Origin of the sequence: Kingella kingae ATCC 23330 (assembly GCF_900111845.1) — a bacterium.
Classification (GTDB): Bacteria; Pseudomonadota; Gammaproteobacteria; order Burkholderiales; family Neisseriaceae; genus Kingella; species Kingella kingae.
In genome coordinates this window covers 56,845-105,327 of the sequence record NZ_FOJK01000006.1, presented here as the reverse complement: position 1 = coordinate 105,327, position 48,483 = coordinate 56,845, and the positions used below count along the sequence as shown (strand labels likewise).

Here is a 48,483-nt window from a genome sequence, read left to right as displayed (position 1 = left end):
TTATATTTTGTCCTTGGCAGCGAGGACAAGTTAGAGTTATTTCTGTTTTCACACACTCAAATATACTCTGTTTTCGCTGCTTTTTTATTGCTTATTTTTTTACAGCACACTTTTCAGGACACCACCAATTTAGATTAGGACAAGGCGACAACGACCGCCGTGTACAGCTAGTACATAAGGGAGTTGGCAACGCTGTACTAATCTAAATTTAATTCACTATAATGAAATCGCTGCGTTAAAAGAATACAGCCGAATAATAATGTGCAGGCTGCTTTGGAATATTCAAAATCATTCAAGCACGTTTATTTATCAAACAATTTAAAAAGTAGCCTGCATTTTGTAAACCCAAAGTGCAGGCTGCTTTTTGCTATAATCGCGCTTATTTTTGTCAAACCAAAACGAAAGCGTAACCATGTTACAAATCTATAACACCCTAACGCGCCAAAAAGAAAAATTTGAACCGCTAGACCCGAAAAACGTCCGAATGTACGTTTGCGGCATGACGGTTTATGACTACTGCCACTTGGGACACGCGCGTGTGTTGGTGGTGTTTGACATGATTGCGCGTTGGTTACGCCAACACGGTTATCCGCTCACTTACGTCCGCAATATTACCGATATTGACGACAAAATCATCAAACGCGCCAATGAACGCGGCATTACGATTCAGGAATTGACCGAAGAATTTATCACGGCGATGAATGAAGACAGCGACAAATTAGGCGTGTTGCGCCCCGATGTTGAGCCGAAAGCAACCGAGCATATTCCGCAAATGATTCAAATGATTGAAGATTTAATTGCCAATGGCAAAGCCTATCCAGCCGCTAACGGCGATGTGTATTACGCGGTGCGCGAGTTTGCGGCATACGGTCAATTATCGGGCAAATCGTTGGACGATTTACGCGCAGGCGAGCGTGTGGACGTAGACACAAACAAGCGCGACCCGTTGGATTTTGTATTATGGAAAGCAGCGAAACCTGAAGAACCGCATTGGAACAGCCCGTGGGGGAAAGGTCGCCCAGGTTGGCACATTGAATGTTCAGCAATGGGCGGCGAATTGTTTGGGCAGACGTTTGATATTCACGGCGGCGGCGCGGATTTGCAATTCCCACATCACGAAAATGAAATCGCGCAAAGCTGCGGCGCACACAATTCAAGCTGCAATCACAATCATGGCGACAAAATCATTCAAAGCCATGTTAAATATTGGTTGCATAACGGTTTTATTCGCGTGGACAATGAAAAAATGTCTAAATCGTTGGGCAATTTTTTCACAATCCGCGATGTGTTGAAAAAATATCAACCTGAAGTGGTGCGTTTTTTCATTTTACGCGCCCATTATCGCAGTCCGTTGAATTATTCTGACGCGCATTTGGACGATGCGAAAAATTCGTTGGCGCGTTTGTACAATACTTTGAATAATGTTGCGCCTGCTGCGTTTGAATTGACAGAAAATACCAATGAATACACGCGCAAATTTTTCGCGGCGATGAATGATGATTTCGGCACGGCGGAAGCGATGTCTGTTCTGTTTGAATTGGCAAACGAAGCGAATAAACACAACAGCGCGGAATTTGCAGGCTGCCTGAAAGCGTTAGGCGGTATGCTGGGCTTGTTGCAGGAAGAGCCGCAAGCGTTCTTGCAAAGCGGTGCGAGCGATGACGGTTTGTCGGCTGATGAAATTAACGAGTTGATTGCACAGCGTAAAACGGCGCGTGAAACGAAAAATTGGGCGGAATCTGACCGCATTCGTGATGTGTTGGCGGCGCATAAAATTATTGTGAAAGACAGCGCAGACGGCACGACTTGGACGCGCGGTTAATATAAAAAAGCAGCCTGCACTTTTTTAACCATTTTTTAAGAGTAACCCAAATGAAAAAACCCTTATTTATATTGATGACTTCGACTGGCTTGTCGGCACACGCAGCCGATTTAACCGAAGCAGAATTAGTGGGCAAATGGAAATGTTTGACCGAATACCCTTCTATCCACACGATGATTTTGGGCGAAACGGAATACGCAGCCGACCACACCAGTCACGGAGAAGACAAAATCCTAACCGTTGTGTTGGATAAAGATATGTCACAAACGCTGACTTATCGCACAACATCAACCGCTAAATGGACGCTTGATAGCGACAACACTGTCCGCATGGTAACACAAAGAGACACGGTAGAATGTGACCACCCCGAAAGCGTGCAGGCTGCTTTGAAAGCATCGTCCGAATTGCAACAAAGAGACAATAATTTCATTAAAATTCTGCAAGATAAACCAGAAAACGAAGCCGACCGCACCCTTACTTTGCAATTTGAACGCTTACCCAATGGCGAGTTTAAAGTACGCCAACCCGATATTTCTACTATGAGAAGCATTTGCCGCAAACTGGAAGCCTAATCATGCAGCCAACACAACTCCAACACGAACTCCAAATGACGGTGCTGATGACACCCGATATGGCAAATTTTAGCGGCAACGTACACGGCGGCGATTTGCTCAAACTGCTTGACCAAGTTACCTATGCTTGTGCCAGCCGCTATTCTGGGCATTATTGCGTTACCCTTTCAGTGGACAAAGTCACCTTTAAAGAGCCGATTTATGTGGGCGAATTGGTGACTTTTTTGGCAAGCGTAAACTTGGTTGGGCGCACGTCTATGGAAGTGGGCATTCGCGTAGAAGCGCAGAACATTCGCGAACGCACCACACGCCACACCAATTCTTGTTACTTTACGATGGTGGCGATGGAAGATGGCAAACCTGCGACCGTACCGCCCTTGCTATTGCAAACTGAGCAGCAAAAATGTCGGGCTGCGGCTGCCGAACAGCGTAAGCAGATGCGTTTGCAAATGAACGCTTAACGCAATAGAGAAATGTATCAAAAAGCAGCCTGCATTTTGTGTTTGGCAAAGTGCAGGCTGCTTTGTTATTAAATGGAAACAATATGAAAGCAAACTGGAAAATCTGTTTATCCGCCTTGATTTTAATCGCACAAACCGCTTGCGGAGCTGCGTCAACCAGCAATGAAAACGGATACAGCGCAACCGTCAAAAGCGTTCACGATGGCGACACCGTGCGCGTGGTGGATGCCAACGGTCAAACGCAACGTGTGCGATTGGCATACATTGATGCGCCCGAACTCAATCAAGTCGATGGCAAAAGCAGCCGTGATGCGTTACGAAAAATCGTGGCGCAACAAAAAGTCCGCGTAGAAGTGTTTGACACCGACCAATACGGACGACAAGTCGCGCGAATTTATGCCAACGGACAAGATGTCAATTTGCTGCAAATTCAACAAGGTAACGCATGGCACTATCGCAGCATTGCCAAACGCAATCAAGCCAAAACCGATTACGCGCAATACGAAGCCGCCGAGCAATCCGCCAAGCAACAACGATTAGGCTTGTGGACAAATCGCCAAGCCATTGCACCGTGGCAATATCGCTACAATCAGCGACAAAGCGAGCAATAATAAAGTGCAGGCTGCTTTTTCTTGCAATTTTGCCCATAAATAACCATAATCCAGCTTTTACTCTACAACCACAAGGAGCATACTTATGTACGCAACATTAGCCACAAGCAAACAATGGGCGGCACAAAATCAAACTACTGCGTTGATTTTAAAAACCGTAATCGGCGCAAACGTCATTGCTTTGTTGGCGCAACTGGCGATTCCACAACCTTGGGGCGTTGCCATTTCCGCGCAATCGCTGGGCGTAATGGTGATGGGTTTTGCGCTGGGACGCAAAGCCGCGATTGCCGCTTTAATGCTGTATTTGGCAGAAGGCGCAATGGGCTTGCCTGTGTTTGCCAATGGTCGCGCAGGTTTGGCGGTGTTAATGGGACCTTCGGGCGGTTACTTGTTCGGCTTCGTGGCAATGGCTGGTATTTTGGGTTGGGCAAGCGATAAAGGCGCGTTGAACTCTACTGTTAAAAGCGTAGTGGCAGCCTTGCTTGCCGTAGCTGTGATGTATGCGTTTGGTTTGGCGCAATTGTCGTTGTTTGTGCCAAGCAGCGAGTTAATCTACAAAGGCTTTACCACTTATTTGGCGTTTGATATTGCCAAAGCTTGCATTGCTTGCTTGTTGGTAATGCCAGCGTATCGTTTCTTCCAAAAGATTTAATTCGGCATAAAAAAGCAGCCTGCACATTTGAACGATACAATGTGCAGGCTGCTTCTCAATCAAAAAACTATTATGCAAACACCCTTAAAAAACCTATGGACAGCATTGAGCCAAATCCAAAGCGTCCAATTTACCGCCCAGCAGTCTAATCAAACATCACACGGCACGGGCACAATCCAAGTGCAATGCAATACCGCCGAGCAATGGATAGATTTTCACGAAACCCTAATCCGCAACCAAAAACAACGCGCTTTTGACATCAAACGCTGGCAATTTGCCGCCGACCACGTTGCCTTTTGCCGTTACAGAAATGGCGAATACGAATCGATTTTTCGTTTTGCCTATGGCGAACAAGGCTGGCAAATGCAACAAGAATATTGGTGCGAACCCGATTGCTATCGCGGCGAATTGCAGCAGCAGGGCGATTCAATCCACCTGCGCGTACAAATTGCAGGCAAAAACAAGGCGCAAATTGTGGATTATGTTTATACAGCGTGATTACAACACGTCCCAATCGCGGTCTTGAATCGCCACATCATCGCCAAACGGCTTGTCGCTACGACTGCGATTTCGGTCAAAAGTACGCAAAAATTCCGCCATTTCCGCAGGCGAAATCGCGCTGTGGGTCAATTCATCGGGCGACACATTGGGCGCATACGGCTCGGCAGAAAATGCAGGCTGCTTACTAAACAAATCTGCGCGGTCGGTTTGAAATTTTTGCCACGCTTCGTGGAGCAAAGTCGTCAAAGCAGCGTTGTGCTCGCAAAAAGCCGCCAGTTGTTCATCAGAAGCAGCCTGCAACCAAAATAACGGTTTGGGAGAAGTCATCGATTATCCTTGAATCAGATTTGGGAAAAGCGCAACATGTTACGCATTAAATTGTAAGAATTTGTATGCAAGTATGTTGATTGTGTGCATATGGTGTTAAAATCGACAAAATCAATATGAATGCAGATAGCGTCTATCTGCGTTATTCATTTTTATAGAAATCAATTGAGAGTGGTTTAATCCATGAAACATTGTTTGACGAGTAAGGAGAGGCTATGGACGATCCAGTAATGCAGGGATTAGTTGCCGTATTCTTGGTAGCAATCGGCGGGATTGTGATTGCCAAGGGGCGACAGAAATCAGCCAGTGCTAAGTCTGTTAAAGGCAAAAAAGGTAATAAAAAAGTAGCCGCGCAAAAAGAAGAAGCAGATTCTTCTGATTCCGATAGTGCGTCAGAAGCACAAGAGGAAGGTTGGGATTGGGGTGCAACTAATGTTGCTGCTAACGTGGTTGATGACACCAAAGTGTCTGTTCAGGACGTTGATACGCTTACAGAATTCAATGTTTACAAGCAGTTTGGTTATTATGAAAAGGCAGCGGAATCTTTATCTGCCTATTTGAGCAAAACCAAAACAGCTGACCCTAATTTAGCATTTGAGCTGATTGGCTTGTGGGTTGAAGCCAAAAACCCCGATGCGGTTGCTGAATCTTTAATGACATACCAATCTTTGTTAAGCACAGAGCAAATTGAAGAGTTTGTGAAAAGCGGTTTGGCATTGGACGAAAACCACTTGGGCTTGCGCGTGTTGGCAGAGAGCGTATTGGGTTGGAGCGTGAAGAAAACAGCGGAAGAAATCGGCGAGAAAACGATTGCCAAAGCACCTGCTGCTCCCGAAAAAACACATTCGCCTGTATCTGCTAAGAAAGCATCAAAAGAAACCCAAGAGCAAACTGTGCCACGCAAACCATTAGTGGCTGGTGCGGGTGCATTGTCTGCGATTAGCAACGATGAAAAAGGTGCGGTTTTGGCGTTTATGGAGCCTGAACAAAGCGTGAAATTGCTCAAAGATTCATTGAGCTACGATGCAGCAATCAAATACTTAAATAAAGCTATTCGTGTGTCCGACAAACCTGCATCTTTGCTGATTGATGCTTTGACGCTAGATTACCGCGCTAAAAACATTAACGGTTTTGCAGGGCATTTGTGGAATTTGTATTACAGTTTAGGTCAATACGGTCGTCAAGTTAAAGAACGTATGCTGGGCTGGGGATACAGCATGGGGCAGCATCCAATATTTGAAAAACTGGAAGCTAATCCCAATGAAGCTGTTTTGCGCGAATTGGGTATGCAACAAGGTTTGTTGGATGGCGGTAGCTTGAAGAAAGCGCGTTACCAAGCATTGGTGTCTGAAAAAGTAGATGTGGATTCAGAGCCACGCACAGCAGCAGAGCGTATTTTGAAAGACGTTGATTCTTTATTGATGTATGGTCAATTAGACAATGCAATGGAATTGTTGGAAGGTTCTATTTTGGAACACCCACAAGAATCACAACTGTATATTGCTTTGTTTGACTTGTATGAACGCGCAGAAGAATGGACGCGCTTGGAAAACCTACTGCAAGAGTTGCGTTCTCAAGTGCAATCCTTACCTGAGGAAGTGGTATTGGCAATGAGCCAATTACTACAACGATTTAATAACGGCTCATTCGGACATTAAAAATTATGAATCATGACTTACCACAAGTAAAAACGGTGAAGTTGTTGTTTGTTGCTATGGACGAGCAGCAACAAGCCATGTTCAAAATGGCGTTTAAAATGCACAATACAACGAACTATCAGGTAATTGAAGCTGGTTCTGGCGAAAAACCTGAATTGGTGATTGTTGATGGCGATGGCACAGCAGGTATTTCTGCTTGGCAAAAGGCCAAAGGCGATTATCCAGGTGGCGTGGTAGTGTATTTTTCTAAATCACCGCCATCAGTTACCGCACCGTATTTGTCTAAACCCATTAAATTTGACACGCTGTTTTTAAGTTTACGTAACTTAATGCAAGGTAATGGCGTATGGGTAGTGCATTCTGCTAGCGCAATGCAACAACGTGTGGCTGGTGCAAATCCAGCTGCAACCCGTCCAGGGCAGCCTGCACCTACACCACAAGCCACAGCGCCACAAAATAACCGCGCAACTGAAATAGTTATTCCACGCTTTGACCCAAATGTAGGTTTATTGGGTGCGTTCCGCGATGTGTTGGCACAACAACGCAATGCAGCAATTACATTGGATGAAAAACCGATTTTGGCAGTATTCCCCGCCATTCAACGTGTATGGGTGGCAGTGGATTCAGACCAGCTGAAGAACTTGTGTCGCCAAGGTAATTTGGAATTAAAAATCAAACAAATTCCAGACGATAGTAATATTCAAGAACGTGCAAATGCAACGGTAACATCTTCAATGTGGCAAATTGCCTTGTGGACAGCTAATGGTCGTTTGGTACAACCATTGAATCCCAACACGGTATTTAAACTGAAAAGCTGGCCTAATTTGACTCGTTTAGCACCTTTGCCAGAGTCTATGCGTTTATCTGCGTTTTTGACTAAAACATCGGTTAGTCTCAACATGTTATATAAATTGATGCCTTTGGATATGGCAGATATTTTGAACTACATTGCGGCAACTTACTTGACCGATTATTTAGGTATTACGCAGCAAGTGCATGAAGTACCTGCGGCTAGTTCTGCAACGCAAGCAACGGTTAATACCAGTGCTGCGCCACGTCCAGAACAAGTGCAAGCGGCAAGCTCACAGCAGCCGCAAAAAACAAGCGGTGGCTTACTCAGTCGCTTAATGAAAAAATTGCTGAACAAATAATAAGAGGTGTTCACTATGATGATAGAAAACAAAATTATTTTCACGGGGCCCGTAGGTGTAGGCAAAACAACAGCTATTGCGGCATTGTCAGATGAACCACCTATTCAAACAGATGCCAGTGCATCGGATATGACCTCTGTTCGCAAAGGTTATACGACAGTTGCAATGGACTACGGTTTGATTCAGCTTGATGAAAATACCAAAGTTCACTTGTACGGCACGCCAGGTCAGGAACGTTTTGACTTTATGTGGGAAATTTTGAGCCAAGGTAGTATGGGCTTGATTTTGCTGCTGGACAACACTCGTGGTAATCCTTTGAAAGACTTAAAATTCTTCTTGGATTCGTTTGACGATTTATTGAAAACAGCACCATTGGTAGTGGGTGTAACCAAAATGGACATTCGCGCTGTTCCTGGTATTGATGTTTATCAAAAATATTTGGCACAGCATGGTTTGAATGTGCCTGTATTTGAAGTTGATGCGCGTAATGAAGATGATGTAAAAGAATTGGTAACGGCAATGCTGTTCCAAATTGACCCAGGTTTAGAGGTATAACATGGAATCGACTCTTTCTTTACAAACGAATTTATATCCGCACATCACCGCTGCTGGTGCGTTTTATGCCGTTGCTAACAAAAGTAGCAGTGCAAGCCGCACCCTGTTGGCGAATATTTTAAGTGCAGGCAGCAGTGCACCAATTACGCCAGAAAAATTGTTGGAATGGGCTGAAACCGATGATTTAGACGCAGCATTGAATTTGTTGTATCGCTTGCAACGCTTGGAATTTTTGTATGGTAGCGAGCAGCCTGTTGATTTGCCAGAATTGACAGATGACACATTGGCAAACTTGTTGCCACATATGTCAGATAGTCAAAAAGCCTTGTTGATTGACCAAGATGGTTTTTACTTTGCTAACTCTAATTTCCATCACGAAGCAGCGGAAGAAGTAGCAATTTTGGCGAGTGAAGCTATTCGCTTATCCGAGCGTCATGCGTTGTTGATTAAAAATAACCTGAATATTTATCAAAATGCGTGGGGTTTGTGTGACCCAACAGGTCAAAGTGAACTGACTTTCTTCCCAATTTATATTAAAGACGCGAAATATATTTTGGTAACAGGGGGTACGCCACAATTACATAAAGAAGCATTTGTGTCTTTAGTCCGAGCGTTGTATCAAACAGCAGATGCCGCAGCCAGCTTGGGCGGTGGTTTTTAAATAATGGAGTATTAAAAAATGCATGAACAACTTCTAACTTCCGTATTGAGCGATTTGAATAGCTCGTCTGTGGACATCACATCATCTGCGGTTATTTCTACCGATGGTTTGCCTATCGCACATCTGTTGCCAGATAGCGTTGATGCTGACCGTGTGGGCGCGATGTCTGCTGCTTTGTTAGCGTTGGGCAACCGTACTACTCGCGAGTTGGCCTGTGGTGAATTGGAGCAAGTGATTGTAAAAGGTAAAACTGGCTACACTTTGCTGATTCAAGCTGGTGGCTCTAATGTGTTGTGCTTAACAGCAAAAGAAAGCGCGAAATTGGGCTTGATTTTGTTGGACGCTCGCCGTGCTGCGCGTAGCATTGTAGATATTACAAAATAATCGCATCAAGTATAAAACAACTGGTTTGTGTGGATAAACCAGTTGTTTTTGTGTCGCTAAACAGGAAAATTTGACGGCATCGTTAAAATATGTTGTAATACACGACCTATTTATTCGGCCAGATAGCTCAGTCGGTAGAGCAACGGATTGAAAATCCGTGTGTCGGCGGTTCGATCCCGCCTCTGGCCACCAGTTTTGTAGCCCAAGCATTTGATGTTTAGGCTATTTATTTAGTGTTATTGCTAAATATTTAATAATTTTGTTATTTTATGTTAACTAAAGTAAATATAAAACTTTTTGCTTTTTTAGAGTTAGTAATCAATCAATATAATTTTTTAAATATATTCATTAGGACAAAAATGGAAGAGGAATTATGAAACTTATTTCAGCTTCAATAGCTATTTTTTTTAGTAGTGTGTTTGCATTATCTGCATGTTCAAATAGTGAATCGTCAGTTACAAATTCTACACAATCTTCGTCTCCATCGGTTGCAATCTTAACTGATGCAGCAAAATGGGAAAGTCATAACACAAAAATTACATTTTTAATGGGTAAAGTAACTCCAAAATTTAAAAGCATTACAGAGCCCGCGCATTTTGATACATCATCAGCAGTTTTGGGGGGTGATGGTAAATTTATTTTGACTATTGATTTGAAAAGTATTAGTACAGATATTGATATTAGAAATCAACGTTTGAAAGATTGGTTCTTTGAAACATCTAAATTCCCAGTAGCGACTGTTACGGGTCAGTTGGATTCGGCGCAAATTAATCAATTAAAATTGGGTGAGATGTTGTTATTGGATCAAAATCTTTCGCTTAACTTGCATGGTGTAGATATCCCTATCCAGGCTGCTCTGTTAATCAGTCGAGTAGATAATAATAGGATGATTGTGAGTACACGGACTCCTGTTATTGTTGATATTGGTAAAATCAATATGTTGGAAGAGATGGAAAAATTAATGGATGGAATAGGTGTAAGTGCAATAATACAGCAAGTACCTATTTCTTTTTATGGTGAGTTTAGTCGCATTTCTTAATAAATTAGAATAATAAAGAGGGAGAGGTGATGATGAAGAAATTGTTAACTATTTCAGTAATTATTTCATTTTTAGTGGCTTGTTCACCGGAAGAGTCAATTCAAGAGGAAATAATACCAGTATCACAGTCAGTTGCTACAAAACCTATTTATGTTGTTGCTATTGATCAGAAATATCCTCCTTATTCCTTATTGGATAAGGATGGGAGAATAATAGGATTGGATATTGATATTTTGAATAAAATTGCTGAAAAAGAAAATATTTCATTTCAATATAAACCCTATCCACATAACGATATTTTAGGTGATATGAAAAAAGAGGGTGTTTCATTATTGGCATCTGGGATTGATGAGGCCGAAGTAAAAGAAAAGCAAAAAGATGCTTTAGTTAGTTTACCTTATTCTGAAACTAAAAAATGTGTTATAGAGTTGCGTTATGAAAGTTCGGATAAGTGGAAAGAGAAACGCATAGCAGTTTTAGTTTCTGATTTGGAAGCCGTTAAAAAAGTAAAAAATGTTGTGCAAAATAGCAATATTATTGGGTTCCCTTCTAATTATTTAGCGTTGTCTGCACTTATGAAAAATGAAGCAGATTCTGTTGTAGGAGACTGCACTATTTTAAATTATTATGCTCGTAATGATATTTTGGAAAAGTTCCCTTTTTCTATTCAGGATGTTAATGATATGCCTGAAAAGCATAATATAGTATTTGTAGCACAACCAAATTCATTAGAGTTACTTTCAAAAGTTAATAAGGGCTTGATGGAATTAAGGAAATCAGGTGAATTGGCGGTAATAATGAATAAATGGATAAAACCATCTGAATAATTTAGTTAAATACGGTAATGTGGGCGATTTATTTTGTTATAGTGAATTATAGTGGATTAAATTTAGATTAGGACAAGGCGACAACGACCGCCGTGTACAGCTAGTACATAAGGGAGTTGGCAACACTGTACTAATTTAAATTTAATTCACTATAAATTTAATCCACTATGCGTAGATAGGAGTAGGCAATGCGTTGGCAAAATCGGGAAGGTAGTCAAAATGTGGAAGACCGTCGTGGCTCGGGTTTGGGCAGTGATGGCGGTGGAAAAACACCTGGTCTGCTGGGTTTGGTTGTGGTTGGTGGGCGCGTATTTTCAGCAGCGTGGTGCGGTTTATCAAATGCCGAAAATGGTGCTGTATAGCGGTGCAACCAGTACGGCTTGCGGTGCTGGTAATGCGAGTGCTGGCCCGTTTTATTGTCCTGTTGACCAAAAATTGTATATTGATTTGTCGTTTTACAATACGATGAAAAATGAATTGAGGGCGGCTGGCGATGCGGCGTTTGCGTATGTGTTGGCGCACGAAGTAGGGCATCATGTGCAAACGGTGTTGGGGACGATTCAAAAAGTCAATCAGGCGCAGCGACAAGTGAACCAGAAGCAGGCGAATGCGTTGTCGGTGAAACTGGAATTGCAGGCGGATTGCTATGTGGGCGTGTGGGGCTATCATGCGCAGAAAGACGGTTTGTTTAAGCAGGGCGATGTGGAAGAAGCATTTGCGGCGGCAGAAGCGGTAGGCGATGACACGTTGCAGCATCGCGCACAGGGTTATGCTGTTCCGCATACTTATACGCACGGGACTTCAGCGCAACGCAAATAGTGGTTGCAGCGCGGTTTGCAAACGGGCGATATTGAACAATGTAATACGTTTGCGGCATCTTGATGATGTTCAGTCACTGATGGGATTGCTGTAACCGAAAGCGTGGGTGTGGCGGCGCAACGCCACGTCCGGTGCATAATAGTGGTATGAAAAAGCAGCCTGCACTTTTGTAAACATAAAGTGCAGGCTGCTTTTTGTTTGTTTAAACGGCAACGCCAAATATAGTGAATTAAATTTAGATTAGTACAGCGTTGCCAACTCCCTTATGTACTAAATGTACACGGCGGTCGTTGTCGCCTTGTCCTAATCTAAATTTAATTCACTATAGTTTGCTCAATAACATGGTTACGGCAAGCGTGACTATTCCCCACAGCACAATGCGCCGTACCGCAGGCAAGATTTTTGCACCGCCGAGTTTGGCAGACACTGCGCCCAATATCGCCAAACCCAAAATCGTGGTAATAGTAATCACCAAAACAGGGACAATCGTGCCCACACAAAACGCACCTGCGGATGACAAAGCAGCCTGCAATGGGTTAGCAGCCAATGTGTCCGACAAACCAATTTCGTCTCGGGCGTGAGCGGACAAGGCATCGTGCTGGGTTAGGGCAAGGGCGACTTTGTTGCGCCAAATCTTCGTCTAAACCACGGCTGCGGTAGATGGCGGTTAATTCGGCTAATTCGCGTTCTGGGTTGTGTTGTAATTCGTGCGATTCTTTTTGCAAGTCCACTTGCTCTGTGTCGGCTTGGCTGGACACGGACACATATTCGCCTGCTGCCATGGAAACCGCTCCGCCAATGAGCGCGGCTAAACCTGTCAGCAAAATGGTTTGATTGCTGGCGTTTGCCGATGCCAAGCCCATGAGCAAGCTGGCGGTGGAAATTAAGCCATCGTTTGCGCCCAACACGCTGGCACGCAGCCAGTTGTTGCGAGATGAATAATGTGGCTCGGCATGAGCCGAAGTCCAAGATTGAGTCATATCGTTGACTCCTTCCTGTTAGCGACATGCCGCCAAAATATCCAAATCGGCGCGATAGGTTTGCGATTGGGTTTTGTCCAAATTCATTGCGCTAAACAACGTGCTAAACACGTTGTCGTGTGAATAGGTTTGCGTTTGCGCGTTTTGGCGCAAGCAGCCTGCATTGATTTTTTCGTTTTGCAACCAAGTTGGGCTAAACCACATAATCATCGGGATAGACGTTTGCTCTTTGGGCGCGATTTCGTAGGGCGTGCTGTGTAAATACACGCCTTTTTCGCCCAAACTCTCGCCGTGGTCAGATGCAAACATCACGGCACTTTCCCAGTCTTTGTGCTGTTCCAAATGCGCAATCACGGTGTTGATAAATTGGTCGACATACAAAATGGTGTTGTCATAAGTATTGACCAATTCTTGATTGCTGCAACGGTTGATTTCGTTGGTGTCGCAAGTGGGCGTGAACTGACGGTATTCGGGCGTGTAGCGTTCGTAATACGTTGGACCATGGCTGCCAATCGTGTGCAACACAATCAAGGTGTCTTGCTTGGATTGGTCTATTTGATTCAGCACCTTATCCAATTCGGGCAACATTACGTTGTCCAAGCATTCACCATTGTGACAAAACTCGGGTGGATTCATTTTGGTTACATCAATATAAGGTGTATTTTTGCATACACCTTTGCAACTTGAATTATTGTTCAGCCACACAATTTTGATGCCTGCGCGTTGCATCATATCCAAAATATTGTCTTGCTTTTCGGCACGAGTTACGTTGAATTCGGTGCGCGTCATGTGCGAAAACATACATGGCACAGAACCTGCGGTAAACGTATTACAACTGCTCACATTATGGAAGTTAATCACGCTGTCGCCGCGCTTGGCAAGCAGGGGCGTGGTTTGGCGTGCATAGCCGTTTAACCCCCAGTTTATTGCGCGTGTGGTTTCGCCCACAATCATCACAAATACGCGGCGATTGGGCGTGGTTTTGATTTGTTTGACTTGCGTGTCTAGCGTTTGATAGGGCAGGTTGTCGCGTTTCCAATGTTTGTATTTGCTGATGCCTGCGCCAATAAAATTGCTGGGGACAATTAAATTTTTGAGCGTAGGATTGTTGCGCCCCACCGATGCGTAGTCTTGATAAAAAAACGCGGCAATCACCAACACGCCCAAAATAGACAAGCAGCCTGCACCCATTCGCGCCAAGCATTCGCGCCACCATGTTCGATAGATGATTTTGGTGCGACAATACAAAATGGCTGGCACAACCCCTAGACACACAATCCATGCGATAAACGGCACAGTCATTAGGCGCGAGCTTTCGCTAACGGTGGTTTGCATCACGTTGGTGAGCATATCGTGGTTGAAATATACGTCTAAAAAAATGGAGTTGTAGCTAACCGACGCGCTAATCACCAGCAGCAAGGGGACGATGATTTTGTGTACAAAAGGCAACGCCAGCAGCGTGAATACGAGCCAGCACGCCAAAAATATGAACACGGGCACGGTAAACAAAAAGTTTGCCCAAACGTGTTCTTGGATTTGCCAAATCTTGGCGTAGAGCGCGTAGTTGAATATGGCGGCAAAATAAATTGCCAGCAATAGGTTGAGTCGTGTTTGAGTGGATTGGAAAGTAGGGAATTTCATGATATTGAATCAGTATGATGGGTAATCGTTATATTGTAACACATTAGAATTAGCTGAAAATTATCATGATGTATAATTTTGTTTTTAATTAAAAAAAGCAGCCTGCACTTTTGAGATTACTCCTAAAAAGTGCAGGCTGCTTTGCCCTTTTGTCCAAATCTTTGATTTGGGTATAAAAGGGTATGCTGCAGGTAAGATTGGCTTATGTGATTACAGCGTACGCGCCACTTCCACCACGTCAAAGCATTCCAACTGGTCGCCTTCCATGATTTCGTTGAAGTTTTTAATCATCAAGCCGCATTCAAAGCCTTGTTTCACTTCTTTCACGTCGTCTTTGTAGCGTTTCAATGAAGACAATTCGCCTGTGTGAATCACCACATTATTACGGATAACGCGCACTTTGCTGTCGCGTTTCACCAAGCCATCTGTAACCATACAACCAGCAATATTGCCGACTTTGGAAACCGAAATTACTTGACGGATTTCCACCGTACCTGTGATTTGTTCTTTTTCTTCAGGCGACAACATACCGCTCATGGCAGCTTTCACATCGTCAATCGCATCGTAAATAATGTTGTAGTAACGGATTTCTACGTCTTCCGTTTCCGCCAACTTACGCGCAGATGCATCAGCACGCACGTTAAAGCCGATAATCAACGCGCCTGACGCAATCGCCAAGTTCACATCGCTTTCAGTAATGCCGCCCACGCCGCTATGCAACACTTGCACGCGAACTTCATCGGTAGACAATTTTTGCAGGCTGCCTGAAAGTGCTTCGTAAGAACCTTGCACGTCCGCTTTCACAATGATTGGCAGATTTTGCGCTTGTTCGCAGCCCATATTGTTGAACATGTTTTCCAATTTCGCCGCTTGCTGTTTCGCCAAACGCACGTCGCGGAATTTACCTTGACGGAACAAAGCCACTTCACGCGCTTTTTTCTCGTCTTCCAACACCAGCGCGTCTTCGCCTGCTTTTGGCACATCCGACAAGCCTAAAATTTCCACAGGAATAGAAGGACCCGCTTCGTTGATTGGCTTACCGTTTTCATCGCTCATCGCACGGATTTTACCGAATGATGAACCCACCAACAGCATATCGCCTTTACGCAAAGTACCGCTTTGTACCAATAAAGTGGCGACCGCGCCGCGACCTTTGTCCAAACGTGCTTCCACAATCAAGCCTTTTGCAGGTGCATCAACTGGCGCAGTCAATTCCAAAACTTCCGCTTCCAGCAATACCGCTTCCAACAATTTATCAATGTTCAAGCCTTTTTTCGCAGATACATCAACAAATTGCACATCGCCGCCCCATTCATCGCACACAACTTCATGTTGCGTCAATTCTTGGCGGATACGTTCAGGGTTTGCCGCTTCTTTATCAATTTTGTTTACCGCCACCACGATTGGCACGCCAGCCGCTTTCGCGTGGGCAATCGCTTCAATCGTTTGCGGCATCACGCCGTCATCGGCTGCTACCACCAAAATCACGATGTCAGTCGCTTGCGCACCACGTGCACGCATCGCAGTAAACGCTTCATGCCCCGGCGTATCCAAGAACGTAATCACACCTTTTGGCGTTTCAACGTGATACGCGCCGATGTGTTGCGTGATACCACCAGCCTCGCTAGCCACCACTTTGGTGCGGCGAATGTAATCCAACAGCGACGTTTTACCATGGTCCACGTGTCCCATTACCGTAACAACTGGCGGACGTGGCAAGGATTCAACATTATGTTTCGTTTCTTCATTTAAGAATGCGTCAGGGTCGTCAATCGCCGCAGGTTTGCCGATGTGTCCCATTTCTTCCACGACCAACAGCGCGGTGTCTTGGTCAAGCGATTGGTTAATCGTTACCATCATGCCCATTTTCATCAGGACTTTCACAACTTCCACGCCTTTAACCGCCATTTTGTGCGCCAAATCGGCTACGGTAATGGTTTCAGGCACTAAAACTTCATGCACAACAGGCTCAGTCGGCGCTTGGAAACCGTGTTGGTTTGGCTCAAGTTTCAATTTTTTGCCTTTTTTGCTGCCACCGCGTACGCGTTCATCATCGCCACCGCGTGAATTATCGCGTCCGCCTTTGGCTTTACCGCCTTTGCCTTTTGGCGCGTCATCATCGTTGCGACCATGACGGCGGTCTTCTTTTTTGCGGCTGCCGCTGCTTGGGTTTTCTTCGCTGATAGCAGGTTTGTTGGCAGCAGGCGCAGGTTTTGCAGGCTGCTTTTTATTGTTGCCGTTGTTGGCGTTTTGTTTGGATTCGGCTGACTTCGCTTTGTTTTCTTGGGCTTTTTGCGCCAATTTTTCATCGCTAGGTTTGGCAGTGCGAATACCTTTGCCGTCTTTGCCTTCTTTTTTCGCGGCGGCTGCTTGGCGTGCTTCTTCGGCAGCCTGCAATTTAGCCGCTTCACGGCGTGCTTGGCGTTCGGCGCGTTCTTGTTTTTCGCGCAACAAGGCTTCTTGCGCTTCACGGCGGCGAATCGCTTGCGCTTCTTCTTCGGCACGACGCGCCGCTTCTTCTGCGCTGACTACTTCCACAGGCGTTGGCAAAGGCTCGGGAGCTTTGTCTTTATTGCGATTACGGTTACGCTTGCGTTTCTCTTTATTGCCTTCGCCTTGTTCGTTTTTCACTTCTGGCTTAACAGATGCAGGCTGCTTTTTCTCTGTTTCCGCAGCAGGCTCAGCTGTTTCTGGTGCAGGCTGCTTGGTTTCGGTAGGTGCAACTTCGGTTTTGGCTGGTTTTTCTATTTTTTGTCCAGACGATGCCGCTTTCAAACGAGCACGTTCTGCTTCGGCAGCAGCGCGTTTGGCTTCGCGTTCTGCTTCTGCTGCATCGTTTTGCGGTGTCGTTTCGGCGACTTGTGGCGCAGGTTCGGCTACCACAGGTGCAGGCTGCTTTTGTTCTACCACTTCGGCAGGTTTAGGCGTTTCGCCTGCTTGTTCTGCTTTTAAACGCGCCAACATTTCTTCGCGTGTCAGGTTTACTTTTTTGCCGCTTTTGTGTTGCACCACAGGTTTATTATTGCGATTTCCATTACTCATATTCGTGTATCCTTATTCTGCATCGTCCGCAAACCAATGAGCGCGCGCGGTCAAAATCACTTGTTCCGCTTCTTCTTTGCTCACCCCTGTGATTTCAATCAACTCGTCAATAGACAATTCTGCCAAATCATCGCGATTGGTAATGTTTGCGTCCACCAAGTCGCGTAACATATCATCGTCCAAGCCGTCCAAATTGCGTAAATCGTCGGCAATGCTGTTCAATTTTTCTTCGGCTTCCAATTCGGTTTGCAACAATACTTCACGCGCTTTATTACGCAGATTTTCGGCGGTTGCATCGTCCACGCCGTCCAAATCGGTCAAATCCGACATCGGCACAAACGCCACTTCTTCGATGCTGGTAAATTCTGCTGCCACCAATGCCAACGCCACGCTTTCGTCCGCGCCCAGTTGCGACATAAACAAATCGCGCAAAGCCAATTCTTCTTCGGCATTGCGTTGTTCCGCTTCTTGCTCGGTCATGATGTTGAGCTGCAACCCCGTCAATTCTGCCGCCAAACGCACGTTTTGACCGCCGCGACCAATCGCCAAAGCCAGTTGGTCTTCCGCCACAATCACATCAACCGATTGCATTTCATCGTTAATCACAATGCGGCTCACTTGCGCAGGCGAGAGCGCGTTAATCACAAATTGCGCCGTATCGTCCGACCACAACACCACGTCAATGCGCTCGCCACCGATTTCGTTAGACACGGCATTCACGCGCGAACCGCGTACACCGATACAAGTGCCTTGTGGGTCGATGCGTTGGTCGTTGGTGTGAACTGCGATTTTGGCACGTTGCCCTGGGTCGCGCGCCACTTCACGGATTTCCAAAATACCGTCGCGGATTTCAGGCACTTCCTGCTCAAACAATTTACGCAAGAACTCGGTTGAAGCGCGGCTCAACATCACTTGTTTGCGACCACCGTTGAACTCTTCCACTTTCAAAAACAGCGCACGGATTTTGTCGCCACCACGATAGTTTTCGCGTGGCAACATATGTTCGCGTGGAATCAGCGCGTCCAATTTCGGCGCGATTTCCACCACAATGCCATGACGTTCCACACGTTTTACCGTGCCAACCACCACATCTTCGCGGTTTGCCAAAAAGCCGTTCAAAATCTGCTCGCGCTCCGCATCACGGATTTTTTGCAAGATGATTTGTTTTGCCGTTTGCGCGGCTTGGCGACCAAAGGCTTCGTTGGGGATTTCTTCTTCGTAGTAATCGCCCACTTCAATTTCAATACCAGGTTGTTCTTCTTGGATTTGCTCGATGGTTTTTTCCAACTCGGGATAGGTGTAGTCCAAGTCTTCCACAATCAACCACTTACGCACGGTTTTGTATTCGCCTGTTTCGCGATGAATACGCACTTCCAAATTCATGTGTTCGCGGTCGGCTTTCTTTTTTGCAGCAATACCCAAAGCCGTTTCCAAGGCTTCGAACACCACATTGGGGTCAACATTTTTTTCACTTGCCAATGCTTCTGCTAGGGCTAAAATTTCGCGGCTCATTCAGCAACGCTCCTATTTAATCAATCAAAAAAAGATTCAAAAGCAGCCTGCACTTTAAAAAGCAGCCTGCACATTAACTATTTAACTATTTAGAATTTAAATTCAGGTTTAATTCGCGCCTTATCCACATTAGATAACTCAATTTGCGCGACTTTGCCGTCAAACGACAGCGTAATCATCTGCGTGGCTTCATCAAACGACTCAATGCGCCCGATGAAATTCTTTTGCCCGTCCACAGGCAAGCGCGTTTTGATTTTCGCCTGACTGCCTGCAAAACGCACAAAATCGCTGGCTTTTTTCAGCGGACGGTCAAGCCCTGGGCTAGAAATTTCCAAGTTCTTGTAATCCACGTCTTCCACCATAAACACACGGTTCAAATGGTTGCTAACGGTCGCGCAATCTTCCACCGTGATGCCACCTTCTTTATCAATAAACACGCGCAACGTGCCTTGTGCCGTCAATTCAAAATCCACCAATTCGTAGCCCAAACCAGGCAAGGTTGTGTCTAAAATATTCTGTATATCCATGTTTTAATTAAAATTTCCATATCTAGAAAACAAAAAAATGACCACGCGGGTCATTTTTCGTTGGGTGTTTGAAAAATTGGGCGCAATTATAATCGCTTTACCTTGAAAAGAAAAGGCTTTTTATTTTGATATTGGATTTTGCATACCCAACTTTTATCGCCAAACAAAAAAATCCATATAAAAAACAACAAACCCCATTTTTGACGACACAATTTGCTTGACCAATTTTGCCACATCGGTATAATGCGCCACTTCAACACCTGCCCAGGTGGCGAAATTGGTAGACGCAGGGGACTCAAAATCCCCCGCCGCAAGGTGTGTCGGTTCGAGTCCGACCCTGGGCACCAAATTTCAAAACTCCGCTAAATTTGATTTAGCGGAGTTTTTTATCGTCCGTACATTTCGGCAATCCATTTGATTTGTTCTTCGGTAGCGGCATCTTTGCCGAGTTCGGCTGATAGTACAAATTCGCCACTTAAACCATTTTGCTGACATGTTTGCTGCCAAAGTTTTAGGCGTTCTTCGTGGGTTAAGTCGTTTTTGAGCTGGCGAATTTTTTGAACGGTTTGTTGATTGAGATTCATGGAGATTCCTTTTAGGTTGCCTGAAAAATAGAAAGGTTGGGAAAGAATCCGAACCTGATTTATTTTTCTACATTGGCTTTTAATAACGCAATGATTTCTTTTAACGCTTCAATTTCTTTGTCTTTTTGTTTTAATAATTCATCTTTTGCATCAAGCAATAATTGGAATTTATCCATTGAATTTAAATTATGGCCATTTACATTATTGTCGCCGATGGAAAAGAAAAACGTTTTATCTTGGTTGGCAATTAAATCTACCATATCGATATTAAAAATTTGTGCAATTTGTTTTAGTTTCTCAATATTTATGTTAGTTTGCCCACGTTCGATTTTCGCATAACCATTGGCGGACATAGCTAATTTTTCCGCCATTTCTTCTTGCGACCATTGGTTAATTTCTCTCATCACGCGAATTTTGTCGTGGACTTCCATTTTTTATCCTTTAATTTCTTTCAGGTTGCCTGAAAGTGTGGTTTTCAATATTCTGAGTGTAAATTCTACCATTTTTTGTGAGTGGTTAAAATAGATTGAATAGTTTAACATAAATTACCATTTGTTAAATGAAAGATACAAAATGACACAAAAAATTCTAATTCATGCAGATATTTATGAGAGTATTTATGAGAGTAAATTTTTTGGGAATAATAAGGTTCAACTTTGTTACTCAAATATTCAAGCTAAAAATCCTAGTGAACAGGCATTGATTGATGAATGTATTCAGAAAATGCGCGAGGATAATAATGAGCTTTTATTAGAAAATCAGACTTATTATCCAGTTTTAGGTTCAGTTCGGGATTTAAATTCAGGTATGGCATTTATCTCACCTAAACTAAAAATAAAAAATGCTTCTTTAATTTTGGATATTAAGAATAAAAAGTTTGAATAATATTTAAAGGATATATCATGTTAAAAAAATTACTAACGTTTGTTTTACTTACTCCAAGCCTCTGTATTGCCGCACCAAAATATAAAATTTCTGATGCAGATGTAAGGAAATGGATTATTGAAGGAAATAAAGCAGAACAATGTCTTTTTCCCAATATAAATAGTGTATCCCCAACCCCAACTACCTATATATTGCATAAACGGTATGTTTATGAATTACCCTTAATAAAGGTAATTGGTCTACAAAATACAAATACTATCTTTTCCGACATAGAATCAGGACAATATCTTGAACGAAAATTTCGGAGATTTAATCACGCTAAACCAGCAACATTTAGTAGCGAGTGGTGTGAAAATTTAAAACAACAATATGCTAGAGATATTCCTGCTGCTAATCAATGGATTGCTCAACAGGAAGCATTACAAAAACAAGCTCAACAAGCCCAAGAAGAACAAGCTCGCCAGGCATTTTACGCTACGCCGCAAGGTCAGGCTTATTTAGCACAGCAGCAATTGTTGCAACAACAGCAAAATGCGCAACAGCAAGCATATTACAATCAGCAGCAAATACTTGAACAACAACGCCTTGAACGTGAACGTCAAGAACGTAATCAGACTTGGCAAGATTTGGGCAACACTATTCAACAATCAGTGAATAGTTTGACAAATACAATGCAAAATAACACACAAATGCTAAATAATATGAATAACCAAATGATGCAAAATAATCAACAAATGATGCAAAATTGGGGTAGTAATCGTGGTGGCTCTGTAACCTGTTATAAATTAGGCACAGGTATTACTCATTGCAATTATTAATAAATATTTGATTCATATATAAAGAATTAAATTTTTTTACAAATTGGATTTCCTAATTTTTCAAATAGTTGGAAATCCAATTTTTCTAGCAGCCTGAAAAACTGAATCCCCTCATTTTTGCTATAATCCCACATCTTTTAGTCAATTCAACTTTCAGGCAGCCTGAACTATGTTAAACAAATACAACCCCTCCGAAATTGAAACCAAACATTACCAAAATTGGGAACAAAACGGCTATTTTGCCGCCGATTTTGCGAAAAAAGACAGCTTTTCCATTCAGCTCCCACCGCCAAACGTAACAGGCACATTGCACATGGGACACGCATTCAACCAAACCATTATGGACGGTTTGGCGCGTTACTACCGCATGAAAGGCTTTAACACTTGCTGGATTCCAGGGACTGACCACGCAGGCATCGCCACGCAAATCGTGGTAGAACGCCAATTAGCCGAACAAAATATTAGCCGCCACGATTTAGGGCGCGAAGCCTTTTTAGAAAAAGTGTGGCAATGGAAAGAAAAATCAGGCGGCACAATCACGCAACAAATGCGTCGCGTGGGCTGCTCTGCCGATTGGTCTCGCGAATATTTCACAATGGACGACACACGCGCCGAAATCGTTACCCAAGTATTTGTTAAATTATACAATCAAGGCTTGATTTATCGCGGCAAACGCTTGGTAAACTGGGACCCTGTGTTGGGTACAGCTGTTTCCGATTTGGAAGTGGAAAATGTGGAAACGGACGGCTCAATGTGGCATATCCGTTACCCATTGGCGGACAATCCGAATGAAGCCGTTATCGTGGCAACCACGCGCCCTGAAACGTTGCTCGGCGACGTGGCAGTGGCGGTACACCCCAAAGATGAACGTTATACACATTTAATTGGCAAGAATTTAATTTTGCCTTTGACAGGTCGCACCATTCCCATGATTGCCGATGAATATGTGGAAAAGGATTTCGGTTCAGGCTGTGTGAAAATTACCCCTGCCCACGATTTCAACGACTACGAAGTCGGCAAACGCCACGACACTTTATTGATTAACGTATTGAGTTTGGAAGCGAAAATTTTGACGGAAGCGGAAGTATTTGATTACCGCAGTCAAGCCCACGAAACGTGCAGGCTGCCTGAAAAATACGCAGGTTTAGACCGTTTCGCGGCGCGTAAACAAATCGTGTCGGATTTACAAGAACAAGGCTATTTAGTCAAAATTGAACCGCACAAATTGATGACTCCAAAAGGCGACCGCACAGGCTCGGTTATTGAACCCATGCTAACCAATCAATGGTTTGTGGCGATGTCGGCAACCGCAAACGGTGGCGAACCCGATAGCGAATTTAAAGGCATGAGTTTGGCGCAAAAAGCGAAACATGCCACCGAAAGCGGTCAAATTAAATTTGTGCCTGAAAATTGGATTAACACTTACAACCAATGGATGAACAATATCCAAGATTGGTGTATTTCGCGCCAGTTGTGGTGGGGGCATCAAATCCCTGCGTGGTACGATGAAAACGGCAAAATTTACGTTGCCCTGACCGAAGAAGAAGCGCAAAAACAAGCAGGCAGCCTGCAAATCACACGTGATGAAGATGTGTTAGACACTTGGTTCTCGTCTGCGCTTGTGCCATTCTCTACGCTGGGCTGGAAAGACGGCGAACCTGACACGGAAGCGATGAAAGCGTTTATTCCATCTAGCGCGTTGGTAACTGGCTACGAGATTATTTTCTTTTGGGTGGCGCGTATGATTATGATGACGACCCATATTGTTGGCAAAGTGCCGTTCCGCAATGTGTATATTCATGGCATCGTCCGCGACCACGAAGGCAAAAAAATGTCTAAATCAGAGGGCAACGTGATTGACCCTGTTGATTTGATTGACGGCATTGATTTGGAAAATTTATTGGTTAAACGCACAACTGGTTTACGCCGCCCTGAAACCGCCCCAGCCGTGAAAGAAGCGACTAAAAAACTGTTCCCAGAAGGCATTCCGTCAATGGGTGCGGACGCGTTGCGTTTCACGATGGCGAGTTATGCGAGCTTGGGTCGTGGCGTGAATTTTGATTTTAAACGTGCGGAAGGCTATCGCAATTTCTGCAATAAAATTTGGAACGCGACCAATTTCGTGTTGATGAACACGGAAGAGAAAGATTGCGGTTTGTCGGGCGATGTGAAATTCAGTTTTGTTGATGAATGGATTATTTCGCGTCTGCAACAAACGATTGCGGCGGTTGCGCAGGCTTATGAAACCTATCGTTTTGATTTGGCCGCGGAATTATTATACAGCTTTGTTTGGAACGACTATTGCGACTGGTATTTGGAATTGGCGAAAGTGCAGCTGCAATCGGGCGATGAAATCCAAGCTCGCAGCACACGCCGCGTGTTGTTGCAGGTGTTGGAAGCCAGCTTGCGATTGTTGCACCCAATTATGCCGTTTATCACGGAAGAATTGTGGCAAGTCATCGCCCCAATGGCGAACGCGAAAACGGCAGACAGCATTATGATTGCGGCATTCCCTGTGGCTGATGAATCGCAAATCGTTCAGGCAGCCTTGGACAAAATGGCAGCGTTGCAAGAATTGATTGGCTCGGTTCGTAATTTGCGTGGCGAAATGGGTATTCAACCGAGCGTGAAAGCTCCGTTGTTTATTGAAAGCGCGGACGATTTAGCGGCGTATTTGAATTACTTGCCGATGTTGGCACGTTTGACCGAAGCGACCCAAGTGGACACGCTGCCTGAAAGTGAAGATGCGCCAGTTGCCGTGTGCAACGGTGCGCGTTTGATGCTGAAAGTGGAAGTGGACAAAGCCGCCGAAACCGCTCGCCTGAACAAGGAAGCGGAAAAATTGCAAAAAGCATTGGACAAATTGAACGCGAAATTATCTAAAGCAGGTTATATGGACAAAGCTCCTGCCCATTTGGTTGAGAAAGATAAAGCGGAATTGGCTGAATTGGAAGACAAAATGGCGAAAGTGAAAGCGGCTTTGGCGAAGTTGGCGTAAATTTGATTTGAAATAAAAAGCAGCCTGCACATTGGATAAACAAGTGCAGGCTGCTTTTTCATCGCCACAACGTCCGCACCAACTGTTGTGCTTTGCCCATTTGTTTGCTTATCCAACTGCGGTGCAGGCTGCTTGCGTTGGCTTGGCGTTTTTGTTGTTGCAGGATTTCAATCGCGGCTAGGGCGTTGATGCGCTGCCCTGTTTTGGGGTGGGCGTAGCTGGGATAGTGTAGCAATGTGCCGCTAATCAGTTGCCACAAGGCTAAACGCTTGCTGCGGCGTGCAATCGGCAATTCGTCTGTGGTTAAGCCCCAGCCTGCGTAAAAGGGTAGCCCATAACAAATCACTTTTTTGCTGCGCAATAGGGCTTCAAATCCTGTGAGCGATGTCATGGTGTGGACTTCATCGCACACGGCAAGACAGGTCAAAATATCTACTTCGGCGGCTTCTTGGTTGGCAAAACGGGCGATATCTTGCGCCGATACGCGCCCAATTCGGTTGCCACTGACGACATCGGGGTGCGGTTTGTAAATAATATACGCATCAGGATTGCGTTCGCGCACGGTTCGCAGCAAATCGGCATTGCGGCAAATTTGGGGCGCACCCAAGCGAATGGACGCATCGTCTTCCACTTGCCCCACCACCAATAACACGGTTTGCGTGGTTTGGATTGTCCAGTTGAGCGGTTTGCCAACGTTGTATTTGCTGATGTTTTGTGCAATCAAAGCAGCCTGCACTTGTTCGGCGAGCGTTTGGTCTTGTGGACTAAATTCGTGGTTTTGTAGCAGCCATTCCAAACGGGACGCTTGCTGTGGGTTGAAATAAATGCCCATGTCGTCCAACACCAGCGATAGCGGTGGTACTAGGTTTGAGCCAAGTCCAACCGAGCGGATAAAGCCGTCTTCCATGCGAATAACTGACCAGCCGCGTTCGTTTGCCCATGCCACGCAATCGGCGTGTTTGTTGCCCCAAACCAGTAATTTAGCGGACAAAGCAGCCTGCGTTTTTTGCAGCGATTTGAAATCGCGCACAAAATGCAATCGGCAAGACGGTGTGTTTAAAAATGGCTTTAACGCGGCTTTTTTCCATGCCGACACGCCCACGCAATAGACATCGCCACGCAATAATTCGTTGTGTTGTCGCGCTTGGATTAGGTGTTGTATCACGTCAAAAATGGTGCCGCGCTCGCCTGTGTTTGGGTTGATATAGCGCGTGTATTGTAAATAGGCGGCGGCGAATAGTTGCAATACGGTGCGCGTGGGGCGGTGCAGGCTGCTTGCTTTGCGGTGGCGGTCATCGGTTTGCCCCCAGCCTGCGTACCAAGTCAAGCCAAAACACACGACTGGTTTGCCACACATTAGTGCTTCAAATCCCATGTGCGATGTGGCGCAATAGACTTTATCTACGCTTTGCAACAGGGCAATCGGGTTGATGTCATCTGTCAAAATGGTGGCGTTTTCGGGCAAGTTGTGCAGCGGTAAACAGCCTGATTTTTTGCCGCTCAACACATCTGGGTGCGTTTTAATCCAAATATCGGCGTGCGGATTTTCGGTGCAGGCTGCTTGCAACATTTGCGCCAAGTTCGCGTCATCAACCAAGCCATAACGCAAACTCATGTCGCCAGCGGTTTGGTCTATGACTAGCACCACGGGGCGCGATGACTGGCGCGGCGGCACGTTGCTGGGCGCGTGATTGTATTTGGATAGCTGCTGCGACACAATTTGCTGCATGGCTTGTTCGGCTTGCGTCCAGTCTATATCGCTGGCGGTTGGGGTTTGCTCAATATAGCGTTGTAGGCGAGACGGGCGCGTGTTGTCGTAATACATACCCAAATCGTCCAGCACCAACGACAAGGGCGGATAACCCTGCACGCCCAATCCCAACGAGCGCAAAAAACCGTCTTCCAATGCCACATACGGCACGTTTAACTGCTCGGCTTTGCGTTGCGCGGATTGAGCGGTCGGACGGTAGCCCCAACCCATGACACAAGCAGCCTGCACTTTTTGGGGGAGGCGTTGTCCAAAGTGCAGGCGATAGTCCGCCAAAAATGCAGACAAATGAGGGATTTTTTGTATGCCACGCGATAGGATTAGGGCGTGGTGATTGTGTTTACTTGTCATACAATGTATTATGATGTTATACTATGTAACAGGATTACTCATGTACACGATTATAGAAACCAGCCGATTTAAAGCAATATCCAACCCAAACAAATCAAACAATTAAAGGGTTAATCATGAATAAACTGCTCAATATGGATGATAAAATCGTAGCTGCCGTGGTGGCAGACGACCCAGATGCCGCCGCCGTTGCCGATGATTTGGCACACTCTCTGCGCGAAATGCAAGCAGGGCAATTTGCGCGTCAAACCGAAATTACCCTGTCGCCCGTAGCACAAACACGGCATCAAACAGGTTTATCGCAAGAAAAATTTGCGGCTTTGTTGGGGATTTCTGCCAACACACTCAAATCATGGGAACAACAACGTCGCCAACCCAGCGGTGCAGCACGAACTCTATTGCATTTGCTGCACAAACACCCAGAATTGGTGCATGAAATTCGCCAGTAACCGAAAAGCAGCCTGTTTACCAAAAGTGCAGGCTGCTTTTTATAGTGAAATGAAATAAAAATAGGACAAGGCGACAACGCTCGCCGTGTGAAATAGCACATAAGGGCGTTGGCAACGCTGTACTATTGCGATTTCATTTCACTATATTTGTTATCGTCCAAGCCAACAACCACATCATTCTACCATTCAATGCTACACTTTCGCCCTTTTGCACCGATTCTATCAACACCATGAACCTACTTTCCGTATTAGCCAAATTAAGCAGCATGACCATGCTCTCGCGCGTGCTGGGTTTTGTTCGCGATGCCGTGTTGGCGCGTATTTTTGGCGCAGGCATGGCAATGGACGCTTTTGTGGTTGCCTTTCGTTTGCCCAACTTATTGCGCCGTATTTTTGCCGAAGGCGCGTTTTCGCAAGCCTTTGTCCCCATTTTGGCAGACTACAAACAAAACCAATCGCCCGAAAACACCCAACAATTTGTGCAATATGTCGCAGGTATGCTGTCGTTTGTTCTGTGCATCGTCACCGCGATTGGCGTGTTGGCAGCCCCCTCCGTGATTTGGCTCACCGCCAGCGGTTTGGCGCAAGACGGCACACGCTTTGATTTGGCTGTGGATTTATTGCGCGTGGTATTCCCCTATATCTTATTGATTTCTCTATCCAGTTTTGTGGGCAGCATACTCAACACATACAGCCAATTTTCCATTCCAGCATTCACGCCTGTGTTGCTCAACGTGTCGTTTATTGTGTTTGCCGTGTTTTTCGTTCCCTATTTTGACCCACCGATTATGGCATTAGGCTGGGCGGTCTTAGTGGGCGGATTGCTGCAACTGGGCTTTCAACTACCATGGCTGTTCAAGCTCGGCTTTCTCAAAATGCCGAAATTGAGTTTTCGCCACGCCGCCGTTAATCGCGTTATCAAACAAATGATACCGTCTATTATCGGCTCATCGGCAGCGCAAATTTCTTTGGTTATCAACACCATATTCGCATCGTATTTGGTCATTGGCAGCGTGTCGTGGATGTATTATGCCGACCGACTCATGGAGCTGCCGTCGGGGGTCATCGGTGCGGCACTTGGCACGATTTTATTGCCCAACCTATCCAAACACGCCGCCGCACAAAATCAAACCGAATTTTCCGCGCTGTTGGATTGGGGTTTACGCCTTTGCCTGTTGCTGATTTTGCCAGCCGCCGCAGGTTTAGCCGTACTCGGATTCCCGCTGGTTGCCACCTTGTTTATGTACAACCAATTTAGTCTGCACGATGCCCAAATGACGCAATACGCCTTGCTGACTTACGCCTTTGGCTTGCCTGCCATGATTATGCCGCGCATTTTGGCATCGGGCTTTTATGCGCAAAAAAACGTCAAAACACCCACCAAAATCGCGCTGATTTCGTTGGCAACCACCCAGTTATTCAACTTACTGCTGGTGTGGCATTGGCAACACATTGGGCTAACGATGGCGATTTCATTGGGCGCGTGGGCGAATGCGACATTGCTGTTTGGCGCATTGTTGGCAAAAGATTTGTACACACCACGCGAAGGTTGGCGGATTTATTTAACGCGCATCGTCATCGCATTGCTGGTGATGAGTGGCGGCTTGTGGGTGATTCAAATCGCGCTGCCAATCAACTGGCAAGCCATGAGCGGCATGGCGCGAGCAGGCGTGTTGGGCGGATTGATTGTGCTGGCGATGATTTTGTATTTTGGCGCACTCATCGCGTTGGGCTGGCGTGTGCGAGAATTGAAACGCACGGAATAGAAATAAAAGTGCAGGCTGCTTTTGACGGTGTTTTTTGCCAATCAAAGCAGCCTGCACTTTAATTAAAGGTAATTAACCCATCAAAGATAATTTTAGATTATATGAACCGCAACAATCTGCACTAATCCACCAATCCACAAAAAGCAGCCTGCACTTTGTTGGTCTTCAAAGTGCAGGCTGCTTTTGTATAGTGGATTAAATTCAAACTAGGACAAGGCGACAACGACCGCCGTGTACAGTTAGTACATAAGGGAGTTGGCAACGCTGTACTAGTTTGAATTTAATTCACTATATTACCTAATTAATGCGTTACAGGTGCAGATGCTTTTTGCGCTTGCTCTGGCATACCAGACGAGTGGTGGCTGGTAATCAACCATTGTTTGCCGTCCCAAGAGTAGGTAAAGCTATAACGCGCCAAAACGCGCTCGCCTGTTTTTTGGTAGGCAAATTCATATAAGCCTGCATCAATCGCGCTGTTGCAACCCACTTGAATGTAGCGTTCTTTGATGCTGCCAACTGGCGATTTTTCTAGGAAGTGTGCAAAGTAATCTTCTTTTTCGGCACGGCTATAACGAATTTTGTCCGATACGGTTGGTAACAAAATAGAATCTGATGCGTAGTTTGCCACTACGGCTGCTTTATCGCCTGTTTGCAACGAAGCATTCCAGCGGTCAAACAAAGCGGCGATTTCGCGGTCGGTTACAGGTTGGCAGGCTTGCTCGCTACCGTGCGCGGTTACGGCAGGCGCAGATGCAGCAGGTACAATCGTTTCTTTAACCACAGGTTGCGTGATTTGTTCGCTTAAAACAGGTGCAGGTTGCACTTCTTGTGGTGGTGCAATGGCAGGTGCTTGCGGTACAGAAGCCACTTCCACTTCTTTGATTTCATCTACTAGCAAAATAGCCACAGGCTCGCTAGCAGGCAAAGTAATGGGCGCAGAGCTGGTGGTGGCTTCGCTTGTCGCTACTTCGCTGGCAGCTGGTGCGGCTACTTTTTTGGGACGCTCGCCTTTGCTGCATGCAGTCAAAGTCAAAACCAAAGCGGTGCTGGTCAATAGTGTGATTTGTTTCAAGTTCATGATTTGCTCCTATGTAGCGGTTGGTGGTGGTTAAACAAAAGTGCAGGCTGCTTTTTATAGTGAAATGAAATCGTAATAGTATAGTGGATTCAATTCAAATTAGGACAAGGCGACAACGCCCGCTGTGTACGCGTGGTACATAAGGGCGTTGGTAACGCTGTACTAGTTTGAAGTGAATTCACTATACTTCGTTGCCAACGTCCTTATGTGCTATTTGCACACGGCGGACGTTGTCGTTTTGTTCATTTCACTGTATGCGGCAGATTCAATTCTCGGTTGTCACAACATCGCCATTATCAAATACCAAAACCCGTTCTGGATAGCGCATGGCAGCCAGTCGATGTTTCGATTGACAAGGGCTAATGTTTTTTTTGCGGTCGCGCCAACGTGCGCCAACCGAAAAATCGATACAAAATACATTGCGTTTTGCGCCATGCCAGCAATGCGATGGCACGGTAAACATATTTACGCGGTGCTTGGCGCGTGTGTGCTGGTTGTCGAAGCTGCGCCAATAGTGTCCCACAATCACAGGGGTAGCATCGTGGTAATCGTCCCACCATGGGTTGCGAATCGAAAAACGCCAACGTCCGCCTGCAAAAAAAGGCTCTTCTGCAATTTTTTCGATGCCGCAAGTGATGGCGCGAATCGGGTGGCGACTGCTGCGATACACATCGTGCTGCGCGGTGGCAGGCAGCATTTTGGGTGTGTGCGAATGGCTTTCTAGCGTGTGGGCGTATTGTTTTTGTTCGTCCAAATAATCGTCATACCACGGTGCGTGTTTGAGACAGCAATGCAGCTCTTCGTCCCATTCTTGACACAATTTTACTATATTTTCATTTTGATTTTCTTGTATTTTTTTGATGACTTCGGGCAGCCAAGCGGCGTGAACAATGCGTAAATCGTGGCGTTGCAACACCAATGGTTGGGTGGCAAGAAATTGTAGGGTTGATGCGTGTTCGGATTCGGGCAGCCTGCACCATGGTGCATAGCTGTGGCTATCGTGTTCGTAGCGGTTGGCAAAAAACCAGCCTGCACCGTCTTTGGCTTCGCCCATGAGCAAATTAAGTTCGTGGTTGCCCAAAACCATATAGGCATTGCCTGCTGCGTGTGCTTGTTTGAACCATGCCAACACGGCGGGCGAATCGGGGCCTCTATCTACTAAATCGCCCACAAAAACGATTTTTCGTCCTTGTGGGTGCTTTCCCGTTGGCGAGTAGCCTAAATAATGCAATAAATTTTGCAGGGCTTCGTATTGACCGTGTATGTCGCCAACGATGTCAAGTGGGGTGTTGGGTAGCGTTTGGATTAAGGGCATAGTGCAGGCTGCTTTTGATATTGGTTCGCCAGTTTAACATAGTGCGCCGATGAATACACAAAATGGCTGCGTTCTGCTTCGGTGAGTGGGCGAATTTGTTGCACGGGCGACCCCATATACAAATAACCACTTGCCAAGCGTTTGCGTGGTGGCACAAGACTGCCTGCACCAATCACGACTTCGTCTTCAATTATCGCATCGTCCAAAATAATGCTGCCCATGCCCACCAACACGCGGTTGCCAATGCGGCAGCCGTGCAGCATTGCCATGTGTCCAATGGTAACGTCGTCGCCAATGATGAGTGGCGAACCTTCGGGCTTGGCATCGTTTTGGTGCGAAACGTGCAGCATGGTCAAATCTTGCACATTGCTGCGTTGCCCAATGTGAATGTGATTGACATCGCCACGAACCACCGCACCACACCACACGGAGCTATCGGCAGACAGCACAACTTGTCCGATAATGGTAGCGGAGTCGTCCACATAAACGGAAGAGTCAATTTGCGGTGTATGATGTAAATAAGCGCGAATGGTCATAGCGTGTTCCTTTTGGGCGATAAAAAGTGTAGGCTGCTTTTAATAAATATGCCCCATGCGTTTGGCACGACTGGCTTCTAGCAAACTTGGACGTCCTTGGCTGCCACGCAAACCGCCATCGCCAATACTGTGGATTTTCCAGCCTTCCGACAGCGAATACGACAAACGCGTCATGCTGGCATTGGGAACGCTTTCATATAGTGTGGACATCGGGTCAATGTTTTTTAAGATGCCTGTAATCGCCATGCCGTGCGACACCACCAAAATGCGTCCTTTTCTGGGGGAGAGACCAATAATCTCGAACATCACGCTGTTCAATCGCGCCAAAAATTCAGATTCGCCCTCGGCTTTGCGCGTCGGGTCGATGCGTGCCAAAGTTTGCGCCAAGCGGTGCAATGAACCATTGCGATAGGCATGAATCCAGTCTTCTACTTTGGCAAAACCGTTTTTTTCTGCCAACAGTTGATGCAGTTCATCGCGATGAGTTTGCTCGAAGCTGCCAAAATTGTATTCGCGCAAGTCTTCAATTTCTTGAATACGCAAATCGGGCTGATTGGTGGTTTGCAACACCAATTGTGCGGTGGTTTTGGTGCGTGGCGATGTGCTGCAAAACGCGGCATCAAATTTAATGCCTGCATCGGCAAAACGCTGTGCCGATTTAACCACATCTGCAATGCCTTCTTCGGTTAAAGGTGAGTCACTCCAACCTTGCACCAAACCTTGTTCGTTTGCTATGGTTTTGCCGTGGCGCATCAAATAAATATCCAAACTCATTTTATTTTCACCTTTATTGTTTGATTTTGTTGATTGTACAGATGCAGGCTGCTTTTGGGTTTCAAAGCAGCCTGCACATATAGTGAATTAAATTTAGATTAGTACAGCGTTGCCAACTCCCTTATGTACTAGCTGTACACGGCAGTCGTTGTCGCCTTGTCCTAATCTAAATTTAATCCACTATAAAAATATTCGTTTTTGAGAATAGCCGTTATTTTAAACTGCTCTTTCCCAATAATCCACATAAAGCTGTAATTCTTGGTTGCCATTCCATTCGTTTACCGTGGGGCGATACACGATGCGGATTTTGTTGGGCAACTCGTCTTCGCATCGCCAAAACATCGCTTCAAATTCGTAGCCATCTTTTTGCAGCCATGCTTTTTTGTGTTTTTGCTCTTTGCCCATGAATTGTTGTCGCACCACGTCAAATTCATCGCTAAACGACGGCGGTGGAAAATTTTGCCCCCACACTTGTCGGTTGATTAAATCGGCTTGTTCCAGCGTGATGTCCGAACCGTGCAGGCTGCCATCGGTCAAATACGTTTGCGACAAAATGTCTTCGTTTACCAAACCTTGCACCACGTCTTCAAACACTTGGCAAAATTCGTCAAAACGATGTTTGCGTAGGGTTAAACCAGCCGCCATCGCGTGTCCGCCAAATTTCACAATCATGTCGGGGCAACGCTTGGCAACCATATCCAAAGCATCGCGCAAATGCAAACCTGCAATGGAACGCCCCGAACCGCGCAATTCGCCATCGTCAGACGGTGCAAACACAAACACAGGGCGATAAAAACGGTCTTTTAGGCGACTTGCCACAATGCCGACCACGCCTTGATGAAATTGCTCGTGATACACCGACAGCGTGGTTTGGCTGCTAGGCAACACATCGGGACACAATGCCAACACTTCTTGCAACATGCCTTGTTCGATTTCTTGGCGCGTTTGATTGAGTTGATTCAACTCGCTGGCGATTTGTTGCGCGTAGGGTAAGTTGTCCGACAACAAACACGAAATCCCAATGCTCATATCGTCCAAACGCCCAGCAGCGTTAATGCGCGGCCCGAGCGCGAAGCCCATATCAAACGGCTGGGCTTTGCGTGTGTCGCGCCGTGCAATTTCAAACAAAGCGCGTATGCCGTGCGACATTTTGCCAGCCCGAATGCGCTTTAAGCCTTGCGACACCAAAATGCGGTTGTTGTGGTCTAGCGGCACAACATCGGCAACCGTTCCCAATGCCACCAAGTCCAATAAGTTGCCCAAATTCGGTTCGGGCAAACCTGCTTGTTGAAAATAGCCACGCGAACGCAGTTGGGCGCGTAATGCCATTAACACATAAAAAATCACGCCCACGCCAGCCAAACTTTTGCTGGGGAAGTCGCAACCGCGTTGATTCGGGTTCACAATAATGCAATCGGGAACGCTGCTGCCTGCGGTGTGGTGGTCGGTAACCACCGTGTCTATGCCCAATGCTTTGGCGCGCGCTACGCCTTCTTGGCTGGAAATGCCGTTATCTACGGTTAAAATCAGTTGTGCGCCCATTTGCGCGGCAATGTCGGCAAGTTCTGGCGTTAAGCCATAGCCGTGCTCAAAACGGTTGGGGACAAAAAAATCCACCACCGCGCCCATGTTTCGCAAGCCTTTGATGCCAACCGAACAGGCGGTTGCACCATCGGCATCGTAATCGGCAATAATCAGAATTTTTTGGCGTTGTTCTATTGCCGTTGCCAAGCGTTCTGCTGCGGCTTCGCAATTTTTAAGCTGCGTATAAGGAATGAGCTGCGACAAGCTATCGCCCAATTCATCGACAGATTGAACGTGTCGGGCGGCATAAAGTTGTGCCAACAACGGCGGCGTGCCAGCATTTTGCAAAGCAGCCTGCACTTCGGCAACGACTGGGCGTGTGGCGATTTGTTTGGTGTGGGACATATATATAATAATGTGTAGCAAAAAATGGGGTTGCGTGGCAATTCATTTCCTATTCCAAAGAATAGGAAACAAATTGCAGGCTTCAATCAGCGCGCCATTTTAAAACAAAACACACAGAAAATGACAAAAAACGGCAGATTGATAAGCGAATCGCGCCCAAATTGACGTTTGTGCGACTGACAAAAAAAGGCAGTTTAATAAAATACTATTAAAAAACAAAAAGATAAAAAACAAAAAACAAATGGCACGCGCTCTGCTACCAAGTAAGACAAGTAACATAGCTTAATGAGTTCTACGGTACGGCGAGTTAAGCATCTTTCTTTTTTTAAACAGTACCACTTTTATTTTTGGAGATAAAACATGAAAACTATGCAAAAAGGTTTCACATTAATCGAGTTGATGATTGTAATCGCTATTATCGGTATTTTGGCTGCGATTGCATTACCAGCTTACCAAGATTACACTGCACGTGCACAAGCAACTGAAGGTTTCAAAATGACTTCTGGTTTGCAAACTGACATCGGTGTGTTCACAGCAGACAAAGGTCGTTTGCCAACTACTTCCGACTTGGGTAGTGATAGTTTGGCTAAACCATTGGCAGATGCAGCTCAAGCATTGGCTGGTAAATACGTGACCAAAGGTGGTGTTACAGTGGCAGACAAAGGTGTTATTAGCATTACCTTTAATAGCAACGGTGCTAACGATGGTAAAACTATGAAGTTGACGCCTAGCTTGAATGCAGACAATGGTCAAATCACTAAATGGGTTTGTGCTGGCGGTTCAGGTAAAGCTTTGGAAGCTAAACGCTTGCCATCTAGCTGCCAAGAAGGCGCTGCTGCTACTAATTCAGGTAATTGATTAATTAAATCTTGTATTGCAAATAAGCCAAATCAATCCAAATGGGTTGGTTTGGCTTTGTAAGAAAAGCCCCTTTTTTAAGGGGCTTTCGGCATATTTGCTTAATGACTATTCACTCTAAACTTTAATTAGCATAATTATTCAGCATAACATCATAAAACACGGGGGAATTCACATGAAACAAAATGGTACACAAACAGGCTTCACACTCATAGAATTGATGATTGTGATTGCCATTATTGGGATTTTGGCAGCCATTGCTTTGCCTGCGTATTCCAATTATGTGGCACGCGCTCAATTGGCAGAGGGCTTTAAGCTAACTGAAGGTTTGCGTAATGACATTGCGGTGTGGGCAGCAGAATATAAAGCCTTTCCCGATGCCGATGCAGTGAGCAGCACGGGGTATTTGGGCTCGCAAGCCAATAGTTTAAACGGAAAATATGTTGCTAAACACGGGGTGAGTATTGCTCCTACCACAGGTGTGATTACAGTTCAATTTGATGCAGGTGGCAATGCAGGTAAAACCTTAACTTTAACGCCAACACTCAACAAAGACCTTGATGAACAAATTATTTATTGGGTGTGCAGTGGCACGGTGGAAAAAGATCGCTTGCCTTTGTCGTGTCAAACAAATTAATTATTTATAATGAATAAAAAAATGTCATTCAGAGTTCGCGCTTTTGTCATTCATTTGATTTTGTCTTTTTTGATTGCGGCCATTTCGGCTGCCATCGTGTTTTTATTGTGGCACCCTGCACCGCTTGCCAAGGCGGTGGGGGTGACGCATATTTTTTTATTGATGCTGGGTGTGGATGCAACTTTGGGGCCATTGCTGACTTTGGCGGTGGCAAAAGAGGGCAAAAAATCGTTGAAGTTTGATTTGTCGGTGATTGTGCTGGTTCAAATTGCCGCTTTGGTTTACGGTTTGCATAGCATCACGGTTAATCGTCCTGTGTATATGGTGTTTGACAAAATCCGCTTTGATTTGATTCAGGCTGCCGATGTGTCAGATGAATCGTTGGCAAAGGCGCAGGCTCCGTTTAATACATTGGGCTGGGGTTCGCCCAAATGGGTGGCGGTGCAACCAGTCAAAAATGATGAAGAGCGCAATCAACGTCTAACCAAAGAATTGCAAGAAGGCATATCGCCAGCCATGCAGCCCCATTTTTATACCGATTTGAACACGCAATGGGTGGGCATCAATACCGAAAGCCAAGCGTTGAGTGATTTGAATAAAACAAATCCGCCCGATGTGGTGGCAGCAGTTTTGCAAAAATATCCGCAAGCCGATACATTTTTGCCACTCAAAGCCTATGAAGTGGATATGACAGTTTTGCTGGATAGTAAAAACAAGCAAGTATTGGGTGTAGTGGATTTGCGCCCGTGGTAGTTTTAAGATAGATAAAAAGCAGCCTGCATTTTTGGGATTGATTTTCCAAAAGTGCAGGCTGAATGCTTTGCAAAAGGAGAATGATAAACCCTGTCCTTACTAATATAAGGATGTTTGGGTTTGCAAAAGTTTCAGGTTGGCTTTTACGTATACAAAAAGAAGCACGGCTAGTTAGACATTTATCTAACTAGCCGTTTTATTTGGCTCCCCGAACTGGGCTCGAACCAGTGACCTGCGGATTAACAGTCCGTCGCTCTACCGACTGAGCTATCAGGGAATAAGCTGCGCATTATAAATGCAATTTGAAATTGTGTCAATCAAAAATGTAGATTATTTTATTGTTGCGTTGATTTTTTTGTGTTTTTTTCTGAAAAATTTAATCAAAATGCCGCTGTTTGCGCCAAATAGCACTGAAATTAAGTACCAAAGTCCGCAAAATAAAATAATGGTCGGGCCAGATGGTATGTTGGCTGGGTGGTGGTAGGACAGTAATAAGCCTGCGTAACCGCACACCAACGCGCCTGCTGCGGCAACTAGCATCAAGCGACCGATGCTTTTAACCCACAATCGGGCGGAAATGGCTGGCAGCATCATCAAGCCAACCGACATGAGCGTGCCGAGTGCTTGAAAGCCTGCGACCAAATTCATCACCACCAGCACCAAAAAGGCGATGTGCCACAAACCGCCACGTCCACGCACGGCGCGTAAAAATAGGGGGTCGATGCTTTCTAGCATGAGCGGTCGGAACATGATGGCAAGTGCCACAATGGTCAAACTGGCAACCGCGCCCATGAGTTGCAGCGAAATTAAATCGACCGCCAAAACCGAACCGAACAATAAATGCAGTAGTTCTACGCTGTTGCCATTTAGGCTGACCAAAATCACGCCAATCGCCAAGCTGCTTAAATAGAATGCAGCAAAATTGGCGTCTTCTTTGAGTTCGGTGAAGCGGCTGACCAAGCCCGCGAAAAATGCCATCAACATACCTGCGATGAAGCCGCCCAAACTCATGGCGGGCAGGCTTAATCCTGCAATCATGTAGCCGATTGCTGCACCTGGCAACACGGCGTGGCTGAGTGCGTCGCCAATCAAACTCATGCGGCGCATCACCAAAAACACGCCCACTGGTGCGGCGGATAGGGCAAGAAAGACGACCGATGCTAGGGCGTATTTCATAAACGAAAATTCGGTAAATGGGGCGATTAGGTATTCGTGTAACATGATGACGGGTCGCAATAAAAAAGTGCAGGCTGCTTTTTAGCGCAATGGTGTTTGATGGGGCGTAAAACGGGCTTTTTGTGGCATGCGTTCGGCAATGCGTTCGCGGTTGATGGCAAGCGCGATTTCGGTGGGCGTGTAGTCTTGCCACAGCTCTGGATTGCTGGGTAGCTGTTCTGCCCAACGGTTTTGTACGTTGAATCCGCGCGCCAAGCATTCTTCGTGTAGCAAGGCGTATCGTTTTTGCAAAAAGCGCAATTTGTTGAAGAAAAATCGTACGTGTCCTTCGCCGAGTTTGTAGTCGGCGGGTTGCCCTACAAGGCTAAATTTACCTTTGGCAACGGCATTGGGAATGCGTGTGAGTTCGCGATGTTCGGCAAGCAAATGTTGGTCGCACAATTCGGTGGGCGGAACAAGATTGATTCGGGTCATGGGAATTCTTTTTTTGGTTGATTTATAGTGCAGGCTGCTTTTGTCGATTTAAGTGGCGCACCACGCATCGTCTTCGGCAGATTGGGCAAGGGCGTTGGCTTTGAGCAATAATTCATCGCACAACACGTCTTCGGTTTTGCCGCTGGCGACTTTTTCTCGGGCGATTAACAGGGTGTTTGGGAAATAGGCGCGGACTTGTTCGTAATCGTGCAGCACGGCAATAATGGCTTTACCTTGTTGATTTTCTTGGCGCAATATTTCCAATAGGGCATAGGTGGTTTTGGCATCTACGGCGTTGAACGGTTCATCTAGCAGCAAAAATGGGGCGTTTTGCACCAGCATTCGGGCGAGTAAAACGCGCTGGAATTGTCCGTTGGACAGCTCGCCAATGCCGCGTTCGGCAAATTCGCCCATTTCTACGCGATTCAAAGCAGCCTGCACTCGTTGGCGTTGGCTGCTGGATATGCAACCAAAAAAGCCGATTTCATACCACAAACCCATGGCGGCGAGTTCAAACACCGTCATCGGTTGCGACCTATCTACATCGGACTGTTGCGGCAAATACGCCAAGTCTTTGCGTTGCAGATTTTGCCAATGCACCGCGCCTGTGCTGCATCGCAACAAGCCCATAATGGCTTTGAGTAGCGTGGATTTGCCTGCGCCGTTTGGGCCAAAAATCGCATACATACAACCGCTTGGGAACGTCATATCCACATGATGCACGGCTGGGCGCGATTGATAGCTCACGGTTAAATTGTCAATCACAATGTTCATGATTATTGCGCCTCGGTTTGTGTTGGGGTTTCTGGCTGGAATAAGTCGTTGGGGCTGGCAACCGCCCATGCATAGACGCTCCATAGTGCGATGAGAACGATGGTGGCGAGCAAAAGTCGCTGGGTCAATCCTGTTAGCAATAAAGAAAAACGCGGTTTCATGTGCAGGCTGCTTTCTGATTAAAAGGGCGCATATGATACGATATAACAATTTTTGCAGCAATGTTATAGTGGATTAGATTTAGATTAGGACAAGGCGACAACGACCGCCGTGTATAGCTAGTACATAAGGGAGTTGGCAACGCTGTACTAATCTAAATTTAATTCACTATACATGATGCAACATGACGCAATGCTTGATTTAGTTTAATGAAACAAAGTGCAGGCTGCTTTTGCGCGATTTCAAAAGCAGCCTGCACTTTTTATGACAAATTAGCACGATTAAGCAAGCGATATTGCACGCGAATAAACTCGTCCAGCACCGCTTGTTGCGTTTCCAGCCGTTTGTTTACGGGCGATGCAAACCGAATGACCAAGCGATACACTTTGTCGTCAAACGGAACGCGGCTAATGCGAGCGCGTGCGGCTGGTGTGATAAACAGTTGCTGCACTTGCAAGGCTTCCAAATAGTCGGCGATTTGCTCGGCATATGGCTCGCAATGCTGGTTGAGTACGTTCATTAAATTCGGCACGATTTCGTCTGAATCCAGCGTAATCGGCACGGGAATGTCAAACGTATGCACGACATATTGTCCAAAAATATTGTCGCGATGCACCACATGGCTCAATAGCAAACTATTGGGGAATGATAGCGTTTTGCCTGATAGCTGCCCCAGTAGTGGGTTTGGGCCAATTTCCATCATCAAGGTGTTGAACAAATTGATGTCTATTACCCTGCCGCGAAAATGGTGGATTTCAATGTAATCGCCCACCGAATATTGTTTGGTGGTAATGCGGATTAGGCTGCCCGATAGGCACATAATCAATTCTTTGGTGGCGACGACGGTTGCCGCTGCCAACGCAACCATAGACAGCGCGAAGGTTTGAATCTGGCTCGCCCAAATCAGGAATAATGTTAATAGAATCAAAAATAAAGTAACGTTGCGGCTAAACACCAACACGCGGCGTTTGGCTTCAATCTCCCAATCGGCATGACGGCGCAAATATAGGCGCAACAGCATGGAACGCGCTGCCAACAAGACAGGCGGCAATACCAGCGTATAAACCCATTCGCGTGGCAGGGGAATGTTTTGCAGCAAATCTATCATATGAAAATCCTTTAAATTGAAGTGCAGGCTGCTTTTTTTGTGTGATTTTAAAAGCAGCCTGCACATTTAAATCACCCATTTAAATCAAACACCGCCATCGCTTCCACATGCGCCGTGTGCGGAAACAAATTCATAATTCCAGCCGCGCTAAACCGATAGCCCTTGCCCACCAGCACCGCCGCATCTCGCGCAAACGTAGCAGGGTTGCACGACACATACACAATCCGCTTGGGCAAATACGGCGCATGCAAAGCCTGCACCACCGCATACGCCCCTGCGCGTGGCGGGTCAAGCAGCATTTTGTCAAAATAACCCAGTTGTTCAATGGTTTGTGGCGTGGTGTCAAACAAATCCGCTGTAGAAAATTCAATATTGTGCAAACCGTTTTGTTGCGCGTTGTGCGTGGCGCGTTGCGTTAAAAAGTCCGCGCCTTCTATGCCGATGACTTGTGCGCCGCTGCGTGCAATCGGCAGCGTAAAGTTGCCCAATCCGCAAAATAAATCGGCAATGCGTTCGTGTGCTTGCGGTTGCAGCAGGCGTATGGCGCGAGAGACCATGACTTCGTTCATCGGCAAGTTAATCTGCGTGAAATCGCCCACGCGAAACGGCATGTGTAAGCCAAATTCGGGCAGCGCGTAGCTCAATTCGGGCGCGGTTTTTGGGGCGATGGCTTGTGCTGGGCGTTTACCAATTTGCTGCCAAATTTGCCATTTGCCTTGCGATTGCAGGCTGCTTTGCATTTGGGCGACTTCGTTGGCTGGCAAAGGCTTATCGGCAGCAATGTTCAACACCGTGATGTGGTCGCCAGCCAAAATATCCACATGCTGCATACGAATTTTGGGCGCAGCACGATGAATCGCTTGCAAACCAGCGCGAATCGTGTGCAGGCTGCTTGAAATGCGTTCGGGCAGCACCGCGCATTGCGAAATTGGCACGATTTTTTTGCTGCGTTTGGCTTGATAACCGATTTGCACTTCGCCAGCCCAATCCAGCGAAATCGCCAAGCGCGTGCGGCTGCGATAATGCCACGCCGAGCCGTAGATTGGCGGCAATAATTGTTCGGGCTGCACTTTGCCGATGCGTTGCAGTTGTTCTTCAAACACGCGCTGTTTTGCCGCCACTTGTGCGCTAAATTCCAAGTGTTGCAGGGCGCAGCCGCCGCAATTGCCATAATGTGGACACGCTGGTTCGCGGCGATAGGGCGATGACTGCACAATGCGTTGCGCGTGGGCAAGGGCAAAACTGCCTTTGTCTTGCATGATGGCGATGTCGGCGACTTCCAACGGCAGCGCGTTTTCCACAAAAATCGTTTTGCCGTCCACACGCGCCACACCGCGCCCTTCGTAGTCAAGAGAATGAATAATGGTTTGCATAGTTGGGTATTCGTGAGTTGATTAAAATAAAAATGAGACAAGGCGACAACGACCGCAGTGTACGATAAGTACATAAGGTCGTTGGCAACGCAGTATCATTGCCATTTTAATTAACGATAGTTGTTTTTTTACAACCGTTGCAGGCTGCTTTGATAAGGTGGCGACTATTTTCGCATAATTCAAAAAGCAATTCAGGTATGATGCAGTTTTTGTTTTGCTGACTTTATGATTATGAAAAAAATGATGTTTGCCGCACTAGCCTGCTCTTGGGCATGGGCGCACGCTGCACAAATCATTCCCGTTCCTGATGTTGCCCCCGATGCCGAAGGGCAATATGTCGTGATTAACGTCCCACAACAACGCCTGTTTTTGTACAACAACGGACGTTTGCAAAAAGTCTATCCTGTTGCCGTGGGCAAAGCGATGACGCAAACCAATTTGGGCGAGCATCGCATTGGCGCAAAAGCGTTTAATCCCACTTGGCACATTCCACTTTCTATTCAACGTGAACGTGGCGACGGTGTCAAAACCGTGCCACCTGGCCCAAGCAATCCGCTAGGCCCAGTGTTTGTGCGTATGGGTGACCCAAAACTCGGCTTGGGCATTCATGGTACAAGCAATCCTGGCAGCGTACCAGGTGTGGCGAGCCACGGTTGTGTTCGCATGAAATCGCCCGATGCGCTGGAATTTGCGCGTACCATTCGCACAGGCTCAACCGCATTGGTGAGCTACGAAATGGCAGCGTTGAATCAAGATGGCGCAGGCAATTTGTGGCTTGCCGCATTCAAAGACCCGTATCGCAAAAACAATTTGCGCGTTAATGCTTTAAAACAAAGCATTCAAGCATGGGTGCAAGCACACGGCAAAACCATTGCCGCCAGCAAAATCGACGCCATTGTGAAAGCACGCGCAGGCAAACCTGTTTGCTTAACGTGTGGCACAGGGCAAAATCGCATTCAGGGCGATTTGATTTCTGTGGCTTGGAACAGCGGTTCGCACGAATTGACGTTGGCAAAAGGCGCACGTTCTAGCGTTGAGTTGGTAAAAGATGAAGTGTTGCCAGACGGTGCGGAAATTGAAATTGATGCTGATGACACGTCAATTACGTTGCCGCAATTTAAGGCTTCTTCGGTGTTTGATTAGCCGCAAGGTGTGCCGTTGAATCCGACTAATCCATAACATAAACAAGACAGAGCAGCCTGCACTTTTTGTTGATTGAAAAGTGCAGGCTGCTTTTTAATCGCCCAAATTATTTCGCGCCAGATGCAGTAGATGCGGCAGATGCTTCTGCTTTGGCATTGGCAACGCTGCCTTCGCCCCAAGCGGCTGGGAATTTGTAGCCCACAAATTTGGTGTGAGCATACGATTTAAATTCGTCCGAATTGTAGGCATCGGTAACGTCTTTAACCCATTGGCTGTCTTTGTCGGCGGTGCGCACGGCTGACCAGTTCACATACGCAAAACTTGGCTCTTGGAACAGCGTTTCGGTCAATTTCATGCCGCTAGACATCGCATAGTTGCCGTTCACAATCGCAAAATCTACGTCTTGACGGCTGCGTGGCAAGTTCGCCGCTTCCATTTCTACCAGTTGGATATTTTTGGTGTTTTCAGCAATGTCGGCTTTGCTGGCTTTGAGTGGGTCAATGCCGTCTTTCAATTTAATCCAGCCCAAATCGTTGAGCATAACCAAAGCGCGAGCAAAGTTAGACGGGTCGTTTGGCACAGACACGCTCACGCCGTCTTTTACTTGGTCAAGCGCGGTCAATTTGCCGCCATACATACCCAAAGGTGCGGTCGGTACTTGGAATGCTTCTACCAAATCCAATTTGTGTTCGGCTTTGAAGCTGTCCAAATAAGGCTTGTGTTGGAACACATTGATGTCAATCGCGTTTTCCGCCAAGGCTTTGTTAGGCGTAACGTAGTCTGGGTATTCGGTTACGGTTACTTTGTAGCCTTTTTTCTCCAAAATCGCTTGAATGCTTTCGCGTACTTGGTCGCCAAAATCGCCTGGGGTAACGCCAAAGCGGATTTCAGTTTTTTCTACCACAGGTGCTGCGCCTGCTTGGCTGCCTGCGGCTGGGGCTGCGGCTTCTTTTTGTCCGCCACAAGCCGACAATGCCAAAGCAATCACGCCTGCTAACGATAATTTGAATGCTGTATTCATTTGATTCTCCATAAAAATAAATGGGCTAGTGTAGATTAGCCCTGAATATTATTAGGGTGTGTTGATATGTGTAATTGTATATAGTGAATTAAGTTTAGATTAGTACAGCGTTGCCAACTCCCTTATGTACTAGATGTACACGGCAGTTGTTGTTGCCTTGTCCTAATCTAAATTTAATCCACTATATTAATCATATCAACACGCCTTACCACTACGCAAAATGTTAAGTTGCTTTTAGTGTGCCAAAGTTAAAGCAAAACGCGCATTCTTTCAAGAATCAAGCGATAGATTTTTGGGGTTAAATCTACGGCACTTCGTAGAACGAGCGTTGCTTTTAAAATTGAAAAAAGCAGCCTGCACTTTTATTCGCCCGATTTATTCCGCTGTTTTGGGCTTTTTCTTACGCGGTTTGCGCTTGCGTTTTTTGCTGCTACCAGCCGTATTGTCGGGCGCGGTGTTTGCCATTTCTTGTCGTTCGTCTTTGCCAGCACGTTGGAATCGCGTCCACCAATCGGCTAATTCGTGCAGGCTGCTTTGCGATTGGGCGCGAAGTAGCAAAAAGTCATACGCGGCACGAAAGCGAACTTGCGCCAACAAGCGAAACGGTCGTCCACCACGGCGGTTTTCAAAATGCGGTTGCAGCAGCCAAATTTCGCGCATGGTTGCCGAAAAGCGTTGTGGCACGCCCCAGCCGTGTTCCATTTCATCGCGCAATTGGTTTACCGCAGCCATCATGGCGGCAACTGTGCCTTTGCCGTACGCCAATTCTTTTTGCCAATAGATATTTAATTCGTCCCAAAACAAAGCCGCCAAAATGAAGCCCACCGACACGGATTGTCCGTTGCGTAATCGTTCATCGGTTTGCTGCAAGGCGGGGACGCACATGTGCAGGCTGCCTGCTTGACTGGCGTGCAACATGGCGGTGAGCATGGGGTGAATCGGGATATTTTGTATGCCCAACACATGAAATTGCTGCAAACAGCCCGAAGCGTTGCCCGAAAACAAAATTTTCATCAATTCGTCAAACAGGCGCGACACGGGTTCTTTGCGTAACAAAACCACGCATTCGGCAAGTGGCGCGGCGGTGTTGGCCTCCACTTCAAAGCTCAGTTTGCCAGCCAGCCGAATGGCGCGGAGAATGCGCACAGGGTCTTCCATATAACGCGCTTTTGGGTCGCCAATCATAACCAAACGCCGCGCCTGAATGTCGTTTACGCCTTGATGAAAATCTAGTACTTCTTGGCGAAAAATGTCGTAATACAGCGCGTTGCAAGTGAAATCGCGACGATGCGCGTCTTGCTCCACCGTGCCATAGGCAACGTCTTGCATAATGCGTCCATCGGCATTTTGTTTGACTTTGCCACCGCTGCGAAAGGTGCTGACTTCAATCGTGTCGCGCCCAATCATCACATGAACAATCGGGAAACGTCGCCCAATCACGCGACTGCGTTTAAACAGACGATACACTTGTTCGGGCGTGGCGTTGGTGGCAACGTCAAAGTCTTTCGGTTCAACGCCCAGCAGCAAATCGCGCACCGCACCGCCCACCAAATAGGCTTCAAAACCTGCTTGATGCAAATCGCGCAATACTTTTTCGGCAGCGTGATGCACAGGCAACACCAAATGATGTCGCGCCACCGCATCGGCACGTCGTTTGCGCCGTTTGGGTAGCATATTGTCTAACCATTTTTTTAACATCGTTTTATGGATACTTTCTGTATGGTGCACGGTCAAAAACCAGCTTTGCAAAGCAGCCTGCAATCAAACCGCTTTGCAAAGGTTTCTGCGCGTACACTTTTAACTGTTCAAATAAAAATTTTAGGGCTGAATACAAAGTGTATTCAGCCCTAATGCTCAATGCAAGCGCATCAAGCGATTGTGTTGATGCTGATTATTTTGCAACCGCAGAAGCAGCAGACGCAGCAACTGCTTCAACAGTAGAAGCAGCTTCTTCAGCCGTAGCTTGTACAGTAGAAGCAGCTTCAGTCATCGCAGCTTGTGCAGAAGAAGCCGCTTCAGTCATAGAAGCTTCAGCCGCAGATGCAGCAGACGCAGTTTCAGCCACAACGGCAGAAGCAGCAGATGCAACCGCTTGTTGAGTTTGAACCGTTTTTTCGCCGCCGCAAGCAGCAACGAACAAAGATAATAAAGCAGCAACAGCCAATGATTTTTTCATGATTTTTAAACCTTGTAAGTTATGTTGTAGAAATAAAAAAATGACAACTGTTTTTCGTTTTATTATCAAAACAACAGTCATCGGTAGCAGAACTTTGTAATTCTGCACGAAATTTTTTTTGAATGCAATTGCTACTTTGTGTTTGTTGCGCTATTTTATCAAAAAACAAATCAAACAACTGATTATAAATGTTATTTTTTTATTTGCACCTATCAAAAAAAGCATTTTTTCTGAACTTTATCATGTAAGGCTAAATGGTTGAATTAACAAAAAACATACATCAAAAAAATGGCGTTATGTTACAATCCTTGCCCTTGCAGCCAAGGCTGTCCATTTGAAACGAAGGATATTTTTATGAGCATTAAAAAGAACTCTGTGGTGACTTTGCACTACGAAATGTTTGATGCAGACAACAATTTGCTAGACAAAACCGTTGAGCCGATTGAATATTTGCACGGCGGCTATGACGGCATTTTCCCTTTGGTGGAAGAAGCCTTGCACGAGAAAAACGTGGGCGACACGGTGGACGTGTTGATGCAGCCCGATGACGCATTTGGCGAACAAGAGCCAGAATTGGTGCGTATTGAAGATTTGTCGGTGTTCCCTGTGGAAGTAGAACCTGGCATGATGTTTGAAGCGGACGACCCTGAACACGGCGGCATCATTATTTATCGCGTGACTGACGTGGCGGACGGCAAAGCGGTGGTGGACGGCAATCACCCATTTGCAGGCATGAAAATCCGCTTTAAAGCGACTGTGGAAGCGGTGCGCGATGCAACTGCGGAAGAAATCGCGCATGGCCATAGCCATGGGGCGCATGGTCATCATCACTAAATTAATAGTTGATTAAAATGGCAACGATACTGCGTTGCCAATGTACTTATTGTACACGGCGGGCGTTGTCGCCTTGTCTCGTTTTTATTTAAATCAACTATATAAAAAATAAGTGCAGGCTGCTTTTTGAGCGATTCAAAAGCAGCCTGCACTTTTTATCACGCAAATAAACAAAAGGATTTTTTATGACTACGCTGATTTTGGCATCGGGCAGCCCACGCCGCCGCGAGATTTTGGAAAACTTGGGCTACACCGTGTGCAGGCTGCCTGCGGATATTGACGAAACGCCACGCCACAACGAATCGCCCCACGATTATGTCTTGCGTTTGGCGTGTGAAAAAAATCGCACCATTGCTGCCACGCGCCAAGATTTGCCGATTGTGAGCGCAGACACCAGCGTGGTGTTGAGCAATGAAATCTTGGGTAAACCCGAATCGACCGAACACGCTGAACAAATGCTGCTGCAATTATCGGGCAAGGCGCACCAAGTTTTGACAGGCGTTTGTGTGTCGTGGCAAGGCAAAGAATTGAGCGTGGTGCAGGCAAACGAAGTATTCTTTAAGCCATTGAGTACACAAGAAATTCGCCAATATATTGCCACAGGCGAGCCAATGGATAAAGCGGGGGCGTATGGCATTCAGGGTTTGGCGAGCGTGTTTATTTCGCATTTGTTGGGCAGTTTTTCGGGCATAATGGGCTTGCCTGTGTTTGAAACGGTGCAGATGTTGCGAGAGTGTGGCGTGGGTTTGCCTGCGTTGGATTGCGCAATTTGAGTGAGGAATAAAAAGCAGCCTGCACTTTAAATCAACAAAAAGTGCAGGCTGCTTTATCATTTGCGCGAATTATTTGGCTTTTTTAGCCGCTTGTTTTTCCAATACAGTAAAGCGATTGACTAAATGGTTGTGCAACAAATCGCGTTTTTCCCAAAAAAAGGTTTGGAATTTAGCAAGCGAATAGATTTTTTGTACCATTTTTGGGAAGCCGCCGTGCAACATGGTGGCGAT

General features: G+C 46.1%; 47 protein-coding genes, 3 tRNA genes and 2 pseudogenes (1 of these 52 only partly in view). 27 read left to right on the top strand and 25 right to left on the bottom strand.

The window, feature by feature from the left end:
* The first annotated feature begins 412 nt into the window (after positions 1-412).
* From cysS to BQ5809_RS02545, 6 genes are all read left to right on the top strand, one after another.
* Complete coding sequence (cysS, locus tag BQ5809_RS02570) at positions 413-1,822, top strand: cysteine--tRNA ligase (protein WP_003788404.1); 1,410 nt, start codon at positions 413-415, stop codon at positions 1,820-1,822.
* Positions 1,823-1,872: 50 nt separating this feature from the next.
* Complete coding sequence (locus BQ5809_RS02565) at positions 1,873-2,394, top strand: hypothetical protein (RefSeq protein WP_003788401.1); 522 nt, start codon at positions 1,873-1,875, stop codon at positions 2,392-2,394.
* A 2-nt stretch (positions 2,395-2,396) separates the two neighbouring features.
* Positions 2,397-2,855 carry an acyl-CoA thioesterase gene (locus BQ5809_RS02560; protein WP_003788400.1) on the top strand — a complete coding sequence of 153 codons (459 nt, stop codon included), beginning with the start codon at positions 2,397-2,399 and terminating at the stop codon, positions 2,853-2,855.
* Between the two features lie 83 nt (positions 2,856-2,938).
* On the top strand, positions 2,939-3,466 hold the full coding sequence (locus BQ5809_RS02555; protein ID WP_230477963.1) for a thermonuclease family protein: 528 nt from the start codon (positions 2,939-2,941) through the stop codon (positions 3,464-3,466).
* An 85-nt stretch (positions 3,467-3,551) separates the two neighbouring features.
* Positions 3,552-4,118: a biotin transporter BioY gene (locus BQ5809_RS02550; RefSeq protein WP_003788397.1), complete on the top strand. Its 567-nt coding sequence runs from the start codon at positions 3,552-3,554 to the stop codon at positions 4,116-4,118.
* A gap of 72 nt (positions 4,119-4,190) precedes the next feature.
* Positions 4,191-4,616: a DUF6314 family protein gene (locus BQ5809_RS02545; protein ID WP_032827830.1), complete on the top strand. Its 426-nt coding sequence runs from the start codon at positions 4,191-4,193 to the stop codon at positions 4,614-4,616.
* On the opposite strand, the gene BQ5809_RS02540 is transcribed toward BQ5809_RS02545, so the two are convergent.
* Complete coding sequence (locus BQ5809_RS02540) at positions 4,617-4,946, bottom strand: hypothetical protein (protein WP_003788393.1); 330 nt, start codon at positions 4,944-4,946, stop codon at positions 4,617-4,619.
* 215 nt (positions 4,947-5,161) lie between these two features.
* Here BQ5809_RS02540 and BQ5809_RS02535 point away from each other — a divergent pair, with 215 nt between their 5' ends.
* The 9 genes and pseudogenes from BQ5809_RS02535 (at position 5,162) to ypfJ (ending at position 12,103) form a co-directional block, all read left to right on the top strand.
* Complete coding sequence (locus BQ5809_RS02535) at positions 5,162-6,604, top strand: hypothetical protein (protein ID WP_003788392.1); 1,443 nt, start codon at positions 5,162-5,164, stop codon at positions 6,602-6,604.
* A gap of 5 nt (positions 6,605-6,609) precedes the next feature.
* Entirely contained in the window at positions 6,610-7,755 is a 1,146-nt protein-coding gene (locus BQ5809_RS02530; RefSeq protein WP_003788390.1) for a DNA-binding transcriptional response regulator, read from the top strand.
* Between the two features lie 18 nt (positions 7,756-7,773).
* On the top strand, positions 7,774-8,310 hold the full coding sequence (locus BQ5809_RS02525; protein WP_003791782.1) for a GTP-binding protein: 537 nt from the start codon (positions 7,774-7,776) through the stop codon (positions 8,308-8,310).
* Between the two features lies 1 nt (position 8,311).
* Positions 8,312-8,971: a hypothetical protein gene (locus BQ5809_RS02520; RefSeq protein WP_003788387.1), complete on the top strand. Its 660-nt coding sequence runs from the start codon at positions 8,312-8,314 to the stop codon at positions 8,969-8,971.
* A gap of 18 nt (positions 8,972-8,989) precedes the next feature.
* Positions 8,990-9,355 (top strand): roadblock/LC7 domain-containing protein, encoded by a 366-nt coding sequence (locus tag BQ5809_RS02515; RefSeq protein ID WP_003788385.1) that lies wholly within the window; start codon positions 8,990-8,992, stop codon positions 9,353-9,355.
* 116 nt (positions 9,356-9,471) lie between these two features.
* Positions 9,472-9,547: transfer RNA gene (locus BQ5809_RS02510), tRNA-Phe, on the top strand.
* A gap of 181 nt (positions 9,548-9,728) precedes the next feature.
* Positions 9,729-10,394, top strand: a complete 666-nt coding sequence (locus BQ5809_RS02505; RefSeq protein WP_032827829.1) for a YceI family protein — start codon at positions 9,729-9,731, stop codon at positions 10,392-10,394.
* Positions 10,395-10,423: 29 nt separating this feature from the next.
* Positions 10,424-11,221, top strand: coding sequence for a substrate-binding periplasmic protein (locus tag BQ5809_RS02500; protein ID WP_003788381.1), 798 nt, complete (start codon positions 10,424-10,426; stop codon positions 11,219-11,221).
* 188 nt (positions 11,222-11,409) lie between these two features.
* Positions 11,410-12,103, top strand: a pseudogene (gene ypfJ, locus BQ5809_RS02495) (KPN_02809 family neutral zinc metallopeptidase).
* A 259-nt stretch (positions 12,104-12,362) separates the two neighbouring features.
* Here ypfJ and BQ5809_RS11380 read toward each other — a convergent pair.
* The 5 genes and pseudogenes from BQ5809_RS11380 to rimP all read right to left on the bottom strand — a co-directional run bounded on the left by BQ5809_RS11380 (position 12,363) and on the right by rimP (position 19,742).
* Positions 12,363-12,903: pseudogene (locus BQ5809_RS11380) on the bottom strand (VIT1/CCC1 transporter family protein).
* Positions 12,904-13,038: 135 nt separating this feature from the next.
* A complete protein-coding gene (locus BQ5809_RS02480) occupies positions 13,039-14,661 on the bottom strand; it encodes a phosphoethanolamine transferase (RefSeq protein ID WP_003788372.1) in 1,623 nt (540 codons plus the stop codon).
* A 210-nt stretch (positions 14,662-14,871) separates the two neighbouring features.
* Positions 14,872-17,703: a translation initiation factor IF-2 gene (infB, locus tag BQ5809_RS02475; RefSeq protein WP_003788369.1), complete on the bottom strand. Its 2,832-nt coding sequence runs from the start codon at positions 17,701-17,703 to the stop codon at positions 14,872-14,874.
* 12 nt (positions 17,704-17,715) lie between these two features.
* On the bottom strand, positions 17,716-19,215 hold the full coding sequence (nusA, locus tag BQ5809_RS02470; protein ID WP_003788367.1) for a transcription termination factor NusA: 1,500 nt from the start codon (positions 19,213-19,215) through the stop codon (positions 17,716-17,718).
* Between the two features lie 89 nt (positions 19,216-19,304).
* Positions 19,305-19,742 (bottom strand): ribosome maturation factor RimP, encoded by a 438-nt coding sequence (rimP, locus tag BQ5809_RS02465; RefSeq protein WP_003788363.1) that lies wholly within the window; start codon positions 19,740-19,742, stop codon positions 19,305-19,307.
* A gap of 262 nt (positions 19,743-20,004) precedes the next feature.
* Between rimP and BQ5809_RS02460 the strand changes: the two genes are divergently transcribed.
* Positions 20,005-20,089 (top strand) — tRNA-Leu (locus BQ5809_RS02460).
* A 39-nt stretch (positions 20,090-20,128) separates the two neighbouring features.
* On the opposite strand, the gene BQ5809_RS02455 is transcribed toward BQ5809_RS02460, so the two are convergent.
* Positions 20,129-20,326, bottom strand: a complete 198-nt coding sequence (locus tag BQ5809_RS02455; RefSeq protein WP_003788361.1) for a hypothetical protein — start codon at positions 20,324-20,326, stop codon at positions 20,129-20,131.
* 59 nt (positions 20,327-20,385) lie between these two features.
* The gene (locus tag BQ5809_RS02450; RefSeq protein ID WP_003788359.1) at positions 20,386-20,757 is read right to left on the bottom strand and encodes a helix-turn-helix domain-containing protein; all 372 of its coding nucleotides are present in this window, start codon (positions 20,755-20,757) and stop codon (positions 20,386-20,388) included.
* A gap of 142 nt (positions 20,758-20,899) precedes the next feature.
* Between BQ5809_RS02450 and BQ5809_RS02445 the strand changes: the two genes are divergently transcribed.
* The 3 genes from BQ5809_RS02445 to BQ5809_RS02435 all read left to right on the top strand — a co-directional run bounded on the left by BQ5809_RS02445 (position 20,900) and on the right by BQ5809_RS02435 (position 25,027).
* Positions 20,900-21,211, top strand: a complete 312-nt coding sequence (locus tag BQ5809_RS02445) for a hypothetical protein (RefSeq protein WP_003788358.1) — start codon at positions 20,900-20,902, stop codon at positions 21,209-21,211.
* A gap of 17 nt (positions 21,212-21,228) precedes the next feature.
* The gene (locus BQ5809_RS02440) at positions 21,229-22,029 is read left to right on the top strand and encodes a DUF5358 family protein (RefSeq protein ID WP_003788357.1); all 801 of its coding nucleotides are present in this window, start codon (positions 21,229-21,231) and stop codon (positions 22,027-22,029) included.
* A gap of 169 nt (positions 22,030-22,198) precedes the next feature.
* Entirely contained in the window at positions 22,199-25,027 is a 2,829-nt protein-coding gene (locus tag BQ5809_RS02435; RefSeq protein WP_003788353.1) for a valine--tRNA ligase, read from the top strand.
* A 58-nt stretch (positions 25,028-25,085) separates the two neighbouring features.
* On the opposite strand, the gene BQ5809_RS02430 is transcribed toward BQ5809_RS02435, so the two are convergent.
* A complete protein-coding gene (locus BQ5809_RS02430; protein WP_003788351.1) occupies positions 25,086-27,146 on the bottom strand; it encodes a capsular polysaccharide biosynthesis protein in 2,061 nt (686 codons plus the stop codon).
* A gap of 116 nt (positions 27,147-27,262) precedes the next feature.
* On the opposite strand from BQ5809_RS02430, the gene BQ5809_RS02425 reads away from it, so the two are divergent.
* Together BQ5809_RS02425 and murJ are read left to right on the top strand one after the other, a co-directional pair.
* Entirely contained in the window at positions 27,263-27,595 is a 333-nt protein-coding gene (locus tag BQ5809_RS02425; RefSeq protein ID WP_003788349.1) for a helix-turn-helix domain-containing protein, read from the top strand.
* Between the two features lie 230 nt (positions 27,596-27,825).
* A complete protein-coding gene (murJ, locus tag BQ5809_RS02420) occupies positions 27,826-29,361 on the top strand; it encodes a murein biosynthesis integral membrane protein MurJ (RefSeq protein ID WP_026036348.1) in 1,536 nt (511 codons plus the stop codon).
* 301 nt (positions 29,362-29,662) lie between these two features.
* Here murJ and BQ5809_RS02415 read toward each other — a convergent pair whose 3' ends face one another.
* The 5 genes from BQ5809_RS02415 to recJ form a co-directional block, all read right to left on the bottom strand.
* A complete protein-coding gene (locus BQ5809_RS02415) occupies positions 29,663-30,439 on the bottom strand; it encodes a DUF4440 domain-containing protein (RefSeq protein WP_003788346.1) in 777 nt (258 codons plus the stop codon).
* Positions 30,440-30,704: 265 nt separating this feature from the next.
* Positions 30,705-31,754: a metallophosphoesterase gene (locus BQ5809_RS02410; protein ID WP_003788341.1), complete on the bottom strand. Its 1,050-nt coding sequence runs from the start codon at positions 31,752-31,754 to the stop codon at positions 30,705-30,707.
* Positions 31,745-32,290: a gamma carbonic anhydrase family protein gene (locus BQ5809_RS02405; protein ID WP_003788339.1), complete on the bottom strand. Its 546-nt coding sequence runs from the start codon at positions 32,288-32,290 to the stop codon at positions 31,745-31,747. Before BQ5809_RS02405 ends, BQ5809_RS02410 begins: the two co-directional genes overlap by 10 nt.
* Before the next feature lie 39 nt (positions 32,291-32,329).
* Positions 32,330-33,064, bottom strand: a complete 735-nt coding sequence (locus tag BQ5809_RS02400) for a histidine phosphatase family protein (protein ID WP_003788337.1) — start codon at positions 33,062-33,064, stop codon at positions 32,330-32,332.
* Between the two features lie 216 nt (positions 33,065-33,280).
* Positions 33,281-34,993 carry a single-stranded-DNA-specific exonuclease RecJ gene (gene recJ / locus BQ5809_RS02395; protein WP_003788336.1) on the bottom strand — a complete coding sequence of 571 codons (1,713 nt, stop codon included), beginning with the start codon at positions 34,991-34,993 and terminating at the stop codon, positions 33,281-33,283.
* Between the two features lie 360 nt (positions 34,994-35,353).
* On the opposite strand from recJ, the gene BQ5809_RS02390 reads away from it, so the two are divergent.
* The 3 genes from BQ5809_RS02390 to tfpZ all read left to right on the top strand — a co-directional run bounded on the left by BQ5809_RS02390 (position 35,354) and on the right by tfpZ (position 37,241).
* Positions 35,354-35,851 (top strand): pilin, encoded by a 498-nt coding sequence (locus BQ5809_RS02390; RefSeq protein WP_003788333.1) that lies wholly within the window; start codon positions 35,354-35,356, stop codon positions 35,849-35,851.
* Positions 35,852-36,026: 175 nt separating this feature from the next.
* The gene (locus tag BQ5809_RS02385; protein WP_003788330.1) at positions 36,027-36,488 is read left to right on the top strand and encodes a pilin; all 462 of its coding nucleotides are present in this window, start codon (positions 36,027-36,029) and stop codon (positions 36,486-36,488) included.
* 21 nt (positions 36,489-36,509) lie between these two features.
* On the top strand, positions 36,510-37,241 hold the full coding sequence (tfpZ, locus tag BQ5809_RS02380; protein ID WP_032827860.1) for a TfpX/TfpZ family type IV pilin accessory protein: 732 nt from the start codon (positions 36,510-36,512) through the stop codon (positions 37,239-37,241).
* A gap of 201 nt (positions 37,242-37,442) precedes the next feature.
* Here tfpZ and BQ5809_RS02375 read toward each other — a convergent pair.
* From BQ5809_RS02375 to rlmD, 7 genes are all read right to left on the bottom strand, one after another.
* A tRNA-Asn gene (locus BQ5809_RS02375) sits at positions 37,443-37,518 on the bottom strand.
* Positions 37,519-37,571: 53 nt separating this feature from the next.
* The gene (locus tag BQ5809_RS02370) at positions 37,572-38,462 is read right to left on the bottom strand and encodes a metal ABC transporter permease (RefSeq protein ID WP_003788327.1); all 891 of its coding nucleotides are present in this window, start codon (positions 38,460-38,462) and stop codon (positions 37,572-37,574) included.
* 36 nt (positions 38,463-38,498) lie between these two features.
* Positions 38,499-38,891 (bottom strand): pyrimidine dimer DNA glycosylase/endonuclease V, encoded by a 393-nt coding sequence (locus BQ5809_RS02365; protein ID WP_003788325.1) that lies wholly within the window; start codon positions 38,889-38,891, stop codon positions 38,499-38,501.
* Positions 38,892-38,939: 48 nt separating this feature from the next.
* Positions 38,940-39,665, bottom strand: a complete 726-nt coding sequence (locus BQ5809_RS02360; protein WP_003791722.1) for a metal ABC transporter ATP-binding protein — start codon at positions 39,663-39,665, stop codon at positions 38,940-38,942.
* 2 nt (positions 39,666-39,667) lie between these two features.
* Positions 39,668-39,826, bottom strand: a complete 159-nt coding sequence (locus BQ5809_RS11070) for a hypothetical protein (RefSeq protein ID WP_019390092.1) — start codon at positions 39,824-39,826, stop codon at positions 39,668-39,670.
* A 260-nt stretch (positions 39,827-40,086) separates the two neighbouring features.
* Complete coding sequence (locus BQ5809_RS02355; RefSeq protein WP_032827827.1) at positions 40,087-40,932, bottom strand: mechanosensitive ion channel family protein; 846 nt, start codon at positions 40,930-40,932, stop codon at positions 40,087-40,089.
* 71 nt (positions 40,933-41,003) lie between these two features.
* Positions 41,004-42,305, bottom strand: coding sequence for a 23S rRNA (uracil(1939)-C(5))-methyltransferase RlmD (rlmD, locus tag BQ5809_RS02350; RefSeq protein WP_003788320.1), 1,302 nt, complete (start codon positions 42,303-42,305; stop codon positions 41,004-41,006).
* A 231-nt stretch (positions 42,306-42,536) separates the two neighbouring features.
* Here rlmD and BQ5809_RS02345 point away from each other — a divergent pair, with 231 nt between their 5' ends.
* A complete protein-coding gene (locus tag BQ5809_RS02345) occupies positions 42,537-43,448 on the top strand; it encodes a L,D-transpeptidase (protein WP_032827826.1) in 912 nt (303 codons plus the stop codon).
* Positions 43,449-43,554: 106 nt separating this feature from the next.
* Here BQ5809_RS02345 and BQ5809_RS02340 read toward each other — a convergent pair whose 3' ends face one another.
* From BQ5809_RS02340 to BQ5809_RS02330, 3 genes are all read right to left on the bottom strand, one after another.
* Positions 43,555-44,469, bottom strand: a complete 915-nt coding sequence (locus BQ5809_RS02340) for a MetQ/NlpA family ABC transporter substrate-binding protein (protein WP_003791714.1) — start codon at positions 44,467-44,469, stop codon at positions 43,555-43,557.
* Positions 44,470-44,844: 375 nt separating this feature from the next.
* Positions 44,845-46,167: a polynucleotide adenylyltransferase PcnB gene (pcnB, locus tag BQ5809_RS02335; protein ID WP_032827859.1), complete on the bottom strand. Its 1,323-nt coding sequence runs from the start codon at positions 46,165-46,167 to the stop codon at positions 44,845-44,847.
* A gap of 193 nt (positions 46,168-46,360) precedes the next feature.
* The gene (locus BQ5809_RS02330; protein WP_396326419.1) at positions 46,361-46,726 is read right to left on the bottom strand and encodes a hypothetical protein; all 366 of its coding nucleotides are present in this window, start codon (positions 46,724-46,726) and stop codon (positions 46,361-46,363) included.
* 273 nt (positions 46,727-46,999) lie between these two features.
* Between BQ5809_RS02330 and BQ5809_RS02325 the strand changes: the two genes are divergently transcribed.
* Together BQ5809_RS02325 and BQ5809_RS02320 are read left to right on the top strand one after the other, a co-directional pair.
* A complete protein-coding gene (locus BQ5809_RS02325; RefSeq protein ID WP_003788307.1) occupies positions 47,000-47,479 on the top strand; it encodes an FKBP-type peptidyl-prolyl cis-trans isomerase in 480 nt (159 codons plus the stop codon).
* Positions 47,480-47,664: 185 nt separating this feature from the next.
* A complete protein-coding gene (locus BQ5809_RS02320) occupies positions 47,665-48,252 on the top strand; it encodes a Maf family protein (RefSeq protein WP_003788304.1) in 588 nt (195 codons plus the stop codon).
* 69 nt (positions 48,253-48,321) lie between these two features.
* Here the strand turns inward: BQ5809_RS02320 and BQ5809_RS02315 are convergent, their stop codons facing one another.
* On the bottom strand, positions 48,322-48,483 hold the 3' portion of the coding sequence (locus tag BQ5809_RS02315) for a hypothetical protein (protein WP_003788302.1). Its footprint extends 114 nt past the window's final position; the window shows 162 of its 276 coding nt (coding positions 115-276); its start codon lies beyond the right edge, outside the window; it ends in the stop codon at positions 48,322-48,324.

Coding starts and splice junctions, on each gene's coding strand:
- cysS (WP_003788404.1), top strand. CDS start 413: ATGTTACAAATCTATAACACCCTAACGCGCCAAAAAGAAAAATTTGAA.
- BQ5809_RS02565 (WP_003788401.1), top strand. CDS start 1,873: ATGAAAAAACCCTTATTTATATTGATGACTTCGACTGGCTTGTCGGCA.
- BQ5809_RS02560 (WP_003788400.1), top strand. CDS start 2,397: ATGCAGCCAACACAACTCCAACACGAACTCCAAATGACGGTGCTGATG.
- BQ5809_RS02555 (WP_230477963.1), top strand. CDS start 2,939: ATGAAAGCAAACTGGAAAATCTGTTTATCCGCCTTGATTTTAATCGCA.
- BQ5809_RS02550 (WP_003788397.1), top strand. CDS start 3,552: ATGTACGCAACATTAGCCACAAGCAAACAATGGGCGGCACAAAATCAA.
- BQ5809_RS02545 (WP_032827830.1), top strand. CDS start 4,191: ATGCAAACACCCTTAAAAAACCTATGGACAGCATTGAGCCAAATCCAA.
- BQ5809_RS02540 (WP_003788393.1), bottom strand. CDS start 4,946: ATGACTTCTCCCAAACCGTTATTTTGGTTGCAGGCTGCTTCTGATGAA.
- BQ5809_RS02535 (WP_003788392.1), top strand. CDS start 5,162: ATGGACGATCCAGTAATGCAGGGATTAGTTGCCGTATTCTTGGTAGCA.
- BQ5809_RS02530 (WP_003788390.1), top strand. CDS start 6,610: ATGAATCATGACTTACCACAAGTAAAAACGGTGAAGTTGTTGTTTGTT.
- BQ5809_RS02525 (WP_003791782.1), top strand. CDS start 7,774: ATGATAGAAAACAAAATTATTTTCACGGGGCCCGTAGGTGTAGGCAAA.
- BQ5809_RS02520 (WP_003788387.1), top strand. CDS start 8,312: ATGGAATCGACTCTTTCTTTACAAACGAATTTATATCCGCACATCACC.
- BQ5809_RS02515 (WP_003788385.1), top strand. CDS start 8,990: ATGCATGAACAACTTCTAACTTCCGTATTGAGCGATTTGAATAGCTCG.
- BQ5809_RS02505 (WP_032827829.1), top strand. CDS start 9,729: ATGAAACTTATTTCAGCTTCAATAGCTATTTTTTTTAGTAGTGTGTTT.
- BQ5809_RS02500 (WP_003788381.1), top strand. CDS start 10,424: ATGATGAAGAAATTGTTAACTATTTCAGTAATTATTTCATTTTTAGTG.
- BQ5809_RS02480 (WP_003788372.1), bottom strand. CDS start 14,661: ATGAAATTCCCTACTTTCCAATCCACTCAAACACGACTCAACCTATTG.
- infB (WP_003788369.1), bottom strand. CDS start 17,703: ATGAGTAATGGAAATCGCAATAATAAACCTGTGGTGCAACACAAAAGC.
- nusA (WP_003788367.1), bottom strand. CDS start 19,215: ATGAGCCGCGAAATTTTAGCCCTAGCAGAAGCATTGGCAAGTGAAAAA.
- rimP (WP_003788363.1), bottom strand. CDS start 19,742: ATGGATATACAGAATATTTTAGACACAACCTTGCCTGGTTTGGGCTAC.
- BQ5809_RS02455 (WP_003788361.1), bottom strand. CDS start 20,326: ATGAATCTCAATCAACAAACCGTTCAAAAAATTCGCCAGCTCAAAAAC.
- BQ5809_RS02450 (WP_003788359.1), bottom strand. CDS start 20,757: ATGGAAGTCCACGACAAAATTCGCGTGATGAGAGAAATTAACCAATGG.
- BQ5809_RS02445 (WP_003788358.1), top strand. CDS start 20,900: ATGACACAAAAAATTCTAATTCATGCAGATATTTATGAGAGTATTTAT.
- BQ5809_RS02440 (WP_003788357.1), top strand. CDS start 21,229: ATGTTAAAAAAATTACTAACGTTTGTTTTACTTACTCCAAGCCTCTGT.
- BQ5809_RS02435 (WP_003788353.1), top strand. CDS start 22,199: ATGTTAAACAAATACAACCCCTCCGAAATTGAAACCAAACATTACCAA.
- BQ5809_RS02430 (WP_003788351.1), bottom strand. CDS start 27,146: ATGACAAGTAAACACAATCACCACGCCCTAATCCTATCGCGTGGCATA.
- BQ5809_RS02425 (WP_003788349.1), top strand. CDS start 27,263: ATGAATAAACTGCTCAATATGGATGATAAAATCGTAGCTGCCGTGGTG.
- murJ (WP_026036348.1), top strand. CDS start 27,826: ATGAACCTACTTTCCGTATTAGCCAAATTAAGCAGCATGACCATGCTC.
- BQ5809_RS02415 (WP_003788346.1), bottom strand. CDS start 30,439: ATGAACTTGAAACAAATCACACTATTGACCAGCACCGCTTTGGTTTTG.
- BQ5809_RS02410 (WP_003788341.1), bottom strand. CDS start 31,754: ATGCCCTTAATCCAAACGCTACCCAACACCCCACTTGACATCGTTGGC.
- BQ5809_RS02405 (WP_003788339.1), bottom strand. CDS start 32,290: ATGACCATTCGCGCTTATTTACATCATACACCGCAAATTGACTCTTCC.
- BQ5809_RS02400 (WP_003788337.1), bottom strand. CDS start 33,064: ATGAGTTTGGATATTTATTTGATGCGCCACGGCAAAACCATAGCAAAC.
- recJ (WP_003788336.1), bottom strand. CDS start 34,993: ATGTCCCACACCAAACAAATCGCCACACGCCCAGTCGTTGCCGAAGTG.
- BQ5809_RS02390 (WP_003788333.1), top strand. CDS start 35,354: ATGAAAACTATGCAAAAAGGTTTCACATTAATCGAGTTGATGATTGTA.
- BQ5809_RS02385 (WP_003788330.1), top strand. CDS start 36,027: ATGAAACAAAATGGTACACAAACAGGCTTCACACTCATAGAATTGATG.
- tfpZ (WP_032827860.1), top strand. CDS start 36,510: ATGTCATTCAGAGTTCGCGCTTTTGTCATTCATTTGATTTTGTCTTTT.
- BQ5809_RS02370 (WP_003788327.1), bottom strand. CDS start 38,462: ATGTTACACGAATACCTAATCGCCCCATTTACCGAATTTTCGTTTATG.
- BQ5809_RS02365 (WP_003788325.1), bottom strand. CDS start 38,891: ATGACCCGAATCAATCTTGTTCCGCCCACCGAATTGTGCGACCAACAT.
- BQ5809_RS02360 (WP_003791722.1), bottom strand. CDS start 39,665: ATGAACATTGTGATTGACAATTTAACCGTGAGCTATCAATCGCGCCCA.
- BQ5809_RS11070 (WP_019390092.1), bottom strand. CDS start 39,826: ATGAAACCGCGTTTTTCTTTATTGCTAACAGGATTGACCCAGCGACTT.
- BQ5809_RS02355 (WP_032827827.1), bottom strand. CDS start 40,932: ATGATAGATTTGCTGCAAAACATTCCCCTGCCACGCGAATGGGTTTAT.
- rlmD (WP_003788320.1), bottom strand. CDS start 42,305: ATGCAAACCATTATTCATTCTCTTGACTACGAAGGGCGCGGTGTGGCG.
- BQ5809_RS02345 (WP_032827826.1), top strand. CDS start 42,537: ATGAAAAAAATGATGTTTGCCGCACTAGCCTGCTCTTGGGCATGGGCG.
- BQ5809_RS02340 (WP_003791714.1), bottom strand. CDS start 44,469: ATGAATACAGCATTCAAATTATCGTTAGCAGGCGTGATTGCTTTGGCA.
- pcnB (WP_032827859.1), bottom strand. CDS start 46,167: ATGTTAAAAAAATGGTTAGACAATATGCTACCCAAACGGCGCAAACGA.
- BQ5809_RS02330 (WP_396326419.1), bottom strand. CDS start 46,726: ATGACTGTTGTTTTGATAATAAAACGAAAAACAGTTGTCATTTTTTTA.
- BQ5809_RS02325 (WP_003788307.1), top strand. CDS start 47,000: ATGAGCATTAAAAAGAACTCTGTGGTGACTTTGCACTACGAAATGTTT.
- BQ5809_RS02320 (WP_003788304.1), top strand. CDS start 47,665: ATGACTACGCTGATTTTGGCATCGGGCAGCCCACGCCGCCGCGAGATT.